This is a genomic window from Roseateles sp. DB2, from assembly GCF_051857535.1.
GTDB lineage: Bacteria > Pseudomonadota > Gammaproteobacteria > Burkholderiales > Burkholderiaceae_C > Roseateles_B.
In genome coordinates, this window is the sequence record NZ_JBPZGY010000004.1 from 114125 (window position 1) to 170780 (window position 56656).

Below are 56656 nucleotides of genomic sequence, written 5' to 3' on the forward strand. Positions count from 1 at the left end.
TCATGCCTGGGTCTCCGAGAGGAATTGCTTGATCTGGGGCGCGAGCAGGCTCACCACCTGGGCGGCTTCCTCGCTGGACATGACGAGGGCAGGCACCAGGCGGATGACACGGTCGGCGGTGACGTTGATCATCAGGCCGGCTTCGGCGCAACGGCCCACCATCGCGCCGGCCGGGCGATCCAGTTCAATGCCCAGCATCAGGCCCTGACCGCGCACGTCCTTGACGCCAGCCACGCCAGCCAGCTCACCTGCCAGGCCGGCCTTGAGTTCGGCGCCCACCTTGGCGGCATTGGCCAGCAGGTCTTCCTCGATCATCAGGCGCAGGGTTTCCACGCCAGCGCGCATGGCCAGGGGATTGCCGCCGAAAGTCGTGCCATGGTTGCCGGGCTGCAGGACCTTGGCCGCACGTGGCCCGCAAACCACTGCCCCGACCGGCACGCCCGAACCCAGGCCCTTGGCCAGGGGCATGACGTCCGGCTTGATGCCTGCCCATTGATGGGCAAACCACTTGCCGGTGCGGCCGATACCGCACTGCACCTCGTCCAGCATCAGCAGCAGGTCCCGGCGATCGCAGACCGCGCGCAACTGCTGCAGGAACTCGATGCGCGCCGCCTGCACGCCGCCTTCGCCCTGGATGGTCTCCAGGAAGATGGCTGTGATGTTGGGGTGTGCGTCCAGGGCCTTCTCGACCGCGGCGATGTCGTTCAGCGGCACGCGGACAAAACCTGGCACCAGCGGGCCGAAGCCGGCGTGGATCTTCGGGTTGGCCGTGGCCGAGAGCGTGGCCAGGGAGCGGCCGTGGAAAGCGCCTTCAAAGACCAGGATCTCGGGATTGGTGTTGCCACGGTCGTTGCCGAACTTGCGGGCAATCTTGATCGCGGCCTCGTTGGCTTCCAGGCCCGAATTGCAGAAGAAGGCATTGGTCAGGCCCGACAGCTCCACGAGCTTGGCAGCAAGCTGCTCCTGCAGCGGCACGTGGTAGTAATTGCTGCAGTGGATCATTTTGCCGATCTGGTCCTGCAGGGCGGGGACCAGCTTGGGGTGTGCATGGCCCAAGGTGTTCACCGCGATGCCGCCCAGCGCGTCCAGGTATCGTCGCCCGTTCACGTCCCAGACCCAGACGCCCTTGCCGTGCGACAGCGCGATCGGCAGGCGGCCATAGGTATGCATCACATGCGGTTCGGACGGAACGGAAGGCGCAGAGGCGTTCATCAACTCTCCATGTCGGATGGGTGGGGTAAAGGCGTTCCCGCGTCGTGCTGTGGCAGTCCAGCTGCGTCAATCCAGCGTCAGGCCGGGAGCGGATGATTCTAAGGTTGCGTCCCGGGCAGCTGCGGGTTTTCGCCAAGAAGTGCCTGGCAAAGATGCCCCTTGGTAACTCGCTCGTGCTGCGGCGCAACACATCCAAGGCACAATAGCGGTTTGCCGTTCATTCCGTTGTCCGGGCGGCCGCCGTTTCCATCCATGACCCAAGTCCCAAAGCCTCGCGAAGTGTTCATCCAAGGTGTCACCCTGGAAGGGCGCACGTTCCGTCCCAGCGACTGGGCGGAGCGGCTGGCGGGGGCCATGTCCTGCTTCCGCCCCGGCGGCGCGAAGGCGGGCATCGGGGCGCACATCGGCTATTCGCCCTACTGTGTGCCACGGGTGATCAACGGCATCAAGTGCGTGATCGTCAACGAGGAGCTGAAGTCGGTCGAGCCCATGGCCTGGGACTTCGTCATGAACTTCGCTCGTGACAACCACCTGCAGGTCGCCGAGGCCTGTCTGCTGCCCGAGCGCGGCGAGCGCTGAGACTCCGGGCGCAGGGGCTGCCCGCCCTGGATCTTCTCCTTCCTCACCTCAGCTTGCCGTCAGGTTCGGCGTTGGCGTCGGCTGCGCCACAGGGCCAGGCATTCGGCGCCACCCCACAGGAGCAAGCTGGTGGCAACGCGCAGGCGTTGCCCGATTCGCATGGGGGGCTTGTGCATGGCGTGATCCATCGGGCGTGCCGCCTTTGTGGCGTCCTCGGGGGAAGATGGCTGGCAGCCTAGCCGGCATGCATGACGAAAGCATGGCGCGGGCCTGGGCTGTTTGGCGCATGGCGGGCTTTGTCGGCCCTGGCTATGCTGACCGCTCATCCTGCCGGCCTCGGCTGATGCCGCTGATCCGGTGACTCCGGTGACTCCGGTGACATCAGACGGCCTGCAGGCATCTGCAGGCCTGCTGCACGTCCGTCGCCCGACACCCTTGCTGGAATCCCTGACCCTGCTCGACCGGCTGCAATCGCAGTCCCGCGGCCTCCTGGAGCGCCATGACGTGGCTGTGGTGGAGGTGGCTGGGCAGTCGCTGCCCGTGCCGGTGCTCAGCTTGGGCAGCCGTGCGCCCGAGGCGCCGGCCATCGGCTTCTTTGGCGGGGTGCATGGCCTGGAGCGCATTGGCAGCCAGGTGGTGCTGTCCTACCTGGCCAGCCTGGTTGCCCGCCTGGGCTGGGACGAGCTGCTGCACCAGCAACTGCAGGGACTGCGCATGGTCTTCATGCCCTTGGTGAACCCGGGCGGGCTGTTGCTGGGCACGCGCGCCAACCCCGCTGGCGTGGACCTGATGCGTAACGCGCCGGTCGAGGCGGAGCGCCCGGTGCCTTTCCTGGTGGGCGGGCAGCGCCTCAGCGCCAGCCTGCCCTGGTATCGCGGCAGGACGGGTGCCAAGTTGGAACCGGAAGCGCAAGCCCTTTGTCAGGTGGTTTGTGACGAACTGTTGCGCCACCGCGCCGCCCTGTCCATCGACTGCCATTCAGGATTCGGCCTCGATGACAGAATCTGGTTCCCGTTCGCTTACAGCACAAAGCCAATCCTGCATCTGCCGGAGATGCTGGCGCTGAGCGAATTGCTGGACCAGACCCACGCCCAGCACCGCTATGTGTTCGAGCCGCAGAGTCGGCAATACCTGACGCACGGGGATTTGTGGGATTACCTGTATCTGGAATCCTGCCAAATGTCCGACCGCGTTTTTCTTCCCCTGACCCTGGAGATGGGCTCCTGGGTGTGGGTCAAGAAGAATCCTCGCCAGCTCTTTTCACGGGATGGCATCTTCAATCCCAAGGTGAGCCATCGCCAGCAGCGGGTCCTGCGCCGCCATCTTGGCTGGCTGGACTTCTGCGCCAGGGCTGCCTTCAGCATGCCGCGCTGGCTGCCATCTGGTGCAGGGCGCGAGCAGGCGCGCGAGCGGGCGCTGGACCGCTGGTACCGAGGGGGCGGGCATGAGCGATGAAGTGGCGGCAACCTGGGTATTGCTGCGCGGCCTGACCCGCGAATCGGGCCACTGGGGACGCTTCCCGCTGCAGATGATGCAGGGGCTGCGCGCGACGCAGGGGCCGGTGCGTGTGCTGACCCTGGATTTGCCGGGCAATGGCGCGCGGTTCCGGGAGAAGAGTCCGACGGACATCGGCGAGATGGTGGAGGATCTGCGCGAGCAACTGCGCCGCGCGGGTGTGGCCGGGCCTGTCCATGTGTTGGCTCTCAGCCTGGGGGGTATGGTGGCGGCGGAATGGGCACAGCGCTATCCCGCCGAGCTTGCGGCGGCTGTGCTGGCCAGCACCAGCATGAAACCCTTCAGTCCGTTTTTCAGGCGACTGCGCCCCACCAACTACCTGACCCTGGTGGCCATGAGTCTGGCGCGGTTTGCTGCGCGCTGGCGCGAGCGCCATGTGCTGCAACTGACCTCCCAGCTGATGTGCCACTCCGAGGAGGTGCTGGACGACTGGGTGGCCTTGCACCGGCGGCATCCGGTCAGCGGGCGCAATGTGCTGCGCCAGTTGTGGGCTGCCATGAACTACCGCGCCAGCCGTGCGCGGCCCCGGGTGCCCATGCTGTTGCTGTGCGGGCAGGGGGACATGCTGGTGGATTGGCGCTGCTCCCAGGCGGTGAGCCGCGGCTGGGGGCTGCCCCTGCGCATGCATACGCGGGCCGGTCATGACATCCCGCTGGACGATCCGGACTGGGTGGTGCGCGCGGTGGGCGACTGGCTGGCCAAGAGAGAGCTGATGAATGGTGCCGGCACCCAGCCCATGGAGCTGGAAACCGTGCCACTGCCCATGGCTTGAGCCTGTTCGGCGTGCGGCTCGAATGCCTCGGGTGGTTCTTGTCCGCTAAGGTCGGGAATCCGGGCAACACCAGTTACCCTGGTCATTCGCGCTGAGCTTTGGCTGGTGGCATGAAAAAGGCCCGCCAGAGGCGGGCCTTTCATTTCTTTGCACCAGGACTGGTGTTTCAGGCAGCCAGTGCCTTGATCTTGGCGGACAGGCGGCTCTTATGGCGAGCAGCCTTGTTCTTGTGGAAGATGCCCTTGTCGGCGACCGAATCGATCACGGCCTGGGCAGTCTTGAACAGTTCAGCAGCCTTGGTCTTGTCGCCAGCGACCACGGCTTTTTGCACGTTCTTGATGACGGTGCGGAATTTGGAGCGCAGAGCCGTGTTGGCGGCGTTCAGCTTCACGTCCTGGCGAGCGCGCTTGCGGCCCGATGCCAAACGGACGGTTTTCTTCTTGGCTTTGGAAGAGCTTGCCATGTTCTTTGTTAATCCAGTTGGTGCAAAGACCGCGAGTATAGCACTTGCAAACGGAGTTTCATAGGCCCGACATGCAAATTCGGCCATCTCGCGGAGGAAGCGCCGAATTCTAGGGCACGGCCTTCGCTCATAATCGCCGCCCGTCCGCCCTGCTTGCATGGCCCGGCACTCTCCAGGAGAGGCGGGGCCCGACCCGGTTCCAGCCAGCTTGGCTGAGACAAGAAAGCCGATAAACCTGATGAGTCTGCTGCGTTCCGCGTCCCTGATTTCCGTGCTGACCCTGGCTTCCCGTGTGACGGGGCTGGTGAGGGAGCAGATGGTGGCAGGCCTGTTCGGTGCGAATGCCATGACCGACGCCTTCCTGGTGTCCTTTCGCATTCCCAACCTGCTGCGTCGACTGTTCGCCGAGGGCGCCTTTTCCCAGGCCTTCGTGCCCGCCCTGGCGGCCACGCGGGCCAAGCATGGCGACGAGGCTACCCGTGAGCTGGTGGACGCCGTGGCTACCGTACTCACCTGGGCCTTGCTGGCAACTTGCGTGTTGGGTGTTGTGGCCGCGCCGCTGCTGGTCTGGGCCCTGGGCTCAGGCATGCCCAGGGAAGGGCATGAGGCCGCGGTCGTGATGACTCGCTGGACCTTTCCCTACATCGGGTGCATGTCCCTGGTGGCGCTCTCGGCCGGCGTGCTCAACACCTGGAAGCGCTTCATGGTGCCGGCTGTAACGCCGGTGCTGCTGAACCTCAGCTGCATCATCGTGGGCGCTCTGCTGGCGAAGCAGTTGCCGGCCTGGGGATATCCAGGCATCTATTCCATGGCCTTGGGCGTGATGGTGGGTGGCGTGCTGCAGTTGGCCGTGCAGGTGCCGGCGCTGAGGCGCATCGGCATGCTGCCGCGCATCGGCTTGAGCTGGGCGGCCTTGCGTCGTGCCCAGCACCACGGCGGCGTGCTGCAGGTCCTGAAGCAGATGGGGCCTGCATTGCTGGGCGTGGGGGTGTCCCAGGTCTCGCTGCTGATCAATACCCAGATCTCCAGCCACATCGCCGAGGGCGCCACCTCCTGGCTCAACTATGCGGACCGTCTGATGGAGTTCCCCATCGGCCTGCTGGGCGTGGCCCTGAGCGCCGTGCTGACACCGCAGCTGGCCGCCGCACAGGCCAGCGAGCAGGCCGATCGCTACTCTGCCTTGCTGGATTGGGGTTTGCGCATGGTGATGCTCCTGGCCCTGCCGTGCGCTGTGGCGCTGCTGGTCTTCGCCGAGCCCCTGGTGGCGACGCTCTACCACCGTGGCGCCTTCCAGGCCGGCGACGTGGAGCGTACCGCGGAGGCTGTCATGGGTTGGGGGGTCGGCCTGCTGGGCCTTGTGGCGATCAAGGTGCTGGCGCCGGGGTTCTACGCCCGCCAGGACAGTGCAACCCCGGCGCGCATTGCCATCGCCGTGCTGCTGCTGACCCAGGTGTTCAATCTCATCCTGGTGCCCACCATTGGCGTTGCGGGACTGGCACTCTCCATCGGCCTGGCGGCCCTTGTCAATGCGGCGGTGCTCTTGCGCGGCTTGCGCCAGCGAGGGGCCTATACGCCAGCGCCGGGCTGGGGCGCCTTCATGCTTCGCGTGCTGCTGGCCTGTCTGGCCATGGGGGCGCTGCAATGGTGGCTGGGAAGACAGCTGGACTGGGTCGAGCTGGGTCGGCACGAGATGCAACGCGCAGGCTGGATGGCCCTGAGCCTTGGCGGCTCGGCCCTGGTCTATTTCGCGGTCCTGCTCTTGTCCGGGTTGAAACTGCGTGAGTTTGCGCGCCGCCACTGAGGCGTGGATGATGTGCCCATGACAGCCTTTCTGGACCTGGCCGGCGCGGATCCGCTGGACTACTTCGCCCGGCTGGTGGCCGAGGACGAGAGCCTGAACCTGCTGGAGGCCGCGGCCACCCTGGCCCAGGATGAATGGCCGCAGCTCGACGTGCAGCAGTTGCTGGCGGATGTCGACGAGCTGGCGCTCAGGCTGAAGCGCCGTGTGCCGCCGGATGCCGTCGCCAGCCAGCGCCTGCGCCTGCTGAACCAGTTCTTCTTCCAGGATCTGGGCTTTGCGGGCAATGTCAACGACTACTACGCCTCGGCCAACTCCTATCTGCACGAGGTGCTGAAGACCCGGCGCGGCATCCCCATCAGCCTGAGCCTGCTGTATGCCGAGCTGGCCCTGCAGCTGGGCTTGCGGGCACGGGGAATCTCTTTTCCAGGGCATTTCCTGGTGTGTCTGAAACTGCCGGCGGGCGACGTGGTGATGGACGTCTTCCACGGGCGTTCGCTCTCGCGTGATGCGCTGGAGGAGCTCCTGCATCCGCTGCGCGAGCGGGCAGGGGTGAGCGATCCGGCGGACCTGCCCTTGGAGCTCTTTCTCCAGCCCTGCAGTCCGCGCCAGTGGTTGGCGCGCATGCTGCGCAACCTCAAGGAGATCCATCGGCGCGCCGCGGCCTGGGTCTTGCTGCTGCAGGTTCAGCACAGGCTGCTGATCCTGCTGCCGGATGATGCCGAGGAGTTGCTGGATCGCGCTTACACCCTGGAGCGTCTCATGCAGTGGCCCGAAGCTGTGGCCGACTATGAACGCCTGCTGGGTCTGCACCCTCCCGTCGAGCTGGCGCAGCAGGCGCGCGCGCGTCTGGATCAGCTGCGCCAATCGCCCGGCGGGCGCATGCTGCATTGAGCGACCCGGCTCTCGCCCCGGCCAGGCCCTCAGCCAGGGGGCGCAACAGACCCTAGAATCCGGGCCTGCTTCCCATGGCCCCGCCTGCCGCCGGTGTTTCACAGCAGGACCGCAACCCTTTACCCACATCACACCCGCATGACCTTGAGCAAGACCCAACGCTATGCGCTGGCCTGGACGGCCCTGGCCCTGCTGTGCCTGGGGCTGGTCTGGCTGCTCTCGCCGGTGCTGGCGCCCTTCCTCACTGCCGGCATCCTGGCCTATGCCCTGAGCCCTGCGGTCGAGGCCCTGACGAGGCGTCGCGTGCCCCGGCTGCTGGCCGTGGTCCTGGTGGAGCTGGCAGCCGTGGTGGCCTTGCTTTCCCTCTTTCTGCTTCTGCTGCCCATCCTCAGCCGCGAGCTGCCCCAGTTGCGTGAGCAGATTCCCGTGCTGGCCAATGCCTTGAACAAGCATGTGGCACCCTGGCTGTCCCAGCATGGTGTGCAGGTGGCCCTGGATACGGCCAGCATCAAGGCCTTTGTGCTCAAGTACCTCGACGCCAATCTGGAGGATTGGCTTGCCACCGCCCTCAGTTCGGCGCGTATCGGTGGAAGCTTCGTGCTGGCCATCGTGGGCAATGCCGTGCTGCTGCCGGTGGTGCTGTTCTACCTGCTGCATGACTGGCACCGTCTGCTCGCACGGGCCTGGGACCTGGTGCCCCCGCGCCTGCGGCCGCCGGTGGGGCGCTTTCTGCATGAGTGCGACACCATGCTGGGCCAGTACCTGCGCGGCCAACTGCTGGTGATGCTGCTGCTGGCCGTCTACTACAGCGCAGCCCTGATGCTGGCCGGCTTTGACCTGGCCCTGCCCGTGGGCATCTTCACGGGGCTGGCGGTTTTCATCCCCTATCTGGGTTTCGGCCTGGGGCTGCTGTTGGCGCTCATGGCTGCACTGCTGCAGTTCGCCAATCTCTATGGCCTGCTGGCTGTGGCCGTGGTGTTCAGCCTCGGCCAGTTGCTGGAGAGCTTCGTGCTGACACCCCGCCTGGTGGGGGAGCGCATCGGCCTGTCGCCGCTGATGGTGATCTTCGCCCTGCTGGCCTTTGGCCATCTGTTCGGTTTTGTCGGCGTGCTGATCGCCTTGCCCGTGTCCGCCCTGGGGGTGGTTGCCGCGCGCCGTCTGCGCGAGGCCTACCTGTCCAGCGCCCTGTACCAGAGTCCCCGTTCTTGAAGCAGATCCCGCTGGCGCTCGGTCCCGAGCCGCATTACTCCTTCGACAACCTCCTGCCTGGCGCCAACGAGGCGGCCCTGGCGCACCTGCAGTCCCTGCGCCCGGGAGAGCCACCCGTGTTCCTCTGGGGGCAGGCCGGTTGCGGCAAGACCCATGTGCTGCGCGCCCTGGCCCAGTCATGGCAGGCGGCGGGTGCCCAGGTCGGCTGGTACGACGCCGACACGCCGCTGCCCTGGGAGCTGCCCGCCCACCCCAGCCTGCTGCTGCTGGACGACTGCGACCGCTTCGATCCCGGCCAGCAACACGCGGCCTTCACGCTCTTCGTCGAGGCGGCCACGCTGGGCCTGGCCGTGGTGTCCACCGGCGTGGCACCGCCCATAGACCTTGAGCTGCGCGAGGACCTGCGCACCCGCCTCGGCTGGGGGCCGACCTATGCCCTGCAGCCTCTGCCCGAAGGCGAGATGCGCGCCGCCCTGCGCCGTGAGGCCGACCGCCGTGGCATCGTGCTCAGCGACGAGGTCATGGACTACCTCCTGACCCGCTTCGCTCGCGACCTCAAGCACCTGATGGGCCTGCTGGACAGGCTCGATGAATTCGCCCTGGCCAACAAGCGGGCCGTGACGGTGCCCCTGCTGCGCCAGATGCTGCTCGACCAAGGAAGCTGATGAACCTCACCCTGTTCGATCTCGACGGCACCCTGATCCCGGGTGATTCCGACCATGCCTTTGGGCAGTTCATGGTCCAGATCGGCTGGGCCGAGGGGGCTGACTGGGCGCGGCGCAACGACGAGTTCTTCGCCCAGTACCAAAGCGGCCAGCTCAATCTGCACGACTACATCGCTTTCGCGACCTCGGTCTGGCGCTCGCGTCCCCTGGAAGAGGCTCTGTCGGTGCGCCAGCGCTTCATGGCCGAGGTGATGCAGCCCATGATGCGCGACAATGCGCGGGCCCTGGTGCGTCAACACCAGGCGCGCGGTGACCTGGTGGCCATCGTGACCGCCACCAACGAATTCGTGACCACTCCCATCGCCGAGGCCTTTGGTGTGTCTGATCTGATTGCGGTGCAGCTGCAGCGGGATGCCACGGGCCACTACAACGGGGCCATCCACGGCGTGCCGTCCTTCCAGGCCGGCAAGATCGTACGCGTCGAGCAATGGCTGGCCGGGCAGGGGCGGGCGCTGAAGGATTTCGAGCAAGTGCATTTCTACAGCGATTCGGTGAACGACCTGCCCCTGATGGAGCGGGTCAGCCACCCTGTCGCGACCAACCCTTCTGCAGCGCTGGCACAGATTGCCCAGGCCCGGGGCTGGCCTATCCTGAATCTCTTTGCATGATCAAGAACCTGATTGACAAGCTGCTGGGCAAACCCGGCAAACCCGATGCCAAGGCGGGTGCCAAGGCCAAGTCCGGCGCGCACGCCCTGGGCAAGCGCGTCGAGATCGGCGCGGCCGAGCACGGCATCGACCCCGAGCTGCTCGACGATCGCGCCGTCAAGGTCGTGCGCACGCTCAGCGACGCAGGCTTCGAGGCCTATATCGTCGGTGGCGCGGTGCGCGACCTGCTGCTGGGCCGGCGTCCCAAGGATTTCGACGTGGCGACCAACGCCACCCCTGAGCAGGTCAAGGGCCTGTTCCGCCGGGCCTTCATCATCGGCCGTCGCTTCCGCATCGTGCACGTGGTCTACGGGCGCGGGCGTGAGCATGAGGTGATCGAAGTCTCGACCTTCCGTGCCCTGCTGGCCAACGAGGCCGCCGAGCAAGTCAGTGGCAATGAGAAGACCTCCAAGGACGAGCTGGCCGGCAAGAGCCATGTGGTCGATGCCAGCGGCCGCGTGCTGCGCGACAACGTCTGGGGGCCGCAGATCGAAGACGCTGCCCGCCGCGACTTCACCATCAATGCCATGTACTACGAGCCCCAGCGCGAGCTGGTGGTGGACTACCACGGTGGCTTTGCCGACGTGAAAAAGCGCGTTCTGCGCATGATCGGCGATCCGGAGACCCGCTACCGCGAGGATCCGGTGCGCATCCTGCGTGCCGTGCGTTTCGCTGCCAAGCTGGGTTTCGAGCTTGAGCCCAAGACCCGCGCGCCGGTCAAGGCCATGATCCCCCTGCTGCAGAACGTGCCCATCTCTCGCATGTTCGACGAGATGATCAAGCTGCTGCAGACCGGCCATTCCCTGGCCAGCCTGGACGAGCTGCGCAAGCAGGGCCTGGGTCGCGGGGTGTTCTCCATCCTGGATGCGGTGCTGGACGAGAAGGGTGCTCTGCCGGACGAGGCGCGCGGCCAGTTTGTGCGTCGCGCGCTGGAGGACACCGATCGCCGCGTGGCCGAGGGCCGCAGCGTCGCCCCCAGCTTCATGCTGGCCTGCATGCTGTGGCATGAGGTCCAGGGGCGCTGGCAGCGCCTGCGCGATGGTGGCGAGCCGGCCGTGCCGGCTCTGCAGCAAGCCATTGACCTGGTTTTCGACGCTCGTATCGGCGACATCTCAGGCCGCGGCAAGCTGGCCGCAGACATGCGCGAGATCTGGATGATGCAGCCGCGCTTCGAGCGTCGCAGTGGCAACGGCCCTTACAGCCTGGTCGAGCAGCCGCGCTACCGCGCCGGCTTCGATTTCCTGCTGCTGCGTGCCGAGGTGGGCGATCTGGACATGGCCCTGGTCGACTGGTGGGAAGACTTTGCCCTGGGCAGCGACGAGGAGCGCCGGGCCCTGGTCGAACAGGCGCGCGAGACCGAGCGCCTGCAACGCAAGAGCGGCGGAGGCCGCGTGCGCCAGGTTGCCAAGGGGGCGCTCAGCGGTGAAGTCCGCCCGGCTGCCTCGGGTGCCGAGGCGTCTGCAGAAGAGGGCGGAGATGCCGATGAAGGCGCGGAAGATGAGCGCGAGGGCTCGCCTGCACGCAAGCGCCGCCGTCGTCGCAAGCCGCGTGGCGGCGGTGGTGGATCGGCTCCTGCCGGCTCCGGTGCTGTCGATGCGGGCTGATCCCCGTCGTGCCCTGGGTCGCTCATGAAGGCCTACATCGGGCTGGGCGCCAATCTGGGTGACCTGGTCGCAACCCTGCAGGCTGCCTTGTCGGCTTTGGACAGGCTGCCTCAGTCGCGGCTGATCGGGGTGTCCTCGGGCTGGCGCAGCGCGCCGGTCGATGCGGGCGGCCCGGACTTTCTCAATGCCGTGGCCTGTCTGGAGACGGCATTGGCTCCCCTGGACTTGCTGGATGCCTTGCAGTCCATCGAGTTGGCATACGGCCGCGAACGGCCCTACCACCACGCCCCCCGCACCCTGGACCTGGACTTGCTGCTGATGGAGGGTCAGGTCTTGTCCGAGCCCAGGCTTCAGCTGCCGCACCCGCGCCTGCACCAGCGTGCCTTCGTGCTCAGGCCGCTGCTTGAGCTGGCGCCCGAGCTGGCCCTGCCCGGCATTGGCCGGCTGGATGCGCTGCTGCCGGCCGTCGCAGGGCAGCGCCTGCATCATGATGGGGTCTTGTGGCCCCAGGCCGGGAGCTGAAGTCCTTCCGGCTCAATCCTGGAGCACTTCCATGCCATTCTTCAACTGGGCCGGGACGGCCTCCATGGCCTACTGGCAGACCGTCGGCCTGTTGCTGCTCTCCAATGTCTTCATGACCTTTGCCTGGTACGGGCACCTGAAAGACCTGGCCGCGCGGCCCTGGTGGATCGCCGCCCTGGTGAGTTGGTCCATTGCCCTGTTCGAGTACCTGCTGCAGGTGCCGGCCAACCGCATTGGCTATGCCGGCGGCGTCAGTCTCGCCCAGCTCAAGATCACCCAGGAGGTCCTGACCCTGGCTGTCTTCGTGCCTTTCTCCATGTTCTTCATGGGGCAGCCCTTCAAGACGGACTATGTGTGGGCCGGTCTGTGCCTGCTGGGGGCGGTCTATTTCATTTTCCGCAGTGCCTGAGTCCACGCTGGGCGCCCATGGTGGCGGCTCTGGCTGTCATCTGCCGTCATGGAACTGTCACAGTTCGTGCGCTACTCGCCATTACACTTCCGGCTTTGCCACGTTGTGATGACGTGGTGATGACCATTCCATTACATCTCACCCTATTGACTCACTGTGGACTGAGGTCGGCTGATCAGCCTGCCCTTTCTGCCAGGAGAACCCATGCTGTTTGGCAAGCTGCTGCCCAAAGAGGGCAATTTTTTTGAGCTATTCAACGAGCACGGCGCCCAGATCGCCGAAGGTGCCCGGGCCTTCATGGCCATGTGCCAGAACTACAGCGACATCACGTTGCGCGAGAAGTTCGCTGCCGACGTGGATGCCTATGAGCATCACGCCGATCGCGTGACGGCCGAGGTCAATCGCCTCCTGCATCGCACCTTCATCACGCCGATCGACCGTGAGCAGATCCACAGCCTGATCAACGCCATGGACGACATCCTGGACCTGCTGCAGGACTCCAGCGAGACCATGCAGCTCTATGACGTGCGGTCCATCCCCGAGGACGTGCTGCGCCTGGCCGAGCTGTCGGCCAAGTGCTGCGAACGCGTGCAGCATGCCGTCACGCTGCTGCCCAAGCTGAGCCAGCCGCAGACGGCTGAGGCCGCCATCAAGACCTGCGAAGAGATCGACAAGCTCGAGTCCGACGCAGACCGCGTCATGCGCTCGGCCATGTCCCGCCTGTTCCGCGAGCAGGAAGATGTGCGCGAGCTGATCAAGCTCAAGGCCATCTACGAGCAGCTGGAGTCCATCTCCGACCGCTGCGAGGACGTCGCCAACCTGATCGAGGGCATCGTCCTCGAGAACTCCTGACGCGCCTCGATTCATGGAAACCATCAACGTTGCGTTCTGGGTCGTCGTGCTGCTGGTCGTGCTGGCCGTGCTGTTCGACTTCATGAACGGTTTTCATGACGCCGCGAACTCCATCGCTACGGTCGTCTCCACCGGCGTGCTGAAGCCACAGCAGGCGGTGCTGTTTGCTGCCTTCTTCAACGTCATCGCCATCGCCTTCTTCCAGCTCAACGTAGCTGCCACCATCGGCAAGGGCATCGTTGAGCCGGGCATTGTGGACCACCACATCGTCTTCGGTGCGCTGATCGGGGCCATCACCTGGAACCTGATCACCTGGTACTACGGCATTCCCTCGAGCTCCTCGCATGCGCTGATCGGCGGCATCGTGGGCGCGGTGATCGCCAAGGTCGGCGTGCAGGGCCTGGTGGCCAAGAAGATCGGCATCACGGTGCTGTTCATCTTCGTGTCGCCGGTGCTGGGCTTCGTGCTCGGCTCGTTGCTCATGGTGGCTGTGGCCTGGTTGTTCCGCCGCTCCTCGCCGCTGCGCGTGGACAACTGGTTCCGCCGCCTGCAACTGGTGTCGGCCGGCCTGTACAGCCTGGGCCATGGGGGCAATGACGCGCAAAAGACCATCGGCATCATCTGGATGCTGCTCATGGCGGCGGGCTATGCCGAGGCGGGTGCCAAGCTGCCCCCGACCTGGGTCATCTGGGTTTGCTACCTGGCCATCGGCGCCGGCACCATGTTCGGCGGCTGGCGCATCGTGCAGACCATGGGCCAGAAGATCACCAAGCTCAAGCCTGTGGGCGGCTTCTGCGCCGAAACTGGCGGCGCGCTGACGCTGTTCCTGGCGACGGCGATGGGCGTGCCGGTCTCGACCACGCACACCATCACCGGCGCCATCGTCGGTGTGGGCTCCACGCAGCGGGCCTCGGCCGTGCGCTGGGGCGTGGCGGGCAACATCGTCTGGGCTTGGATCTTTACCATCCCGGCTGCCGCCTTCGTGGCCGGTCTGTGCTACTGGGTGAGCTTCAAGCTGTTCTGAGCCCGACGCTTTGGCTGTGCAAGAACAAAGGCCCGGCTGCTGATGCAGTCGGGCCATTTTCATGGGGCTGTCCGTACGCCTGGCTTTGGCTCTTGTGTGCCGGCGCCGAGCGTTCTGCCATCACCTGGCCTGACGGACCCGCCTGATGGCACCGCGAGGTGGGGCGCCATCAGGCGGGGGGCGTGTCTTACTGGCTCAATTCCTTGGCTGCCTCTGCTTGGCTTTCAAAGTAGCGCTGGGCGGAAAAGGCAATGGTGGTCATCAGGCAGGCGCCGCCCACCATGAGGCAGGCCACGACGCCGATGATGGCGCCCCAGCCGCTGGCGCGCCCGCTGCGGCCGTTGTTGTGGATCTGGTTCCAGCGCTCGTCCGGCGTCAGGCCCCAGACAATGCCTTGCAGCATGGCAATGGACAGCATCAGCCCCAGCAGCGGCATCAGCATCCAGGCCAGGCGGTCGTCCTGGCCCAGGACGTCCATGCGGTGGATGCCATAGAGCCCGGCCAGGCTGGGCCAGGGGAAGAGCCAGGCCAGCTTGTCACGAAAGCCATGGACGTAGAGCCGGTGCAGGCCGAAGGCCCCCAGGCCCAGGGCCAGCCAGGTGGCGAGCGTCTTGGAGCGGTAGCTCAGGGTAGGGGGGGAAGCCTGGCTCATGCGTCCTCCGCGGGGGTGTTGTCGCCATGGCCGAGCTGGCGCTGCATCAGCACCACGTCCAGCCAGCGGCCGAACTTCCAGCCTGAGGACTTCAGCAGGCCCGTGGGCTCGAAGCCCAAGGCGCGGTGCACGCCCACCGAACCGTGGTTCTGGGAATCGCCGATCACCGCCAGCATCTGCCGTGCGCCCGCGCGCTCGCAGCGCGCGATGAGCTCGGCCAGCAGCAGCCGGCCCACGCCCTGGCCCTGGGCGGTGGGGGCCAGGTAGATCGAGTCCTCCACGCAGAAGCGGTAGGCCATGCGGGGGCGGAAGTAGTTGGCGTAGGCGTAGCCCAGCACCTCCTCGCCGCGCACCGCCACCAGGTAAGGCAGGGCGCGGGACAGCACTTCGGCGCGGCGGCGGCCCATCTCGGCCAGGTCGGGGACGTCCGTCTCGAAAGTGCCGGTTCCATGCAGCACGGCATGCTTGTAGATGGCCTGGATGGCGGGCAGATCGGCGTCCTGGCTGGGGCGGATCAGCAGCGGGAGGGCTTGGGACATGGGGGGAGGATCGAGGGCAGGGGGGGTGAAAATGGCGGAAAACAGGAGCGCCAGAGATTCTCTGCCGCGACTTGCTATCGCAATTGGATTTGCGAGTTTATAATGCCAGGTTTTGGTGCCGGTCGCGGGGGGACTCGCGGCGTATCTACGGTGCCAACAACCGGTGCACCCCGAAAGCCTGGAGATGGCGAGCGGGATGTCCCATGGTCTGCTTGCCCTGAGTGTCTCCTGGTGCGGTAGAACGCTTCAACTCAAAGGACTCATCATGGTCGTGATTCGACTCGCACGCGGCGGCTCTAAGAAGCGCCCCTTCTACAACATCGTCGTCGCCAACAGCCAGGAGCGTCGTGACGGCCGCTTCATCGAGCGCGTGGGCTTCTACAACCCCGTGGCTTCCGGCAATGCCGAAAGCCTGCGCGTGGTGCAAGACCGCGTGGCCTACTGGGTTGGCGTCGGCGCCCAGCTGTCGCCCACCGTGGCCCGTCTGGTCGACCAGGCCAAGAAGGCTGCCTGAGCGTCCGCTCAGCTGATATCGAGCCTTGCGCGTGACTGCCCCCGAGACCCGTTCCCCCGCTGAAGCTGCCGATGCAGCCTGGCCGGATGACGCCATCGAGGTCGCGCGCATTGCCGATGCCTGGGGCATCAAGGGCTGGTTCAAAGTCCATGCTCATTCCGCTGATCCCCAGGCGATCTTCGCGACCCGGCGCTGGTTCCTGAAACCCGCCGAGACCGCGATCCCAGGCAAGGGCACCGTGCCCGGCCTGCTCAAGATTCTTTCCCTGCGTGAGCATGGCGATGGCCTGGTGGCCAGCGCCGAGGGCGTGTCTGACCGCAACGGGGCCGAGGCCCTGCGCGGTGCCCGCGTCTTCGTCTCACGCACGCATTTCCCCAAGGCCGATCCGGACGAGTTCTACTGGGTGGACCTGGTGGGCCTCACCGTGGTGAACCGCCAGGGCGAGACCCTGGGCGAGGTGATCGGCCTGCTCGACACCGGTCCGCATGCCGTGCTGCGCATTCAGCCCGCCGGGCTGACCGCCCCGGTCAAGCCGGAGCAGGAACGCCTGATCCCCTTCGTGTCCGCCTTCGTCGATGATGTGAGCCTGCAAGAGCGCCGCATCACGGTGGACTGGGGTCTGGACTTCTGAGTCCTGCCTTGCCGTGGCGCCTGCCGCATGCGCGTCGACCTCATCACCCTGTTTCCTGAGCTGTTCGCCCCGCATCTGTCGGTGGGCGTGACGCGTCGTGCCTTCGAGAGTCGTCAGGTCGACGTCCAGCTCTGGCAGCTGCGCGACTACGCCGAAGACAACTACCGCCGCGTCGATGACCGCCCCTACGGCGGTGGCCCTGGCATGGTCATGCTGGTGGAGCCGCTGGAGCGCGCGCTGGCGGCCGTCTTGACGGCCCGGCAGGCCAGTGGCGCCGATGCCGGTGCAGCGCCGCAGATCATCCATTTCAGCCCCACGGGCCGTCGCATGGATCAGTCCCTGGTCCGCGAACTCGCGCAGGGGCCTGGGGCTGTGTTGCTGTGCGGGCGCTACGAGGGCATGGACCAGCGCTTCCTGGATCGCCACGTCACCCTGGAGCTGAGCCTGGGCGATTTCGTACTCAGCGGCGGCGAGCTGCCGGCCCTGGCCTTGTTGGATGCCGTCGCGCGGCTGCAGCCCGGCGTGCTCAACGATGCCGCCTCGCACGAGCAGGACAGCTTCTCCGACGGCCTGCTGGACTGCCCGCACTACAGCCGCCCCGAAGTGCTGGAAGGGCTCCCCGGCCAGACGGAGCCATTGCCGGTGCCGCCGGTGCTGATGTCTGGCCATCATGCCCAGATCGCCCGCTGGCGCCGCGAGCAGTCCCTGGCGCTGACCTGGCGCCGCCGCCCCGAGCTGATCGAGGCGGCCCGCGCGGCCGGCAAGCTCAGCAAGAAGGACGAGGCCTTCCTCAAGTCTTTGATTGATTGAGCTTTTCAGCTACAATCGTGGGCTTTTCGCGATCCTCTATCGGGCGGAGCCCAGCTTCAAGTCAGTGTTTCTGACGGACAGCCGCTCCAGGAATGCAGGCCAGTTCGGGCCGGTTCCAGTCAATTTCAGGTGCGCCGGTACGATCGTCAGGAGATCGATGTGAATCTGATCCAAACCCTTGAGCAAGAAGAAATTGCTCGCCTGAACAAGACCATCCCCGCTTTCGCCCCTGGCGACACGGTGATCGTCAGCGTGAACGTGGTCGAAGGTACCCGCAAGCGCGTGCAGGCCTATGAAGGCGTCGTGATTGCCAAGCGCAACCGCGGCCTGAACTCCAGCTTCATCGTCCGCAAGATTTCGAGCGGCGAAGGCGTGGAGCGTACCTTCCAGCTGTACAGCCCCCTGATTTCGTCCATCGAAGTCAAGCGTCGTGGTGATGTGCGCCGCGCCAAGCTGTACTACCTGCGTCAGCGTTCGGGCAAGTCCGCTCGCATCAAGGAAAAGCTGGCCTGATGGCCGGTCGTGGGTGGGCCTGCTGGCCAACCCTCGAAAGCCGCCCGGGTCGCAAGGCCCCGGCGGCTTTTTTCATGGCTCTTCATGGTTCGCCCGGGGCGAAGCCCGTCACCACCCTTGGCGACGCAGTGCCTGCCGCCGCAGGCGCTATTTCGGGTATGCTGCGGCAAACGTTTGCCCTAGTGCAGTTTCGCGAGCGCCCAGCCCCTTAGCGGAATATCCGGCTGCCCGCCTTTTCCTTCCTGCCAAGACCTGCCTCACCGTGAGCACGATCAAAGACGTTGCTGCCCTTGCCGGGGTGTCCTTCACCACCGTTTCCCATGTCCTGAACGAAACGCGCCCGGTCAGTGCCGAGGCGCGGCGGCGCGTGCTGGCTGCGGTGGAGGAAATCGGCTATCTGCCCAGTGCAGTGGCCCGCTCCCTGCGCAAGAGCGAGACCCGCATCATCGGCGTGCTGGTGCCCAATGTGCAGAACCCCTTCTTCGCGGAGCTGGTGTGCGGGGTCGAGGAAACCTGCCGCCTGGCCGGGTACTCGGTCTTCCTCTGCAACTCCGACAACGACCCCAAGCGTCAGCAGCAATACATGCGTACTCTGCTGGAAAAGCGCATCGACGGCCTGCTGCTGTCCTCCGCAGGGGACGACGAAGCCCTGGCCCAGATATTCCAGATGGCCCGCGTCCCCTCCGTCACGGTGGACCGCCTGGTGCCGGGCGCCCGGGCTGACCGGGTGAGCGTCAACAACCGCGAGGGCGCGGCGGCGGCGGTGCGCCATCTGCTGGAGCTGGGGCATCGCGCCATCGGCTGCATCAGTGGCCCCGTGGAGTTTGAGGTGGCGCAGGAGCGCATCGCCGGCTGGCGCGAGACCCTGCAGGCTGCGGGCATCGAGCCCGCGCCGCACTGGCTCGTCCACAGTGATTTCAGCTCCCATGGCGGCTACGAAGCCGGCAAGCGCCTGTTGGAGACCGCACCCGAGCTGAGCGCCGTCTTCGCCAGCAACGACCTGATGGCCCTCGGCCTGATGCGGGCCTCGGCCGAGGCCTCGCGGCCGGTGCCGGCCAGCCTGTCCGTGGTGGGCTTCGATGACATCGAGCTCTCCGCCTATGCCTACCCCTCGCTGACTACCGTGGGCTGCTCCATCAAGGAGTTGGGGCGCGAGGCCGGGCGGGCCCTGCTGGCGCGCATCGAGCAACCGCAGGCCAGCCTGCGCGAGGTTCTGATGAAACCGCAGTTGGTGCGCCGCGAGAGCACCGCCGCGCCGGCCACTGCGGCGGCACCGTCATCTGCTGCAGGCAAGGTGGGCAAGTTGGGCAAGGGCGCTGCGGCCGGGAAGGCAGGAAAGAGCGCATGAGCACCGCGCGCGTCGTCGTCGTCGGCAGCATCAACATGGACATGGTGGCCCATGCGCGCCGCCTGCCGCGTCCGGGCGAGACCCTGCCGGGCGAGGACTTCCAGATGGCTCCTGGTGGCAAAGGCGCCAACCAGGCCGTGGCCGCGGCCCGGCTGGGCGCCTCGGTGAGCTTTGTCTCGCGTGTGGGGACGCGTGTCCATGGCCGCGCGCTGATCGCGGCCCTGCGTGCCGAGGGCGTGGACACCGCCCATGTCATCGAGGACGAGTCGGCGCTGCCGGGCATCGCCGTGATCATGGTCGGGCGAGAAGGCGGGGAGAACAGCATCGTCTACGTGCCCGGGAGCAATGCGCAGCTGGCGCCGGCCGATGTCCGGCTGGCCGCGGCGGCGCTGCAGCAGGCCCAGGTGCTGGTGGCACAGCTGGAGGTGCCGCAGCCCGCCATCCTCGAGGCCTTCCGCCTGGCGCGAGAGCGGGGCGTTCGCACCATCCTCAACGCGGCGCCGGCCCTGGCGGTCGATCCTGCTCTGCTGGCGCTCACCGACTGCCTGGTGCTCAACGAGACCGAAGCTGCCCAGCTCGCCGGGCTGCCTGATGCCGTGCAGTCCGCCGAGGCGCTGGCGCGTGCTGCCGCCAGCGCCTTGCGTGCCCAGGGCCTGTGCTGTCTGCTGATCACCCTCGGCGCGCAAGGCGTGCTGGTGGCCGACGAACACGGTCAGCGCCTGCTGCCTGCCCGGCGCGTGCAGGCGGTGGACACCGTCGGCGCCGGTGACACCTTCGTCGGCGGCGTCGCCACCGCCTGGGCCGAGGGGCAGCCGCTGGACGAGGCCGTGCGCCTGGGCCAGGCCGCCGCCGCCTTGGCTGTGAGCCGGGTGGGCGTGCAGAGCGCCATGCCGCGGCGCGAGGAACTGGGCCCTGAATTCGCGGCCCGCATCGCCTGAGGTCCGCATGAAGCAGCCTTTGCAGTCCCGGCCCGTGATCTTCGATACGGACCCGGGCATCGACGACGCCATGGCCCTGTGGATGCTGGCCCGCCATCCCGGGCTGGACCTGCGCGCCATCACCACCGTGCACGGCAACGCCCCGGTGGGGACCACTACCCGCAACGCCCTGGCCCTGGTCGATTTCTTCGGCCTGGACGTTCCGGTGGCTGCAGGCGCTGACGACGCCCTGCTGCCACGCACCGAGCGCTTCTTCCCCACCCAGGTCCACCACGAGGACGGCCTGGGCGGTGGGGCGCCTCTGCTGCCGGCCACCCGGCGTCAGGCGGACCCCCGGCCTGCCTGGCAATTGATCTGCGAGGAGGTCAACGGTGCCCCCGGCGAGATCACCCTCGTGGCCGTGGCCCCGCTGACCAACCTGGCCCTGGCCCTGCGCCATGACCCCGGCATCGCCCACAAGGTGCGCGAGGTCGTGCTCATGGGCGGCGCCTTCGGCCTGCACGGCCATGGCGGGAATGTCACGCCCGTGGCCGAGGCCAACATCATCAACGACCCCGAGGCGGCCGACCTCGTCTTCACCGCGCCTTGGCCCGTGGTGACGGTGGGACTGGACGTCACCCAGCAGGTGGTGATGCCCGAGGTGCTGCTGCAGTCACTGCAAGGCCGCCAGGGTCGCGTGGGCGACTTCTTCTGGCAGATCACCCGGCACTACCAGCGCTACTACGATGGCCGCGATGCCATCGGTGGTCTCTATGCGCACGATGCCAGCGCCGTCGTCTACTGCATTGCGCCGGAGGCCTTCCAGCTGCGCAGCGGCCCCGTCCGCGTGGCCCTGGAGGGCATTGCGCGCGGCCAGACCATCCAGGACCATCTGGGCCTGCACGACGAAAGCCCGGCTTCGCCGTGGCGCGGCTGTCCGGCCCAGCAGGTTTGCGTCGGCGTGGACGCGCAGCGCGTACGCCACGAATTCATGCAACTGTTCGAAGATTCATCCCAGGCCGCGGCAGCGGCCCCTTCCGGAGACACACGATGAGCCACACCACCCTTCTCAAGGCCCGCTGGATCCTGCCCATGACGCCGGGCTGCCAGGTGCTGGAGCAGCATGCCCTCGTCATCCAGGGCGAGCGCATTGCCGCCGTGCTGCCGCAGGCCCAGGCTGCGAGCGCCTACCCGGACGCCGAGCAGGTGGACCTGGGCCAGCATGTGCTGATCCCCGGCCTGATCAATGCCCACACCCACAGCGCCATGTCTCTGCTGCGCGGCGTGGCCGACGACCGTGCCCTGATGGACTGGCTGCAGAACCACATCTGGCCCCTGGAGAAGCAGTGGGTCAGCGACGACTGGGTCTACCAGGGCTCGCTGCTGTCCGCCGCCGAGGCCCTGCGCGGCGGCGTGACCTACCTGAACGACATGTACTTCTTCCCCAAGGCCATGGCGCGGGCGGCGGTGGATGCGGGCATCCGTGCCGGCGTGTCCATCAACGTGATCGACTTCCCCACCGGCTACGCCTCGGGCCCGGACGACTACATCGCCAAGGGCCTGGAGGCCTACGAGCAGTTCAAGGGCGAGTCGCTGCTGGACTGGACCAGTGCACCGCATGCACCCTACACGGTGTCCGACGAGACCTTTGTCAAGCTGCGCCAACTCTCCGAGCAGCACGGCCTGCAGATGCACTGCCACATCCACGAGACCCAGGATGAGATCGACGGCAGCATGAAACAGTTCGGCATGCGCCCCCTGGAGCGCCTGCACAAGCTGGGTCTGCTCAATGAGCGCATGATCGCCGTCCACATGGTCCACCTCAGCGAGGCCGAGATCGCGCTGATCGCAAGGCAGGGCACCCACCTCGTCCACAACCCCAGTTCCAACCTGAAGCTGGCCTCGGGCGTGGCGCCGGTGAAGGCCCTGGAGGCTGCAGGCGTCAATACGGTGCTGGGCACCGACGGCGCCGCCTCCAACAACCGGCAGGACATGTTCGCCGAGATCCGTGCCGCGGCCCTGCTGGCCAAGGGCGTGACGGGCGATCCGCTGACTGTCTCGGCTCGCACGGCTTTGGAAATGGCCACCATCCGCGCCGCCAAGGCCATGGGCCGCGAGGCGGACCTGGGCTCGCTGGAAGTGGGCAAGCTGGCCGACGTCGTGGCCGTGTCGCTGGACGCGCTGGAGTGCCGCCCCGTCTATCACGCCGATGCGCAGCTGGTCTATGTGGCTGGCCGCGAACATGTCTCCGACGTCTGGGTCAATGGCCGCCGGGTGCTCCAGCAGCGCCAGCTCACCACCATCGACGTGCCGGCCCTGCTGGATCGCAGCGAGGCCATCGTCACGCAGATGAAGGCTGGTCGCTGAGCGCCGCCTCCTGAGGCTCGCATGAGCAAGGCCCCGGGCTCCAGGAATGGAGCCCGGGGCCTCGTTCCTTCAGTCCGGGAGCCTGAAGGGGTCAGTCCTTGACATGGCAGGCCTTGGTGACGCCGCTTTGCGGATCACCGAACGTGCCGTTGCTGCAGCTCAGCGGAGCGTTGAAGTCCCGCACCGAGTACGCGCTGCTGGCCCCGTAGATCACCAGGTGGGCGCCGCTGACACTGCAGCTGCTGCCTTCGCTGGCGCAGGTGGTGTAGGTCTCGGCGCTGATGTAGCAGGCCTTGACCACGCCTGAGGCCGGGTCGCCGAAGGTGCTGTTGTTGCAGGCCACCGGGCCGTTGCTGACGCGCGAGGTGAATCGGTTGCCGGCGCCATAGACCACCAGGCGGCGGCCGGTGAAGCTGCAGGTGCCATTCTCGGAGGCGCAGGCCGTGAAGGCCGTGCTGCCCACATAGCAGCTCTTGCTCTTGCCCGGTGCAGGGTCCCCGAAGCTCGCGTTGTTGCAGGCCAGGCTGCCGTTGGCGAACTTGCGGAAGAAGGCGGGCTGGTAGCCGTAGCTCACCGCACGCACGCCGGTGAAGCTGCAGCTGCCGTTCTCATCGGCGCACTTGGTGCCGGCGTCCGAGGGCAGGGGAGGCAGGCAGGCCGCGCCGACGGTATTGAAGGCCCGGGTCACGTCCGCCACGTTGTAGCCGCGGTTGGCCGCCGATCGCTCCACGCCGCAGACACCGGCCGAGAAGTTGGTGGTGGCCGTCCAGTAGAGGTGGTTGGCATCCGCGAAGACCTCAAAGGCTTTGCGCGTGTTCCAGCCTGCGCTGCTGGCCAACAGGTAGAAGGCCTTGTTGTAGACGCCGCTGGAGTAGTGGACGTCCAGGCCGTCGTAGTACTGGCTGGTGTGGTCGATGGAGCGGCCATCCAGCGGCGGGTTGTTCATGTAGCGCAATGCTCCGGTGCCCTTCATGATGTCGTAGCCGACCTTGAAGTCATTGCTGCCGCGCATGTAGTACTCGGCGGCCTCGCCGGCCATGTCGGAGAAGGCCTCGTTGATGCCGCCGGACTGGCCGCTGTACTGCAGGTTGGAGTTCTGCTGCGTGTAGCCGTGGCTGACCTCGTGCGAGGTCACGTCCAGCGATACCAGCGGATAGAACCGGGTGGCGCCGTCGCCGAAGAACATGGCCTGGCCGTCCCAGAAGGCGTTCTCGTAGCCGCTGCCGTAGTGCACCTTCATCTGCAGCTTCTGCGTCAGGGGGCGCTGGCCCAGCCAATCCTGGTACATGGCGAAGACCACGCCGCCGAAGTAGTGCGCGTCATTGAGCGGCGAGTAGGCACCGTTGACCTGCTTGTACTCATTGCGCGGGCAGGTGAACTGGAAGGGCGTGCTGCCGTTGGTGCCGCCGTTGAGGTTGACGGTGGTGACGTTGGCGTTGTCCATCTGGCAGTTGGCGCTGACGTCCAGGTAGCCGTAGTTGACGCCGTACTCGTACTTGCCGGTCTTGAGGTTGCCTCCTGGGCCGGTGGCGTTGTTGGTGGTGAGACCATCCCACTGTTCCAGGATCTCGCCGCTGCGGGCGTCGATCAGGAAATGCGGCCGCGCCGGCTTGCTGCCGTGGAGCATGAAGGACAGGGCCCAGATCAGGCGGGCATGGCCGTGCTCGTCCAGCTTGATCCACAGCTGCGCATCTTCCTGCGAGGCGTGCAGCGTAGAGGTGGTGCGTCCTCGGGCCAGGGCGAGGGCGGTCTGTCGATCGAGGCTGGGGCGCACGTCGGGCAGGTCCTGCTCGATCCCGCGGACCAATTGCCCATGCAAGGCGTGGGCGGCGAGGTTCGTATCTTGCTGGCTGACGATGGCCTCGCCCCACAGCGGGATGCCCTGATGGCGCTGCTGGTAGCGGGTGACGATGCGGCCACTGGCATAGGTCTTGCTGCGCAGGGCCTGGAGATCCTGTGCAGTCAAGCCCAGCCGCTCATGGAGGGCGGCTGTGGCGCCCAGGGTCGCTGGAGCTGGGGGCCACTGGCTCAGGTCGACGCGCTGGGCGGCCCAGGCCGCCGAGGTGGCCGTCAGCAGTGCCATCACGGCAGCGCTGGCCTGCATGTGCAGGAGCAGGGACAGGGCAGGGCGCTGCGGCGCTGATCCGGCCAGGCGATGAGGCTTTTGCATGGGAGTTCCTTCCAGCCTCCAAGGCGCAGGAGGCAAGGCGGGACGCCCGGCTTGCGCCAAATAATAACGTCAAAAGAGAGCGTCCGTTGCCATTATTGGATGGCATTGAGGGCAGCCTATCCCGTACTCTGGCGACGCGCCGTGTCAGCTCTGACACTTGTCGGCCAGCCGGCCCATGGCGCGCGCCAGCTCAGGCGGCCAGCGCCACGCCGGATCCGCGGTCCCCTTGGCGCCTGACTGCGGCAGGGCAGGTCACTGGGGGAGGCGGGCGTCCGCGGGTTGAGCGCTAACGTTTGCGCGTTGATTTGACCCAGGTCCCGAGAGGAATCGAGGCCAAGCCTCGGTAAAATCCCGCGCTTCGAGCCGTCCGTCTGACTGGCGGATGCGCCCCAACCTCACGCGCCTCGGCGCGCAAGTCCAGCATCCATGGCATCCACCTCCAAGCACCTGACCCACTTCGAGGGCGGCAACGCTCTTTCCGCCTTCCGCGCCCAGGCCATGCTGCCGCAGCTGCAGGCCGTCAACGAGCGCATCACGGGCCTGGTCGCCCGCCATGTGCACTGGGTCTGGACGGATGCGGCAATGGACGCTGGCGTGCGGGACAAGCTGGCCGCGTTGCTGAGCTACGGCGAGGCCTATTCGGGCGGCGCGGATGGGCAGCTGGTGGTGGTGGCCCCGCGCCTGGGCACCGTCAGCCCCTGGGCCTCCAAGGCCACCGACATCGCCCACAACTGCGGCCTGGACATCCACCGCGTGGAGCGCGTCACCGAGTTCCGCATCACGCTCAAGTCGGGCCTGCTGGGCGGCACCAAGACCCTGAACGAGGCCGAGCTGCGCGCCTGCGCCGCGCTGCTGCACGACCGCATGACCGAGAGCGTGCTCTTCCGCCGCGAGGACTGCGCCCATCTCTTCGACGAAAAGACCGCTGAGGCCCTGGAGCATGTGGACGTGCTGGGCCGCGGCCGCGCCGCCCTGGACGAGGCCAACAGCCGCTTCGGCCTGGCCCTCTCGGACGACGAGATCGAGTACCTCGTCAATGCCTTCACGGCCGCGAAGCGCAACCCCAGCGACGTCGAGCTGATGATGTTCGCGCAGGCCAACTCCGAGCACTGCCGCCACAAGATCTTCAACGCGAAGTTCACCATTGACGGCGTGGAGCAGGACCTCAGCCTCTTCGGCATGATCCGCAACACCGAGAAGCTCTCGTCCCAGCACACGGTGATTGCCTACTCAGACAACGCCGCCGTGATGGAAGGCCACGAGATCGAGCGCTGGATCCCTGAGGGCTATGACGCCGCTCCGAAGTACCACGCCCGCGCCGAGACCTCGCACGTGCTGATGAAGGTCGAGACGCACAACCACCCGACCGCCATCTCGCCTTTCCCCGGTGCCTCGACGGGCGCCGGCGGTGAGATCCGTGACGAGGGCGCCACCGGCCGTGGTGCCAAGCCCAAGGCGGGCCTGGCCGGATTCTCCGTCTCCAACCTGCACCTGCCCGGCCTGGCCGAGCGCTGGGAGCAGGGCGGCGTGGGCAAGCCTGAGCACATCGCCAGCCCGCTGCAGATCATGATCGAGGGCCCCATCGGCGGCGCCGCTTTCAACAATGAGTTCGGCCGCCCCAACCTCGGCGGCTACTTCCGCGTCTATGAGCAGGAAGTCGACGGCGTGGTGCGTGGCTATCACAAGCCCATCATGATTGCCGGCGGCCTGGGCGCCATCCGCGCGGACCTGACCCGGAAGATCGAGTTCCCCGCCGGCACACTGCTGGTGCAGCTGGGCGGCCCGGGCATGCGCATCGGCATGGGCGGCGGTGCTGCCAGCTCCATGGCGGCGGGCACCAACACGGCCGACCTGGACTTCGACTCCGTCCAGCGCGGTAACCCCGAGATCGAGCGCCGGGCCCAGGAGGTGATCAACCACTGCTGGGGCCTGGCTGAGAAGAATCCCATCCTGGCCATTCATGACGTCGGCGCGGGCGGCATCTCCAATGCTTTCCCCGAGCTGGTCAATGATGCCGGCCGTGGCGCCATCTTCGACCTGCGCAAAGTGCCGCTGGAGGAGTCCGGCCTCGCGCCCAAGGAGATCTGGTGCAACGAGAGCCAGGAACGCTATGTGATGGCCATCGCGCCCGAGAGCCTGGACATGTTCAAGGCCATGTGCGAGCGCGAGCGCTGCCCCTTTGGCGTCGTCGGCGTGGTCACCGAGGCCCGTGAGCTGATCCTGGAGGACGGCCCCGGCGGCGAGCGAGCCATCGACATGCCCATGGACACGCTCCTGGGCAAGCCGCCCAAGATGCACCGCGAGGTGAGCCGCGTGCAGCGCAGCACGGCCGCGCTGGACCTGTCCCAGGCCACGTTGCAGCAGGCTGCCGTTGAGGTGCTGCGCCACCCGACTGTGGCCTCCAAGCGCTTCCTGATCACCATCGGCGACCGCACCGTGGGCGGCCTGAACCACCGCGATCAGATGGTCGGTCCCTGGCAGGTGCCGGTGGCCGATTGCGCCGTCACCCTGGCCGATTTCAAAGGCCTGCGCGGCGAGGCCATGAGCATGGGTGAGCGCACGCCGCTGGCCGCCGTCGATGCCCCCGCCTCGGGCCGCATGGCCGTGGCCGAGGCCATCACCAACCTGCTGGCCGCGCCGATCGAGCTCTCCCGCGTGAAGCTGTCCGCCAACTGGATGGCCGCCTGCGGCGAGGCCGGCGAGGACGCAGCCCTGTACGACACCGTCAAGGCCGTGGGCATGGAGCTTTGCCCGGCATTGGGCGTGTCCATTCCCGTGGGCAAGGACTCCCTGTCCATGCGCACCAAGTGGACGGCCGATGGCGAAACTCGCCAGGTCACCGCGCCCGTGTCGCTCATCGTCTCGGCCTTCGCCACGCTGCCCGATGTGCGCGGCACCCTGACCCCGCAGCTGCAAGCCGGCGATACCAGCCTGATCCTGGTCGACCTCGGCCAGGGCCAGCACCGCATGGGCGGCTCCATCCTGGCCCAGACGCTGCAGCAGTTCGGCGGTGCCGTGCCGGATGTGGACGACGCGGCCCAGCTCAAGGCCCTGGTCGCGGCCGTCAACGAGCTGCGCGGCCAGGGCCGCCTGCTGGCTTACCACGACCGCTCGGATGGCGGCCTGTGGGCGGCCGCCTGCGAGATGGCCTTCGCCGGCCACCTGGGCCTGAGCCTCAACGTGGACATGCTGATCACCGAGGGCGACGGTGTCTCTGACAGCCGTGCTGACGTGGGCGACTCCAAGAACTGGGCCAGCCAGGTCGGCGCCCGCCGCGAGGAGCTGGCACTCAAGGCCCTGTTCAACGAGGAACTGGGCGTGCTGCTGCAGGTGAAGACCGAGGAACGCGATGCCGTCCTGCAGGTGTTGCGCCAGCACGGCCTCTCCAAGCATTCGCACGTCATCGGCAAGCCCAATGACCGTGGCGTGGTCGAGGTCTGGCGTGACGCGAAGAAGGTCTTCGACGCCCCCCTGGAGATGCTGCACAAGGAATGGGACGGCGTCTCCTGGCAGATCGCCCGCCTGCGCGACAACCCCGCCTGCGCCGATGCCGAGCACGAGGCCGTGGGCCGCGCCGAAGACCCCGGCCGCCATGTGCACCTGAGCTTCGATCCCAGCGAGGACGTGGCCGCCCCCTTCATCGCCACCGGTGCCCGGCCCAGGCTGGCCATCCTGCGGGAGCAGGGCGTCAACTCGCATGTCGAGATGGCCTATGTGAACGCCCTGGCCGGCTTCGACACCTTCGACGTCCACATGAGCGACCTGCAGTCCGGCAAGGTCAGCCTGGAGCAGTTCAAGGGCTTCATCGCCTGCGGCGGCTTCTCCTATGGCGACACCCTGGGTGCCGGCGAGGGCTGGGCACGCTCAGTGATGTTCAACCCGGTGCTGGCCGAGCAGTTCCAGGCCTTCTTTGCCCGCTCCGACAGCTTCGCGCTGGGCGTGTGCAACGGCTGCCAGATGATGGCGGCGCTGGCGCCCATGATCCCCGGTGCTGAGGCCTGGCCCAAGTTCACCCGCAACCAGAGCGAGCAGTACGAGGCACGCCTGGCCATGGTGGAGCTGCTGGAATCGCCCAGCATCTTCTTCCAGGGCATGGCCGGCAGCCGCCTGCCGGTGGCCGTGGCCCACGGCGAGGGTTTTGCCAACTTCACCCAGCGGGGCAACGCCGCCCAGGTCGTGCGCGCTGCCCGCTTCGTGGACCATCACGGCCAGCCCACCGAGGCCTATCCCTTCAACCCCAACGGCAGCCCCGGGGGGCTGACCTCGGTGACCACCGCCGACGGCCGCTTCACGGTCATGATGCCGCACCCCGAGCGCGTCTTCCGCAATGTGCAGATGAGCTGGACGTCTGGTGATCTGGGTGCCCTGAGCCCCTGGACGCGCATGTTCCGCAACGCACGCCGCTGGCTGGGCTGAGCAGGGTGAGCTGCGCGCTGCCGCCTTCGACGCAGGAGGGCGGTGGCCGTTTGCCCGAGCTCCATCACTTCCGGGCTCTTGAGGCCATCCATCGCCTGGGCAGCCTGACGGCTGCGGCCCTGGAGCTGGGCATGGCCCAGCCCGCGCTGTCCAAGACGCTTGGCCAGCTGCGGCGCTACTACGGCGACGAACTCTTCATCCGCAGCAAACAGGGCATGCGGCCCACCCCCCTGGCACGCCGGCTGGCCGCCGACGTGCAGCAGCTGCTAGGGCTGGTCGAGGACCGGCTGCGCGCGCCATCGAGCTTCGATCCGGCGCGCTCCTCTCGAACCTTCCGCATCAGCTGCACGGAGGTCGGGGCCATCCACTTCATGCCGCGCCTGCTGGCCGCCGTTCGCGAGACGGCCCCCGGCGTGCGATGGGAAGTGGTGCCGCTGGCCGGGGAGGCCATGGGCAGCCTGCTGGCCAGTGGCGAGGTCGACCTGGTACTGGCGGCATACCAGGACCAGCGGCCGGGTCTGTGCTCGCAGGCGCTCTACAGCGTCGGACACTGCTGCCTCGTGCGTGAGGGTCATCCGCGCATCGGCGCGGCATTGAGCCTGGCGCAGTTCCGTGCCGAAAAACACATCGTCGCCGCCATCGGCGATGCCCAGCATGCCTACCGGCGCGTGGAGCAGGCCATCGTGCAGTCGGCTGGTGAGGGCGCCATCGGCCTGCGCGTGCATTCCCTGCTGACGGCCCCCTTCATCGTGGCGCAGTCGGACCATGTCTTCACGGCCACTGAGCAGATCGCGCAGCAGATGGCTCAGCTCCCGGGCTTGCGTCTGCTGCCATGCCCGCTGCCGCTGCCGCCCATCGTTGTCCATCAGTACTGGCACAGCCGCCAGGACCCGGATCCCGCGGTCGCTTGGCTGCGGACCCTGGTGGCCCGGCATTTCGCCCGCCCCATCCCCTAGGTCCATGCCGCCCAGGCATGAGTCACATGTTCCTGCGCGCATGTTGCTTGTGCGCCCGTGCGCCGGGCGTTGCAATGCGCGCACGACGGCAGTCGTACCTCAGGAGCGAGGGGACCCGCCGCCCCGGCTTGCAGGGGCAGTCCGGCCGATGTGACCAAGGCATCGCGCGGGATGCGGGCAAGGGAAGGGACAGTGGAGGCTGATCCTTCCGTGGACGGGCCCCGTGGCAGGCGCTGCGGGGCCCTGTTCTTTGACGCGCACGGGCAGGCACCAATGGGCGCCCGGCATGCAGGCGGAGGCAGCGGTGCTCACGCCAGGGTCAGGACGGGTGCGATCTTGGGCAAGGTGATCTCGAAGCGGCTGCCCTGCCCGGGCTCACTGTGCAGGCTGATGCTGCCGCCCAGGACGGTGCACACGAGGTTGTAGACGATGTTGAGGCCCAGACCCGTCCCGCCGCGCCCCATCTTGGTGGTGAAGAAGGGATCAAAGGCGCGGCGCCGCACTTCCTCGCTCATGCCCACGCCGTCGTCCTCCACGACCAGCAGGTAGTCGCTGTCTGAAAGGCTTTGCGCGCTGACCCTCACCCGGCCGGCCTCACGGCCCTCGAAGGCATGGACCAGGGCGTTGAGCAGGAGATTGCTCAGCACCTGGCCCAGGGGGCCGGGATAGCCCTCCAGCGGCCCGTCCAGTGCCAGCTGCGACTCCAGCAGATAGGGCGTGGTTTTCCAGCGGGCGCGCAGCAGGCTCATCACGTCGCCCACGACGGCCTCCAGCTCGTAGCGCCGCCTTTGCATGCTGGTCTGATCCACCGAGAGTTGCTTGAAATGGCTGACCAGCTCATTGGCCGTGTCCAGGCCACGCAGCAGGATGTCACATGCCTGGCCGGCTTCCTGCAGATAGCCCTCCAGCGAGGAGCGCCGCATCTGGCCGCTGTCGAACTCATGGCGGATTTCCTGGGTGCGTTCCTGCAGTGTCGAGGCCGTGGTGAGGCAGTTGCCCAGTGGCGTGTTCAGCTCGTGGGCCACGCCGGCCACCATGGAGCCCAGACCGGCCAGCTTCTCCGAGCGGAGCAGACCGTCCTGCGCATCCTTGAGGTTCTGGAGCGCGGCGCGCAGCTCCAGCGTGCGCTGCTGCACGCGGGATTCCAGCTCGGCATTGAGCTGCCGCAGCTCCGACTCAGCCGCGCGCTGGGCACTGATGTCTCGGGCCACGCCCAGGTAGCCAATGGCCTGGCCGTCCCGCCCGCGCACATGGCTGACACTGAGCGAGACCCAGAGCCGCCGGCCGTCCTTGCGGATGTAGCTCCATTCGCGCGTCTCGCTGCCCAGCTCGCGGGCCAGCAGGACGAAGGTCTCGAAGCCTTCGACAGTCGTGCCGCGCAGCCGGCTGAGCTCGGCACCACGCTGCAGGACCTCCTGCGGATCATGCAGGCAGGCCGGCGAACGCCCCAGCAACTCGGCCTCGGCATAGCCCAGCATGTGCTCCGCGCCGCGGTTGAACAGCAGAATATTGCCGACCATGTCCGTGGCGATGATGGCGACCTCCTGCGCGGCATCGAGCACGGCCTGCAGGCGGTCTCGCGCGGCGGTCAACTCCAGCTGCGAGCGCCGCAGTGCGGCCTCGGCTTCCTTGGCGTCCGTAACGTTGCGCCCGGTGCCCCGGTAGCCTTTGAAGCGGCCTTCGGCGTCAAAGAAGGGCACGCCGGAGATGCTCACATGCCGGATGCTGCCCTCGGGCGTACGCTGCGCGTATTCGAAGTCGCGGAAAGGCTCGCGGCGTGCCAACTGGGCCTTGTGCTGCTCCCAGTCGATGCCGGGCAGCAGGGCCGGAGAGTCCCAACGACGATGCCCCAGCACTGCGCTGCTCTGCACTTCCGTGGCTTCCTCGGCGATGCGCGAGATGTAGGTGAAGCACAGATGCTCGTCCTGCTCCCAGACCCAGTCCGAGGCCAGGGCTGCCATGCTGCGGAAGCGGGCCTGCGACTCCTCCAACTGCGCCCGCATCTGCTGGCCTTCGTGGATCTCGCGGGCGAGGGTCTCGTTGCGCTGCTGCAGCACCCGGCTCTGCCTCACAAGCAGGGCCAACAGCAGACTCAGAATGCCGCCGGCCGCGACGGCAGACAGCACCTCCGGCGACTTCCATCGGAAGGGCTGCTCCTGCCAGCCGTCCGCGGGCTGGGCGGCCAGCAGCCACTGTCCGCCAGGCACCTGCACCAACTGTTGCACCAGGGCCTGGGGTGGCAGCTTCAGGAGGGCTGACTGGCCCCAGATCAGCTTCCCGGCCTCCTTGCCGCCTTTGGACTCGGTCAGCAGCAGGCTGAGTTCCGGATGGGCGCCCAGACCCGCATCGGTCATGAAGCGGTCCAGGTCCGCCACAACGGACACCATGCCCCAATACCGGGATGGTGAGGGCGGCGGGGCGGGCAGGAAGACGGGATTGCGCAGGATCAGGCCTTGGCCGCCCTGCACCAGTTGCACCGGGCCCACCAGCAGCGCGGATCGGCTCTCTCGGGCCTGCTGCACCTGACGCCATTGGGCCGGCACGCTGCGGTAGTCCAGTCCCAGGGCCCGTTCGTTGCCGGGCAGCGGGTAAACCAGGCGCACCACGTCATCCGGTGCGATGGCGATGCTGCGCACCTGTGGATAGAGCTTGATTGCCTTGTCGGTCAGCAGGGCGAAACGGGCTTCGCTGATTGCACCGTCCAGCTGGATCATGGCCTCCAGGGACTGGCTGGGGGCAAAGGTGTTGCGGGCGACCAGCTCCAGGCGGCTGCGCAGCAACTCCAATTGCTCGGCCACCCGTTGCCGCTCCTGTTCGCTTGAATGCCGCGCATCCAGGCGCGCCAGCGTCGTGCAGACCAGCAGGCTCAGCAGCAGGCTCAGTGCCACCGGCCAGTAGCCGACGCCCAGGGCGATCCAGCCACGAAGGGAGCGGTGCTGCAGGGCCTCAGCCATGGGCCAGACCTTTCGGGCGCGCGTGATGTGATGCGGATGGCGGCATGCCGGGCTGCAGCAGAGGCTGGATCCGCTCCACGGTATCACAGCCCAGGCCGACCTGGCATCGCATCAACGTGAGGCCGTGGCGTTGTCGGCAGGTCCTCTGCAGCCCTGCTGCAGTCCTGCCACAGCCTTGGCCGGCACTCAATGCGCAGCCTTGGGCCTGGCCTTGTAGAACTGGATGGGCGCGGCCGGCAACTGTTGCAGCACGCTCTTCTTGATCTTGCCCACCACATGCATCTCGCAGGGCTTGCAGTCGAAGCGCAGGGTGAGCTTCTCCTTGCCGTTGATCAGCTGCATGGGCTCGGCCCGCACCGTGCCCTGCACGCCGGTCACGCCCTTGGCCTGCTTGGGGCATAGGGACAGGGAGTAGCGCACGCAGTGCTTGGTGATCATCAGGCTGACTTCGCCATGCTCCTCATGGCTCTCATAGGCAGCTTCGATCACACGCACGCCATGCCGCGCATAGAAGTCCCGGGCGGGATGGTTGAAGACATTGGCCAGGTAAGACAGGGTGTCTTCTGGATAGGGCACGGGTGGCTCTACCGGCCGGGCGCGTGGCAGGCGGGGCAGGGCGGCCAGGCGAGCGGCCTCCAGTTGCTCGACGGCTTCGCGGCGCAGGGCATTGAGCTGGCTCGCCGGCACGAACAGCGGGCGCGACCACAGCAGGTGCAGTTCGCGCGCCTCGAAGACCGTGGTACCCAACTTGGACAGCGCCTCGCGTGCACCGGCCTCGGCCCGCTCGGCCTGCTGCGCCGGCTGCTTGTCCAGGGGCAGCTCGACGTAGGCGGCATGGCCGTCCTCATCAGTGAGCTGCAGGGCGATGCCCTCGGGCGTCTCCATCAGGCTGAGGTCCAGCGCGATGCGGCGCTCGGCGGATTTCTTCTCCAGCACCCGGTCCCAGGCCATGTCGCGGTTGCGGGACAGGGCCACGCCGCGGCGCAGGTCCTTCAGCGTGTCCATGGCTTCATTGGGCTCGACGCGGTAGCGCCGTGCCTGCGCATCCAGGGCCGTGGCCACGTTGACGCGCAGGCCCACCAGCTCCTTCTGCAGGTCGAGGTAGGTGAGGGCGTCGCCGTTGTTGAGGGGGCTCACGCCCTGATCCAGCTCCAGCTCGAAGCCCTCGCCGTCGACCTTGCTGACCCAGCCCAGCGGCAGGCCGGCATGCTTGGGGGTGTCGAAGGCGCCAATGTCTTCCTTGCGCCCGGTGACGAAGTAGTCGGTGCTGCCGCGGTTGAAGCTGCGGTCGGGGTCCGGCGTGAAGAGGAGGCGGGTGAGGCCGCTGGAGGCACGGGCAAGGCCAGGGCGCTCCTCCAGGATCTCGTCCAGCAGGCGCCGGTAGTGGCCGGTGATGTTCTTCACATAGCCCATGTCCTTGTAGCGACCCTCGATCTTGAAGCTGCGCACGCCGGCGTCTATCAGGGCGCGCAGGTTGGCGCTCTGGTCATTGTCCTTCATGGACAGCACATGCTTCTGGTGGGCCACGATGCGGCCCTGGGTGTCGACCACCTCGTAGGGCAGGCGGCAGGCCTGGGAGCAGTCGCCGCGGTTGGCGCTGCGGCCGGTGTGGGCATGGCTGATGAAGCACTGGCCGCTGTAGGCCACGCAAAGGGCGCCGTGGATGAAGAACTCCAGCTGCGCGGTGCTGAGTGCATCAGCCATGGCGCGGATCTGCGGCAGGGTCAGCTCGCGGGCAGCCACGACCTGCGAGAAGCCGGCATCCTGCAGGAAGCGGGCCTTCTGCGGCGTGCGGATGTCGCATTGGGTGCTGGCATGCAGCTGGATGGGCGGCAGGTCGATCTGGGTCAGGCCCATGTCCTGCACGATGAGGGCGTCAGCGCCGGCCTCGTAGACCTGCCAGGCCATGCGGCGTGCGTCCTCCAGTTCGTCGTCCCGAAGGATGGTGTTGAGTGTGATGAAGATGCGCGAGCCGTAGCGATGGGCATGGCGCACCAGGCGTTCGATGTCCTGGATCTCGTTGCTGGCATTGTGGCGGGCGCCGAAGCCAGGGCCGCCGATGTAGACGGCGTCGGCGCCGTGATTGACGGCTTCGATGCCGATGTCGGCGGTCTTGGCGGGAGCCAGGAGTTCGAGGTGTTTGGGCGAGGCGCTCATGGCCTTGATTTTATCGGCGCCCTGGCGCTGTCGATCCGTCGCGCGGGCTGTCCATTCGTCCTTCGGGCCGGCCCAGGTCGCCAGGTGCTTGCCTAGACTCCGCCCATCCTGTCCTTTTCCTGGGGAGTGGCGGCATGAACGATCCTTCGGTGATTCTGCAGGCCCGCGGCCTGCGCAAGCGTTATGGGGCGAAGGAGGTGGTCCGTGGCATGGACCTGAGCCTGCGCCGTGGCGAGATCCTGGGCCTGCTGGGCCCCAATGGCGCGGGCAAGAGCACGACGGTGTCCATGATCGCGGGCCTGATCGCTGCGGATGGGGGCGACTGCCTGATCGACGGCCAGCCCGTGCGGGGCGACGCCGATCCGCGCAAGGGTCTGCTGGGCCTGGTGCCGCAGGAGCTGGCCCTGCACGAGACCCTGAGCGCCGCGACCAATCTGCGCGCCTTCGGGGCCTTGTATGGCCTGTCCGGCAAACCTCTGACCCAGCGCGTGGATGCGGCCCTGGACCTGGCTGGCCTGCGCGAGCGCGCCGGGGATGCGGTGGCCGAGTTCAGCGGCGGCATGAAGCGCCGCCTGCACATGGCCTGCGCGCTGTTGCATGACCCGGCCATCGTCATCCTGGACGAGCCCACGGTGGGCGTGGACCCACAGAGCCGCAACGCCATCTTCGATGCCCTGCTGGCTCTGCGGGATGCCGGCAAGGCCCTGCTCTACACCACACACTACATGGAGGAGGCCGAGCGCCTGTGCGAGCGGCTGCTCATCATGGACCACGGCCTGATCGTGGCAGCGGGCCGCACGCGGGAGCTGCTGGACGCGGCTGTGCTCGTGCCCATCGTCTGCCTGGAGCTGGACCGCCCGGCGCCCGAGCCCCTGCTGCAGGCCTTGCGCCAGTTGCCCGAGGTGAAGCCGCTGCCCGGCGAGGAGAGGCCGCAGCGGCTGCGCCTGGAGCTGGCCTCGCTGGACTGCCTGCCGGCGGTGCTGCAGCGGCTGTCGGGCCAGTCCGTGGGCTTGCGGGGCCTGCACACGGAGCGGCCCAGTCTGGAGCAGCTCTTCCTGTCCCTCACGGGGCGCCAACTGCGCGATTGAGCGAGAGATGACGATGATGCACGCATTGACGGCGCTGGTGCGGACCCAGCTGCAGCTGTACCTGAAGAACCGCAAGGCCCTGATCACCCATCTGCTGATGCCCGTCCTGATCGCTGCCTTTTTCGGCAGCCTTTTCGGCGGCAGCGGCGTCAAGGAAACGGCGCGGCTGAAGGTGGCCTGGGTCGATGAGGACGGCTCGGCGCTGAGTCAGCGCATCGGCGAACAGCTCCGGCAGGATGACAAGCTGGCCGTGCAGGTGATGACCCGCGCAGAGGCCGATGCCGCTGTCCGCAAGGGCGAACGCCGTGCGGCCCTGCTGCTGCCGGCCGGCTTCGGTGCCCAGGCTTCCCGCTGGTGGGACCGTCGCAGCCTGCCCGAGGTGCAGCTCTGGTACGACCCCAGCGAGGCCCTGTCGGCGCAGATGCTGGAGGGCCTTCTCGCACAGCACGCCATGCGGGAGACGCTGGCCCAGAGCTTCAAGACGGGGGCGGACGCAGGAGGGCTCGCGACCCTGGACTCCGACATCGAGGCAAGCGGCGTCTCACCCCTGCGACGCGAACAGCTCAAGGCCCTGGCCCGCGCTGTCGGTGAGCTGCAGACCCCACAGCCGGGCGAGTCCGCCGCTTCGGGCGCGACCTCGCCCGGCCAGGCGCTGAGCCTGCCGTACGCACTCATGACGCGGGCCCTCAGCGCCGGCCAGGCAGGCTACAACGGCTATGCGCACAGCTTCTCGGGCATGGGGGTGCAGTTCGTGCTGATGCTGGGCGTGGAGCTGGGCGTCGGCCTCCTGATGGCCCGGCGCAGCGGCATGTGGCAGCGCTTGCGCGCCGCCCCCTTGTCCAGAGGGCTGGTGCTGGGCAGCCATTTCCTGAGCATCTGGATCATCGCTTCCAGCGTGCTGCTGGTGGTGATGGTCGCGGGCATGGTCATGTTCGGCTTCCGCGTGCAAGGCAGCCTGCCGGGCTTTGCGCTGGTGGTGCTGGGCATGGGGGCCTTCACCGCAGGCTTTGGGCTGGCGCTGGCCGCCATGGGGGGCTCGCCGGAAGCCACCCGTGGCCTGGCCATCATGGCTTCCCTGGTGCTGGTGATGCTGGGGGGCGCCTGGGTGCCCAGCTTCGTCTTCCCGGCCTGGCTGCAGGACCTGACGCTCTGGGTGCCCTTGCGCTGGGCCGTCGATGGCCTGGACGCCATGACCTGGCGCGGTCAGGACCTGGGCGTGGCGCTGCTTGCGGCGGCGGTGCTGTTCGGCAGCGCCTTGCTGCTGGTTGGCCTCGCCATCTGGCGTTTCCGCTGGCGGGAGTGACATCGCCCCCTGACAGGCTGCCGGCGTCAGGAACGTGGCGCCCCGTGCTCGCCCTGGCCGGGCCACTGGCCGCCTTGTCCTGGCACTGGCAGTGAGGCTCGACCTGCGCAGTGCTGCCGTGGGGGCCTTCTGGACGGTCCAGCAGTGCTGCGTCAGCAGCGGGTGGCCGGACTCCGTGCGGTGCATGCTGCTGTCGAGTTCGACCGTCTGGTTGACCCCGGCCACCTCCGGTGCCTTGATCGTGCCGACGGGCTTGGGTCCCACGGCGCTGCTGGCGTTGGCGCGGGCGGCCAGATTTTCCGCCAGCAGAAGCGGACTCTCGGGGGGCAGTTGCTTCCCCTAGGACTCAGTCGCTGGACGCACCCAGCACCACGCTCTGCCTGCGTGTCTTGCCTTTGTTCCAGAGCGTGAGGCTGACCCGTTCGCCCACCTGGCGCTTTTCCAGCAGCGCCAGCATGTCGTCCAGGTCCTTGATGGGCTCCTCGTTGATCGCGGTGATCACATCGCCCTGCACGATACGGCCGTCACGGCCGCGATGAAAGCTCTGCAGGCCGCTGTCGGCGGCCGGGCTGCGTGGGCCAATGCTGATGATGGCCACGCCCCTGGGCAGGTTCAGAGCCTGGTGCAACTGGGCGGAACCGGCCGTCACGCCTATGGCTGGGCGTATGAATCTCCCATCCTTGATCAGCCGGGGCACCACGCGGTTGACCTCGTCCACGGGGATGGCGAAGCCTATGCCCGCGCTGGCGCCGCTGGGGCTGTAGATCTGCGTGTTGACCCCGATCAGCCGGCCCGCGGAGTCCAGCAGGGGGCCGCCCGAGTTGCCGGGGTTGATGGCTGCATCCGTCTGGATCACGCCCCGGATCGCCCGGCGGTTCACCGACTCGATCTCGCGGTTGAGTGCGGACACGATGCCCCGGGTCAGCGTCTGGTCCAGGCCGAAGGGGTTGCCGATGGCATAGACACCCTGGCCCACCTGCAGGTCGCGGCTCGTGCCTACGGGGATGGGCAGGAGCTTCTCGCGAGGCGCCTCGATGCGCAGCACGGCCAGGTCGCGGTCCGGGAAGGCGCCGACCAGGCGGGCGTTGAAGCTGCTCTGGTCCGCCAGGGTGACCCGGGCCGCATCGCCGCCCTGGATCACGTGGAAGTTGGTGACGACATGGCCCTGATCGTCCCAGATGAAGCCCGTGCCCGTGCCGCGGGGCACCTGCTCCACGTTGAGCGAGAAGAAATCCCGCTGCACGTCCAGGGTGGTGATGTGCACGACCGAGGGGGACACCCGCTTGAACACGCTGATGTTGTTCTGCTCCACGGCGTCCAAGGGGCCCCGCGGGGTGATGGGGCGTGGCTGGGCATGCGCCAGCGGCGCGGCCAGGAGGCAGAGGGTCAGCAGCATCGCCAGCGGAGCTGTGCGGCGGCGCAAGAGGGGCAAGCGAGACAGGGTGGGCATTCCGGGGTACGAGGGCCGTGTTCAGGTCCGAGAATGAGAGCAGGGTCTGATTATTCAAGACTTAGACTGCGCCCTTCGCCTGCCCTCTTGCCCATGAGCCTCAGCCTTCCTTCCCTGCCTGACCGCGACGATCGCCTTGATGCCCTGCGCGGGCTGGCCATGGTCTGGATGACGGTCTTCCACTTCAGCTTCGACCTCCAGCATTACGGCTTTTTCCGAGCCGACTTCTACGGCGATCCCTTCTGGACCTGGCAGCGCAGCGGCATCGTGAGCCTCTTCCTCCTGTGTGCCGGCATGGGCCAGGCGGTGGCGCTGGCTCAGGGCCAGGGCTGGCCGCGCTTCTGGCGTCGCTGGCGGCAGGTCGCGGGCTGCGCGCTGCTGGTGAGCGTGGGCTCCTGGTTCATGTTTCCGCGCTCCTTCATCAGCTTCGGCGTGCTGCATGGCATGGCGCTGATGCTCCTTCTGCTGCGCTGGGGGCTGCCGCGCCTGGGGCAGGCCGCCTTGCTGACCCTGGCCCTGGTCTGTGTGCTGCTGCCGGCCTTGGTCCAGCACCCCTTCTTTGACACGCGCTGGACCAACTGGCTGGGCCTGGTGACCCATAAGCCGGTGACCGAAGACTACGTCCCTGTGCTGCCCTGGCTGGGCATGATGCTGCTGGGTGCGGCCTTGGCGCGCTGGCTGGCTCCGCGTCTGCCGCCGCCGCGCCCCGGCGGGCCGCTGCGGCGCGGCCTGGCCCTGCTGGGGCGCTGGAGTCTCAGCTACTACATGCTGCACCAGCCGGTGCTGATCGGCGGCCTGATGCTGTGGCAGGCGACAATGCGGGCATGAGTGCCAAACACATCCTCTTCGGCTTCCATGCCGTCACCGTGCGGTTGAAGACCGCGCCCCAGTCCATCAGCGAGATCCATTTCGAGGGCTCGCGCCGTGACCAGCGCATGCGCCAGTTCCTCGAACGCGCCCGTGAGGCCGGTGCCAAGCTGGTGGAAAGTGACGGCGACCGCCTGGCCGCGCTGGCCGGCAACAGCCGTCACCAGGGTGTCGTCGCGCGCTGCACGGCGGTGGCCCAGCAGCATTCGCTGGACGATGTGCTGGACGGCGTGGAAGGTGCGCCCCTGGTGCTGGTGCTGGATGGCGTCACCGATCCTCACAATCTCGGCGCCTGCCTGCGCGTGGCCGATGGCGCGGGGGCCCATGCCGTGGTGGCGCCCAAGGACCATGCGGTGGGCCTCAACGCCACGGTGGCCAAGGTGGCCAGCGGTGCCGCGGAGACCGTGCCCTACCTGATGGTGACCAATCTGGCGCGCACGCTCAACGAACTCAAGGAACGCAATATCTGGGTGATCGGCACCTCGGACCAGGCAGAAAAGTCCATCTATGACCTGGATCTCCAGGGGCCTGTTGCCCTGGTGCTGGGTGCCGAAGGCGAAGGCATGCGCCAGCTGACGGCCAAGACCTGCGACGAGCTGGTGCGCATCCCCATGCAAGGCGCGGTGGAAAGCCTCAACGTTTCGGTTGCGGCAGGGGTGTGCCTCTACGAAGCCCTGCGCCAGCGCCAGGCTGGCTCGCGATAATCCAGCCCATCAACGATTCACGAGAAGCAAAAGCACCATGGCTGTCATTGAAGTCCGTCACCCCCTGGTCCAGCACAAGATCGGCCTCATGCGCGAGGCCGACATCTCCACCAAGAAGTTCCGCGAGCTGACCGGCGAAGTCGCCCGGCTGCTGGCCTACGAGGCCACGGCCGACTTTCCCCTGGAGAAGACCACCCTGAACTGCTGGAGCGGCCCGACCGAGGTCGAGCAGATCGCCGGCAAGAAGGTCACGGTGGTGCCCATCCTGCGCGCGGGCCTGGGCATGCTGGATGGTGTGCTGGACATGATCCCCAATGCCAAGATCAGCGTGGTGGGCCTGGCCCGCGACCACGAGACCCTGCAACCGGTGCACTACTTCGAGAAGTTCGTCGGCCACCTGGCAGAGCGCACGGCTCTGGTGGTGGATCCCATGCTGGCCACCGCCGGCTCCATGATCGCCACCATTGACCTGCTCAAGCGCCGCGGCTGCAAGGACATCCGCGCCCTGGTGCTGGTCGCCGCGCCCGAGGGCGTGGCCGCGCTGACGAAGGCGCATCCGGACGTGCGCTGCTGGACCGCCGCCGTGGACAGCCATCTCAACGAGAACGGCTACATCATCCCCGGCCTGGGTGATGCCGGCGACAAGATCTTCGGCACCAAGGAAGGCTGAAGGTCTGCTTCACCATGAGCAAGGGCGCCCGAGGGCGCCCTTTTTGCTGTCCGGGAAGGCCTGAACCTCCCGGTCATGCAGGGGGTCAGGCCTTGCGCTGGCGACGTGCCAGGCCGGCCACGCCCAGGCCCAGGCCGATCAGGGCCAGGGAGGCGGGCTCGGGCACGGCGCTGGCAGCAGCGCTGTACTCGACCACATAGCCATTGCGCTGGCCGGGATTGGCCGGGCCGCCGTGGTCGTTCCACAGGCCGAAACCGGCCCAGTTGATGTGCACGTAGTCTTCACCGCCGCAGCAGTTGTTGGGCTCGCCGGGGGCCCAGCTCGTGAAGGTGAAGTCCTGGCCGGCTTCGGGGCCCACGCGCCAGGTCCAGTGGTTCACGGCATCGCCGCGGTCCGAGCCGCCGATCCAGGCCAGTTGGCCGCCTGCGGTGGTGGCGACGAAGGTGTTTTCATCCTTGCTGGTGATGGTGGTCAGGTAGCCGTTCATGCCCAGGTAGCTCTTGGCGGCGGCCAGGGTGAAGGCTTGCTCGGCCGTCACGGCGTCGGCGAAGTACTCGTAGTAGTGACCGTTGGCGGCGTTGTAGACCGGGGCGGCATGGGCAGCGCCGGCAGCAACCAGGGCGAGGGCAAGAGCCAGTTTTTTCATGATGTGGGTGGATGTGAAGAAGGGACGCCGAAGTATCGCAATCGTCCCGCCACCGAACATCCCACATTGAAGGGGGTTAGCGCATCCACAGGGCGCCCACAAGGCCCCCCAGCAACACCATCCAGACCACCGACAGTCGCGTTCTCAGGGTTAGCAGCAGGGTGATGGCCACCAGGAGCACGGTCGGCAGTTGGCGTTCGGCCTGCTGGAGATAGGGGGCGGCCAGCAGCCAACCCGTGGCGATGATCAGCCCCAGCGTCAGCGGCTGCAGGCCCAGCGTGAAGGAGCGCACCAGGCGGTCTTCCTGGTGGGCTCGTGCCCAGCGGGTGGCCACCATCACCAGGGTTGTGGAGGGCAGCATGATGCCGCCCATGGCCGCCAGCGCGCCGGGCAGGCCGGCGACCTGGTAGCCCAGCACCGCGACGAAGAGGATGTTGGGCCCCGGCGCGGCCTGCGCCAGGGCGATGGACTGGGTGAAGGTCTCGTCGCTGAGCCAGCCGCGGTCGCCCACCAGGTAGCGGTGCATCTCCGGCGCGGTCGTGATGGCGCCGCCTATGGCCAGCAGTGACAGGGCTAGGAAATGGAGGAACAGGTCCAGCAGCATGTCAGTCCTGCGGCGGCCCCAGCCGGGCATAGACCAGGGCCATGCCCAGTCCGCCCAGTCCCAGCACGATCCAGATCAGGGGCCAGCGCAGCAGGGCGATGGCCAGGAAGGCCAGGGCCGCAAAACCCAGGGCGGCCGGGCGCTTGAGCGGATGCTGCCTGAGCGTGCCCAGCAGCTTGACGCCCGTGGCCAGGATCAGGCCCGCCGAGACAGCCCCCATGCCGCGCAAGGCGCCCTGGACCGCGGGCTCGTGCAGCCACTGTCCGGCCAGGGCGGTCAGGCCCAGCACGATCAGGCAGGGTACGGTGAACATGCCCATCAGCGAGGCAAAGGCGCCGCGCAGGCCGAAGAAGCGGTCGCCAATCATCAGGGAGATGTTGACCACATTGGGCCCCGGCATGACCTGGGCCACGGCCAGCATCTCGACGAACTCCTGCTTGCTGAGCCAGCCCAGGCGCTCGACCAGCTCCCGCTGCGCCACGGCCAGCACGCCTCCGAAACCCTGCAGGGCGAGGCGGTTGAAGGCAAGGAACAAGTCCCTGGGGCCGGCTGGGGCCGGGCGCTGGCCCGCGTCCATCAGCGCAGCGCCTTCAGTGCATCGGGATTGACGATGTTGCTGGCTTCACCGCGGACGAAGTTCAGCACATTGTCGAAGGCGGCGTCGAAGTAGAGCTCATAGCTGTCCTGCTCCACATAGCCGATGTGCGGCGTGCACACGGCGTTCTCCAGGCGCAGCAGGGGGTGGCCCTGGAGGATGGGTTCGCTCTCGAAGACATCGATGGCGGCCATGCCGGGCCGTCCGCGGTTGAGGGCGGAGACCAGGGCACCTTCGCTCAGCAACTCGGCGCGCGAGGTGTTGACGAAAAGCGCCGTGGGCTTCATGCGGTTCAGGTCGTCCAGGCTGACCATGCCGCGGGTGCGCTCGCTCAAGCGCAGGTGCAGGCTCAGCACGTCGCAGTGGGCGAAGAAGGCTTCACGGCTCTCGGCGGCGGCATGCCCGTCCGCCAGGGCCCGCGCTCGGCTCTGCTCGCTGCCCCAGATCATCACCTGCATGCCAAAGGCGCGGCCATAGCCTGCCACCAGCTGACCGATCTTGCCGTAGCCCCAAATACCCAGTGTCTTGCCACGCAACAGCATGCCCACGCCGAAATTGGGTGGCATGGATGCGGCCTTCAGTCCCGACTGCTGCCAGGCGCCGTGCTTGAGATTGCCGATGTACTGCGGCAGCCGGCGCATGGAAGCCATGATCAGCGCCCAGGTCAGCTCTGCCGGGGCGATGGGGGACCCCACGCCTTCCGCGACGGCAATGCCCAGCCGGGTGCAGGCCTCGACGTCGATGTGGGAGCCCACGCGCCCGGTCTGGGCGATCAGCTTGAGCTTGGGCAGCTTTTCCAGCAGTTGGCGCGGGAAATGGGTGCGCTCGCGGATCAACACCAGCACCTCGGCATCCCGCAGGCGCACGGACAGTTGACCGATGCCTTTCACCGTATTGGTGAAGACCTTGGCGTTGAAGGGGTCCAGCTTGCTGGCGCAGCGCAGCTTGCGCACAGCGTCCTGATAGTCGTCGAGAATGATGATATTCATGGCATGCTCGTGGCATTGTGCCTTCTAAATCAACGCATTGGGCATGAGACTGCGAGCAATTCATTAGATTTTTGGCCGCCCGCCGCGCACCGTGATGCAGGTCATGGATCACGCCGTGATGGCGGGTGAATACCGCTCAATTGGCGGGATCGATTCCGAGGGCTCTCCCTAAGATGGCCGGCAAGCCCAACTGTTTGCCTGCCCTCGCGGAAGCAGGCGCCTCGCCATGGACATGTCACAACCCGCTGCAGCACTGCTGGACCAGGCCGCCTCGGCCGAGGCCTTGATCGCCCGCGCCCGTGTCGGCGCCATGCCCTTGCAGGAATTGATGAGCCTGGCGCACCAGTGGCAAACGGGAGGCCGGCTGGCGGATTGCCTGTCGCTTTACGAGGCCTGGGTCGAGAGCAATCAGAGCCCCCAACGTCTGCTGGCCCTGTTCAACTGGGGAACCGTGCTGGGCGAGATGCGCCGGCACGCCGAGGCCGAAGCCGTCTATCAGCGCGCACTGGCGCTGAACCCGGACTTCGCCCAGGCCAAGCTCAACCTTGGTCACCAGCTGGAGCACCAGGGCAAGACGGCCGAGGCCCTGGCCCAGTGGCAGGCGGTCTATGACGCGGGCGAATTGATGGCCATTGGCGCCGAGCCCATTGAACTGCGGCTGCACGCCCTGAACAACGCTGCCCGCCTGCTGGAGAGCGAGCGCCGCCTCGACGAATCCGAGGCGCTGATGAAGCGCAGCCTGCTGCTCAAGCCCGAGCAGGGCGATGTGCAGCAGCACTATGTGCACATCCGCCAGAAGCAGTGCGAATGGCCCATCTACCAGCCCGTGGGCGAGGTGACGCACAACCAGCTGCTGGTCAACACCTCCTTGCTGGCCACGCTCAGCGCCACCGACGATCCGGCCATCCAGCTGATGGTGGCCCAGCGCTTTGTCAACGAACGGGTGGTCAAGTACAAGGGCAAGCCCTTCCACCAACTGCATGCCCGGCCCGCGGGCGAGAAGATCCGCATCGGCTACCTCTCCGGCGATCTGCGCATGCATGCCGTGGGGTTGCTGACTCCCGAACTCTTCGAGCTGCACGACCGCAGCCGCTTCGAGGTCCACGCCCTGTGCTGGAGCAAGGACGATGGCACGGCCCAGCGCGCCCGCATCCTGAAGGCCATGGACCACTTCATGCCCCTGGCTGGCGTGGAAGACCAGCAGGCTGCGCGCCAGATCGCCGAGGCGGGCATCGACGTGATGGTCGACCTGCAGGGTCTCACCAGCGGCGCGCGCCCCAACATCCTGGCCTACCGCCCGGCACCTGTGCAGGTGGGCTACCTGGGCCTGCCGGCCACCTCGGCCCTGCCGGGGGAGGACTACATCATCGCGGACCGCTTCACGATGCCGCCGGAGTACCTGCCGCTGTGCACCGAGAAGCCCATCTACCTGCCGCACTGCTACCAGGTCAGCGACCGCCAGCGCGCGGTCGGCCCCACGCCGGACCGGGCCCGTTATGGCCTGCCCGAGGGCGCCTTCATCTTCTGCAGCTTCAACAACAACCACAAGTACACCGAGGAAATGTTCTCGGCCTGGATGCAGATCCTGCAGCAGGTGCCGGGCAGCCTCTTGTGGCTGCTGGCGGACAATGTCTGGTCCGAGGCCAATATGAAGGCCGCCGCACAGGCCGCCGGCGTGGCGCCGGAGCGCCTGCACTTCGCGCCCCGCGTGGCGCCGCCGGAGTACCTGGCGCGCTTCCAGCTGGCCGACCTTGTGCTGGACACTTTCCCCTACAACGCCGGCACCACCGCCAGCGACTGCCTCTGGATGGGCACGCCCATCCTCACGCGGGCAGGGCGCTGCTACATCTCGCGCATGGCCGGCAGCTTGCTGACGGCCGTCGGACTGCCTGAACTCGTGACCTATTCCCTGCCGGAGTACGTGGAGCGCGCCGTGCAGATCGGGCGCCAGCCCCTGCGTGCGGCATCCTACAAGCGCTACCTGCGCGAGCAGGGCCGGCAGACGCCGTTGTTTGACATTCCCGCGCTGGTGCGCGATCTTGAGCATGAATTCGAACGCCTGGTGCTGGAGCATCGGCGCAAGGCCCCGGGGGCCTGATGCCCGGTAGGGATCCCCAGTGAGTCAGCGACACGATTCCTTCTTCGACGGTGCCAAGCCCTCCCGCGGGGCTGCGCTGCACCTGGCCGCGGCGCCCGAGCCGCAGGCCGGGCGCGAGCATGCCGTGCCCGAGGGAGACATCGGCGACCCACTGCTGCAGGCCCTGGTCTGGCTGACCCAGCACCACGGCAAGGCCCGCTCGCCGGCCTCCCTGCGCGCTTGCGCGCCGTCCGAGGGGCCGCTGGCGCCCAACCAGGCCATCCGCATGATGCGCGAGGCCGGCTACGAGGCCGGCATGCTCAGCAAGGGCCTGTCCGAGATCAACCCCCTGGTGCTGCCCGCCGTGCTGCTGCTGCATGGCGGCGATGCCTGCGTGCTGGTCTCCCGCCGCGAGGTCGAGGGGCAGCCGGCCTACGAGGTGGTCTTCCCCGGCCCTGAGGCCAAGGCCTGCGTGGTGGCCCAGGCGGAGCTGGAGGGCGAGTACAGCGGTTTCGCGCTCGTGGCCACGCCCAAGGAAGTCTCTCAGGCCGATCCGCGCCACCATGCCCTGCTGACGGGGCAGGGCAGCCACTGGCTGTGGGGCACGCTCAAGCGCTTCATCCCCTACTACCGCGGCGCCATGACGGCCGCCCTGCTGAGCAATCTGTTGATGATGGTGACCGGCCTGGTCACCAGTGTCATCTACGACAAGGTCATCCCCCACCACGACGCCATGGCCACGCTGTGGACCCTGGCCATCGGATCGGCCCTGGCGCTGATGTTCGACCTCTTCGCGCGCCAGCTGCGGGCCCACCTGATCGACCTGGCCGGCCGCAAGGCAGACCTCATCATTGGCTCCATGCTCTTCAAGCAGACCCTGCTGGTGCGCATGGAGCACAAGCCCGCCTCGGCCGGCTCCTATGCCCACTACCTGGGGCAGGTGGAGACGGTGCGGGAGTTCTTCACCTCGGCCAGCATGTCGGTGGTCTCGGACCTGCCCTTCATCGTGCTCTTTGTAGCCATGACTTTCCTGATCGGCGGGCCGCTGGGCTGGGTGGTGGCTTTCGCCGTGCCAGGCCTGGTACTGCTGACCTTCGTCCTGCAGAAGTACCTGCGCAATGTGGTCCGGGCCAATATGGCCGAGCAGGCGGAGCTGCAGGGCTCCCTGGTCGAGGTTGTAGAGGGCCTGGAAGACCTCAAGACCGCCGGCGCCGAGGGCCGCTTTCTTCACCGTTACGAGATCAGCAATGCCGTGGCCGCCGAGTCCGGCCTGCGCATGCGGGCCATGCATGCCTTCACCAACAACCTCACCATGACCATGCAGCAGGCCGTGACTCTGGTGATGCTGGTCTGGGGGGTCTACCTGATTCAGGATCGGGTGATCTCCGCAGGCGGCCTGATCGGCGCGGTGATGTTCGCTACCCGCGCCATCGCGCCCCTGGGCAGCGTGGTGAGCCTCACGGCCCGCTACCAGAGCGCCCGTGCGGCCATGCAGTCTCTGGACGAGGTGATGAAGAAGCCCGTCGAGCGCGCCTCCGACCGCAACTACGTGCCCATGAGCCAGTTCAGCGGCCGCATCGGCCTGCGCGAGGTGGGCTTTTCCTACCCGATGACCGGCGAGCACCTGCCGCCCAAGGTGCTCAAGGGCGTGAACCTGCGCATCGAACCGGGTGAGCGCATCGCCGTGCTGGGGCGTATCGGCAGCGGCAAGTCCACGGTGCTGCGCCTGTTGGCGGGGCTCTACCAGCCCACCGAAGGCATGGTGGAGATCGAGGGCATTGACCTGCGCCAGATCGACCCGGCCGAGTTCCGCGCCCATGTGGGATTTGTGTCCCAGGAGCCCAAGCTCTTCCATGGCACCCTGCGGGACAACGTCGCCATGGGCCGCCCCGACGTGGACGCCGCCCGCCTGGTGGAGGTCGCCAAGGTGACGGGCCTGGACCGCGTGGTGTCCGGCCATCCCCTGGGCTGGGACCTGCCGGTGGGTGAGATGGGCAGCCTGCTGTCCGGCGGCCAGCGCCAGATGGTGGCCCTGGCCCGCGCCCTGGTGAACCGCCCCAAGCTGCTGCTGATGGACGAGCCCACCAGCTCGATGGACGCCCAGTCCGAGATCCTCTTCCTGCGCCAGCTGCGCGACGCGGCCCAACAGTGCACGCTGCTGGTCGTGACCCACCGTCCGGCCGTGCTGGAGCTGGTGCAGCGCATCGTCGTCATGGATGGCGGGCGCCTGGTGATGGACGGTCCGCGTGACCAGGTGCTGGCCGCGCTGTCCGGCGTGCGCCCCGCCGCGCCCGACCCGGCCGCCGCTGCCCAGGCCTCCAATCTGCACATGCACCCTGCGGCGCAGCCGGTGCAGCGCTCGCCGTCCGTGTGAGCATCGAGCGAGGGCGCTGAGTGGCTTCATCCTCCAGAGACGAAGGTTTGTTCCTGAGCAGCCTGGCCGCTGCGCAGGTGGATGAACCGCTGCCGCGCGTGATGTGGGCTGTCTACCTGATGCTGGCCGCCGTCGTGGCCGCCATTGTCTGGGCCTCGGTGGCCCAGGTGGACATGGTCAGCCGCAGCGAGGGGCGGGTCGTGCCAGACGGCAAGGAGCAGATCATCGCCAGCCTCGATTCCGGCCTGCTGCGCGAGCTGCTGGTCAGGGAAGGCCAGCAGGTCGAGGCCGGCCAGGCGCTGGTGCGTCTGGACCCCACGCGGGTCGAGGCCCAGCAGAATGAAGGCCAATTGCGCGAGCTGGCCATGATGGCCCAGGCCGCCCGGCTGCAGGCCGAGGCCAATGGGACAGCGCTCAAGTTTCCCGACGAGCTCAAGTCCATGCCCGCGCTGACAGCCGCCGAGACCCAGGCCTTCCAGGCGCGGCAGCGCTTGCTGGAGGAGTCCATTGCGGGCATCGAGCGCAGTGCCGCGCTGGTGGCCAAGGAGCTGAAGGTGGCGCAGGACATGTCGGCCAAGGGCCTGATGTCCGATGTGGAAGTGATGCGCCTCACCCGGCAGGTCAACGAGATGCGGCAGTCTAAGGTCGAGCGCCTGGGGCGTTTCCGGCAGGAGGCCACCAGCGAGCTGGTCAAGCTCCAGAACGAGCTGGCGATGATGAAGCAGCAGCAGGTGGTTCGCAAGGATGCCCTGGACCGCACGGTGCTGCGCTCGCCGGTGCGCGGCCTGGTCAAGAACATCCGCATGAACACCATCGGCGGCGTGGTGCCCATGGGCTCGCCCATCATGGAGATCGTGCCGGTGGGCTCGCGCACGCTGGTCGAGGCCCGGGTGAGCCCGGCGGACATCGGCTTCATCCAGGTGGGTCAGCATGCGGTGATCAAGCTCTCGGGCATCGACTTCAACGCCCTGGGCGGGCTGGAGGGCAAGGTCGAGCAGATCAGCCCGGATGCCATCGGCGAGCCCAACCCCCTGGGCGGCGACGGCCGCTACTACCGCACCCTGATCCGCGCCGAGCAGAACAACATCCGCTACAAGGGCGAGACCCTGGCCATCATCCCTGGCATGACGGCCGCGGTGGAGATCAAGACCGGCGAACGCTCGGTGCTGAGCTTCCTCCTGCGGCCCATGATGCGCTCCCGCGAGGCCCTGCGCGAGCGCTGAACGCCAGTGCCGGCCTTGACCAGCCTCGGAGAAACGGGGTTTGGCGCCGCTTATTCCCGCTCAAGTTCCCGGCCACCCTGTGGTCCAGTACAGGCATGAGCAAGACCTGTCTGTACGCTGGGGGATGAGGCCATGGTGACGCTGCGCAAAATCGGCCTGTGCCTGCTGCTGGGGGCCGCCACGGCCGCCCAGTCCCAGGGGCGATGCAACGAGGACGACGCCAATACCCCGGCCGCGCAGAAGGCCGCCAGCCAGCTCGTCATCAGCGACGCCGACCCGCGTGCGCAGATCCAGATCCTGGTGGACCGGGCCCTGGCGCGCAGCCAGTCCGTGGGCATGATCAAGCTGCTGGCCCAGGCCGCCCGCGACGACTGGGACGAGGTCAGCCAGGCCAACAAGCCCCGCGCCAGCCTGGACATGCAGGCCAACCAGATCGGCTCCAGCACGGACGGCGTCAGTACCGCCAATGGCGCACAGGGGCGCGTGGCCCTGAGCCTCAGCACCACCCTCTTCGACTTCGGCCGTAACCGCCAGCTGGTCGGCTGGCGCTCGCAGCTGGCCGAGGCGGCGCGCCAGGGCTACTACAGCGCCGAGCAGCAGCTGGCCCTGCAGACCGTGTCCCTGGCCCTGGACCGGGGCCGCTACCTGCTGCAGGCCCAGGTCTACAGCCAGTACGTGCGCCGCATGGCCTGCCTGGTGGATTCGCTGGAGACCATCGTCAAGGCCGACAAGGGCCGCGCCAGCGAGCTGGTGCAGGCCCAGAAGAACCTGCTGCAGGCCGACCTCGCCGTGGAGGCCACCATGTCCGCCCTGCGCCAGACCGAGACCCGGCTCAAGCGCTTCGTGGGCGACGAGCTGCCGCCCAGCGCAAGCTTTTCCAACCTCCTTACCCGCGTGCCCGCGCTGGACGACATGCAGAAGGACGCGCTCAGCGCGCCCGACGTGGCCCAGCTCGAAGCCCAGGCCCGTGCCCAGGGCAGCTATGTGGAAAGCGTGCGCGCCAATGCCAAGCCCCAGGTCAATGCCATCGTAGGCACCAGCGCCACCGCTGGCGTGACCCGCAACCGCGACTGGGCCGTGGGCTTCAGCGTCAACGTGCCCCTGATGACGCCGGGCCAGGACGCCTCGGTCAACGCCGCCACCAAGCGCGCCGAGGCCGCCCGGCTGCAGCGCGAGGATGCCCTGGAGACCCGGCGCTACCGCCTGATCGACATGCATGAATCCGCGACCTCGGCCTTCGACCGTGCGCGGCGCATCACCGAGATCCTGCGCAACAGTTCACAGCTGCGCACTGCCACCTTGCAACAGTGGCAGCAATTGGGCCGCCGCTCCCTGTTCGACGTGATGGGATCGGAGTCAGACTACTACTCGCTGCGCATCGCGCACGTGAACGCCATCTTCGACGGGCAGCAGGCCGTGGCCATGCTGTGGTCGCTGGGGCGGGGCGTGATGGCGCCGCTGCGCTGAAGCCCGATCCCGCTCCAGTCCTTTGAAAGCTCACAGACACACCATGGCAAACATCCTCGATACCGGCGTCAAGCTCGTGAAGAACGTCGGCCGCTACAACATCGGCGCAGGCTCGCTGGCCGAGCTGCAGGGCTTGCTGGACGGTCGCCGTGCGCAGGCCCGCGGGCAAGGGCAGGGGGAGGCCGTCGTCTTCCTGGTCGACGAGTTCTTTGCCGGCCAGCCCGAGCTCACGGCCCGCCTGGGCGTGGGGGCGGCCGACGTGCTGCAGTTCGTGCGCACCGAGCACGAGCCCAAGACCGAGGGCATCGACGCCCTGGTGGCCAGCCTGCTGGATCGCGGCCTGAGCCAGCCGGCGGCCGTGGTGGGCATGGGCGGCGGCATCACCATGGACACGGCCAAGGCGGTCTCCAACCTGCTGGGCAACGGCGGCCATGCGGCCGACTACCAGGGCTGGGACCTGCTCAAGCGCCCCGGCGTCTTCAAGGTCGGCATTCCCACCGTCTCGGGCACCGGCGCCGAGGCCACCCGTACCTGTGTCATGACCAACGAGGCCACCGGCCTGAAGCTGGGCATGAACAGCGACTACACGGTCTTCGACCACGTCATCATGGACCCACTGCTGACGGCCACCGTGCCGCGCAACCAGTACTTCTACACGGGCATGGATGCCTACATCCACTGCATCGAGTCCCTGGCCGGGAGCTACCGCAACGCCATCGGCGACGCCTACTCCCGCGAGACCATCAGCCTCTGCCGCCAGGTCTTCGCCCAGGGCGACATGATGGCGCCTGAGAACCGCGAGCGCCTGATGGTGGCCTCCTACCTCGGCGGCTGCGCCATCGCCACCAGCTATGTGGGGCTGGTGCACCCACTGTCCGCGGGCCTGTCCGTCGTGCTGGGCCTGCACCACTGCGTGGCCAATTGCATCGTGATGCGGGCCATGGGCGAGTTCTATCCGCAGGCCTATGACGAGTTCTGGGGCATGGTCCAGGCGCAGGGCGTGGAGATCCCCCAGGGCGTCTGCGCGGGCCTGGACGAGGCCGGCTTCGAGGCGCTCTACAAGGCTTCCATCGTGCATGCCAAGCCCCTGACCAACGCCCTGGGCGAGGACTTCAAGTCCCGCCTGACGCCGCAGAGGGTGGCGGATCTCTTCCGCATGATGTAAACAGGCAGCGCCGCCACAGCCACAGACACCGCACGATTCGGGAGACACCATGCCAGGCTACGAAGTGATGGGCCCAGAGGAACTGGCCGAGATCCAGGACATCTTCGCCCGCGGCGCCATCCTGTTCCGCCACGGCTTCGATGCCCTGCGGGGGGACTGCTACAAGGTGCGCGAGTTCGAGCAGGCCTTTGCCAAGGCCATGGGCTCGCCGCATGCGCTGGCCGTGTCCTCCGGCACCGCCGCCTTGCGCGTGGGCCTGGCGGCCCTGGGCATAGGCGCGGGCGACGAGGTCATCACGCAGAGCTTCACCTTCGTGGCCACCGTCGAGGCCATCATCGAGTCGCGCGCCACGCCGGTCTGCACCGAGATCGACGCCACGCTCAACATGGACCCCGAGGACCTCAAGCGCCGCATCACGCCGCGCACCAAGGCCGTCATCGTGGTCCACATGCTGGGCACGCCCTCGCGCCTGCCGGAGATCAAGGCCATCTGCGACGCGCACGGCATCGCCCTCATCGAGGACGCAGCCTGGGGCTGCGGCGGCTCGCTGAACGGCCGGGCGCTGGGCAGCTGGGGCCGCCTGGGCACCTTCAGCTTCGACTTCGCCAAGACCATGACCACGGGCGAGGGCGGCCTGGTGCTGTTCCAGGAGCAGGACGACTGGGCCCGCGGCGCCGCCTGGCATGACCACGGCCACGAGAACAACCCCGCCGTGCCGCGCTGGGAGGACACCCGCGCCAGCAGCGGCTTCAACTTTCGCATGATGGAGCTGCAGGGCGCCGTGGGCCTGGCCCAGCTGCGCAAGCTGCCGGACATCGTGCAGGCCCAGCGCCGCAACCGCGATCAGCTCTGGAATGCCATCCGGGACCTGCCCGGCATTGCCCCGCGCGAGGTGCCGGCCGGCAGCTACGAGACGGCTGATGCGCTCGTCTTCTTCGTGCAGGACAACGCCGCTGCGCGCCGCTGCCGCGAGGCCCTGCTGGCGCGTGGCCTGGCCACCAAGATCCTGCCCGAGGCCTTCACCTGGCACTTCGCCGGCACCTGGACGCACATGCCCGAGCTGGCCGGTGCGCATGGTGGCGATCTCTCGCAGGCCTTCCCGCAGTCGGCCACGCTGCTGTCGCGGGCCGTGTCGCTGCCGGTGGGCGTCAAGCTGCGCGAAGAAGCGCCCGCGCTGGCCCGCCAGGCGCTGACGGAGGCCCTGGGCCTGGCGCTGCAGCCACAGGAGGTGGGGGCATGAACTTCAAGCCGCTGGTCTCGGTCATCGTGCCGGTCTACAACCAGGAACGCTACATCGGCCGCTGCCTGCGCTCGCTGCTGAATCAGACCTTGCACAGCGACCAGTACGAGATCATCGTGATCGACGACGGCAGCACCGACCGCACGCCTTACGCCCTGGAGCTCTTCCACGACGCCATCGTGCCCCTGCGCAACGAGCGCAACCTGGGCCTCCCAGCCTCACTCAACCGCGGCATCCGTGCCGCGCGTGGCGACTTCATCGTGCGGGTGGACTCGGACGACTACGTCAACGCCAACTTCCTCAACATCCTGCACTTCTTCCTGGACCAGAACCCCCTGCACGACGCCGTGGCCTGCGACTACCTCTTGGTGGACGACCACGAGCAGGTGCTGGAGCGGGTGAACTGCATGGACGAGCCCATCGCCTGCGGCATCATGTTCCGCAAGGCCCACCTCATGGAGACGGGGCTCTACGACGAGAGCTTCCATCGCCACGAGGAGCGCGAGCTGCGCATCCGCTTCGAGCAGAAGCACCACATCGCCCGGCTGGAGCTGCCCCTGTACCGCTACCGCCGCCACGACAACAACATCACCAACGACCTCGACGCCATGGAGCTGCACCGCCAGCGCCTGATCAGCAAGCATGGTGTCGACGGATCCTCGGCTTCCCAAGCCGTCCGCAGGAGCATGCAATGACCGCCTCGGTGACCCTCGGCAAGCGCCGCCTCACCCCTGACAGCCGCCCCTATGTGATCGCCGAGATCGGCGTCAACCACGAGGGCTCCCTGGAGCAGGCCAAGCGCCTGATCGAGCTGGCCAAGGAGGGCGGCGCCGATGCCGCCAAGTTCCAGAGCTACAAGGCCGAGACCCTGGCCTCCAGGCACTCGCCGTCCTACTGGGACACCAGCAAGGAGCCCACGCGCAGCCAGTTCGAGCTCTTCAAGAAGTACGACCGCTTCGGGCCCGAGGAGTACCGCGCCCTGGCGCGGCACTGCGAGCAGATCGGCATCGACTTCCTCTCCACCGCCTTCGACGATGCCGCGGTGGAGTTTCTGGACGATCTGATGCCCTTCCACAAGATCGCCTCGGCCGACCTCACCAACATTCCCTTCCTTCGCAAGATCGCCGCCAAGGGCAAGCCCGTGGTGCTGTCCACCGGTGCCTCCACGCTGGGCGAGATCGACATGGCCGTGCAGACCCTGCGCGCCGCCGGCTGCCGCGAGCTGGTGCTGCTGCACTGCGTGCTGAACTACCCCACGCCCAATGCCCAGGCCCATCTGCGCATGATCAAGGGCCTGCAGCGGGCCTATCCGGAGCTGCTGATCGGCTACTCCGACCACACCCTGCCGGACGAAGCCATGTACCCGCTGATGAGCGCGCATCTGCTGGGCGCCGTCGTGCTGGAGAAGCACTTCACCCACGACAAGACCCTGCCCGGCAACGACCACTACCATGCCATGGACGTGCATGACTTGCGCCGCTTCATGACGGCGCTGGACACCGTGCACGACCTGCTGGGCGAGAGCGATCACAAGCAGCCCACGCCCACCGAGGGCCCGGCCCGCGCCAATGCCCGCCGCTCCATCGTGCTGACCCGTGACGTGGCGGCCGGTGAAGTGCTCACGGAGGCCCACCTGACCTACAAGCGCCCGGGCACCGGCATCAGTCCCCTGCATTGGGATGAGGTGCTGGGCCGGCCCGCGCTGCGCGCCATGGAGTCCGACCACGTGCTGCAGTGGGCCGACCTGGGGCAGGGCGCCTGAGCCATGGCTGAGCGCCGCCCTGGCCGCGTCGTCGCCCTGGTGCAGGCGCGCATGGGCTCCAGCCGCTTTCCCGGCAAGATGCTCGCGCCCCTGGCCGGCAGGCCGCTGCTGGCCTGGGTGCTGGAGCGCCTGAAACAGGCCCGGCGCCTCGACGCGCTGGTGCTGGCCACCACGGACCTGCCGCGCGACGCGGCCCTGGTCCAGCTGGCACACGAGCTGGGCGTGGCGACCTTCACCGGCAGCGAGGCTGACGTGCTGGGCCGCTTCGCCCAGGCCGCGCGGCAGTTCCAGGCCGACACCGTGGTGCGCATCTGCGCCGACAACCCCTTCATCGACGGTGCCGTGGTAGACCAACTGGTGGACTTCTACGCCGCCAGCGACTGCGACTACGCCTGCAATCACCTGGACCGCCTGGGCAGCGGCTTTGCCGACGGCTTCGGCGCGGAGATCCTGTCGGCGTCCCTGCTGCAAGGGCTGGACGCCCGCTGCACCGAGCCCCGGCACCGCGAGCACGTCACCATCGCCGTGTGGGACGAAGGCGCGCCCTGGCGCCGGGCCGCCCCCAAGGCGCCGCCGGCCCTGGCCCATCCCGAGCTGCGTTTCGACGTGGACGAGCCTGCCCATCTGGCCGAGCTCCAGTCTCTGGTCGAGCGCCATGGGCTGAGCCTGCAGAGCCCGGCCGCCGCCGTCGTGGCGGCGCGTCTGAAGGACCATCTGCCGGCCTGAGCGGCGGGACTCCGTCACGAGCCCGTGCTTTGGGCGGCTTTTTCCCTGCTTTTTGTCCTAAAGAATGGGGCCGATCTGCCTACAGTGGCACATCACCTCATTGATCACTCAATGGATTCCCCCAATCGCCCCTTCGCACCCCGCAAGGCGGCCAAGCACCACTGGACAAGGGCAGGGCGGCTGTGCAGATTCAGGCCATGAGCAGCAAGACCAGCGCAAGGGCAGACACCAGCGCCGTGGCGGCCGAGATGCAGGCCTGCATGGAGCGCCTCTTCCCGCTGCCGCGATGCCTGGCCGGCGAGGCCAACCGCGCCACCCTGCGAGGCCTGCAGGCCATCGTGCCGCTGCAGCTGCAGGAGGTGCCCAGCGGCACGACCGTCCATGACTGGACCGTGCCTGCCGAGTGGTCGGTCAGCGAAGCCTGGATCGCCGATGCCGCCGGCCGCCGTCTGGTCGATTTCGCCGATCACAACCTGCACCTGGTGAGCCACAGCTGCCCCGTCGAGGCCCACATGGGCTGGGAGGCGCTGAAGCCCC

Annotated in this window: 51 protein-coding genes (2 of these 51 cut by a window edge); 38 read left to right on the forward strand and 13 right to left on the reverse strand. The window is 67.6% G+C overall.

Annotation, left to right across the window (positions count from 1 at the left end):
- Positions 1-4, reverse strand: partial view of an ornithine carbamoyltransferase gene (gene argF / locus ACS5PK_RS07865; RefSeq protein WP_439439684.1) — the 5' portion only. 959 nt of this gene lie to the left of the window's left edge; only the first 4 of its 963 coding nucleotides appear in the window; it begins with the start codon at positions 2-4; the stop codon falls past the left edge of the window.
- Entirely contained in the window at positions 1-1212 is a 1212-nt protein-coding gene (locus ACS5PK_RS07870) for an aspartate aminotransferase family protein (protein WP_439439685.1), read from the reverse strand. Before ACS5PK_RS07870 ends, argF begins: the two co-directional genes overlap by 4 nt.
- Positions 1213-1464: 252 nt before the next feature.
- Here ACS5PK_RS07870 and ACS5PK_RS07875 point away from each other — a divergent pair, with 252 nt between their 5' ends.
- The 3 genes from ACS5PK_RS07875 (at position 1465) to ACS5PK_RS07885 (ending at position 4078) form a co-directional block, all read left to right on the forward strand.
- Positions 1465-1791, forward strand: a complete 327-nt coding sequence (locus ACS5PK_RS07875; RefSeq protein ID WP_183104535.1) for a DUF3579 domain-containing protein — start codon at positions 1465-1467, stop codon at positions 1789-1791.
- A gap of 375 nt (positions 1792-2166) precedes the next feature.
- Positions 2167-3246 carry a M14 family zinc carboxypeptidase gene (locus tag ACS5PK_RS07880; RefSeq protein ID WP_439439686.1) on the forward strand — a complete coding sequence of 360 codons (1080 nt, stop codon included), beginning with the start codon at positions 2167-2169 and terminating at the stop codon, positions 3244-3246.
- A complete protein-coding gene (locus tag ACS5PK_RS07885) occupies positions 3236-4078 on the forward strand; it encodes an alpha/beta fold hydrolase (RefSeq protein ID WP_439439687.1) in 843 nt (280 codons plus the stop codon). Before ACS5PK_RS07880 ends, ACS5PK_RS07885 begins: the two co-directional genes overlap by 11 nt.
- Positions 4079-4244: 166 nt before the next feature.
- Here ACS5PK_RS07885 and rpsT read toward each other — a convergent pair whose 3' ends face one another.
- A complete protein-coding gene (gene rpsT, locus ACS5PK_RS07890; protein WP_133604851.1) occupies positions 4245-4541 on the reverse strand; it encodes a 30S ribosomal protein S20 in 297 nt (98 codons plus the stop codon).
- 238 nt (positions 4542-4779) lie between these two features.
- On the opposite strand from rpsT, the gene murJ reads away from it, so the two are divergent.
- From murJ to ACS5PK_RS07940, 10 genes are all read left to right on the forward strand, one after another.
- A complete protein-coding gene (gene murJ / locus ACS5PK_RS07895) occupies positions 4780-6342 on the forward strand; it encodes a murein biosynthesis integral membrane protein MurJ (RefSeq protein ID WP_439439688.1) in 1563 nt (520 codons plus the stop codon).
- An 18-nt stretch (positions 6343-6360) separates the two neighbouring features.
- A complete protein-coding gene (locus ACS5PK_RS07900) occupies positions 6361-7233 on the forward strand; it encodes a SirB1 family protein (protein WP_439439689.1) in 873 nt (290 codons plus the stop codon).
- 138 nt (positions 7234-7371) lie between these two features.
- Positions 7372-8442 (forward strand): AI-2E family transporter, encoded by a 1071-nt coding sequence (locus ACS5PK_RS07905; protein ID WP_439439690.1) that lies wholly within the window; start codon positions 7372-7374, stop codon positions 8440-8442.
- Positions 8439-9107, forward strand: a complete 669-nt coding sequence (locus ACS5PK_RS07910) for an HdaA/DnaA family protein (RefSeq protein WP_183104528.1) — start codon at positions 8439-8441, stop codon at positions 9105-9107. The genes ACS5PK_RS07905 and ACS5PK_RS07910 overlap by 4 nt, the downstream gene beginning before the upstream one ends.
- Complete coding sequence (locus tag ACS5PK_RS07915) at positions 9107-9775, forward strand: HAD family hydrolase (RefSeq protein WP_439439691.1); 669 nt, start codon at positions 9107-9109, stop codon at positions 9773-9775. The genes ACS5PK_RS07910 and ACS5PK_RS07915 overlap by 1 nt, the downstream gene beginning before the upstream one ends.
- Entirely contained in the window at positions 9772-11418 is a 1647-nt protein-coding gene (gene pcnB / locus ACS5PK_RS07920) for a polynucleotide adenylyltransferase PcnB (RefSeq protein ID WP_439439692.1), read from the forward strand. Before ACS5PK_RS07915 ends, pcnB begins: the two co-directional genes overlap by 4 nt.
- A 24-nt stretch (positions 11419-11442) precedes the next feature.
- Positions 11443-11940, forward strand: a complete 498-nt coding sequence (gene folK / locus ACS5PK_RS07925; protein ID WP_439439693.1) for a 2-amino-4-hydroxy-6-hydroxymethyldihydropteridine diphosphokinase — start codon at positions 11443-11445, stop codon at positions 11938-11940.
- 31 nt (positions 11941-11971) lie between these two features.
- Complete coding sequence (locus tag ACS5PK_RS07930; RefSeq protein WP_439439694.1) at positions 11972-12349, forward strand: DMT family protein; 378 nt, start codon at positions 11972-11974, stop codon at positions 12347-12349.
- 204 nt (positions 12350-12553) lie between these two features.
- Positions 12554-13201 carry a DUF47 domain-containing protein gene (locus tag ACS5PK_RS07935; RefSeq protein ID WP_439439695.1) on the forward strand — a complete coding sequence of 216 codons (648 nt, stop codon included), beginning with the start codon at positions 12554-12556 and terminating at the stop codon, positions 13199-13201.
- 13 nt (positions 13202-13214) lie between these two features.
- Positions 13215-14225, forward strand: a complete 1011-nt coding sequence (locus tag ACS5PK_RS07940; protein ID WP_439439696.1) for an inorganic phosphate transporter — start codon at positions 13215-13217, stop codon at positions 14223-14225.
- 187 nt (positions 14226-14412) lie between these two features.
- Here the strand turns inward: ACS5PK_RS07940 and ACS5PK_RS07945 are convergent, their stop codons facing one another.
- Complete coding sequence (locus ACS5PK_RS07945) at positions 14413-14877, reverse strand: hypothetical protein (RefSeq protein WP_439439697.1); 465 nt, start codon at positions 14875-14877, stop codon at positions 14413-14415.
- The gene (locus ACS5PK_RS07950; protein ID WP_439439698.1) at positions 14874-15416 is read right to left on the reverse strand and encodes a GNAT family N-acetyltransferase; all 543 of its coding nucleotides are present in this window, start codon (positions 15414-15416) and stop codon (positions 14874-14876) included. Before ACS5PK_RS07950 ends, ACS5PK_RS07945 begins: the two co-directional genes overlap by 4 nt.
- A gap of 265 nt (positions 15417-15681) precedes the next feature.
- On the opposite strand from ACS5PK_RS07950, the gene rpsP reads away from it, so the two are divergent.
- From rpsP to ACS5PK_RS07990, 8 genes are all read left to right on the forward strand, one after another.
- Positions 15682-15930 carry a 30S ribosomal protein S16 gene (gene rpsP, locus ACS5PK_RS07955; RefSeq protein ID WP_439439699.1) on the forward strand — a complete coding sequence of 83 codons (249 nt, stop codon included), beginning with the start codon at positions 15682-15684 and terminating at the stop codon, positions 15928-15930.
- Positions 15931-15961: 31 nt separating this feature from the next.
- Positions 15962-16561 (forward strand): ribosome maturation factor RimM, encoded by a 600-nt coding sequence (gene rimM / locus ACS5PK_RS07960; protein WP_439439700.1) that lies wholly within the window; start codon positions 15962-15964, stop codon positions 16559-16561.
- Between the two features lie 27 nt (positions 16562-16588).
- A complete protein-coding gene (trmD, locus tag ACS5PK_RS07965; protein ID WP_439439701.1) occupies positions 16589-17371 on the forward strand; it encodes a tRNA (guanosine(37)-N1)-methyltransferase TrmD in 783 nt (260 codons plus the stop codon).
- A 159-nt stretch (positions 17372-17530) separates the two neighbouring features.
- The gene (gene rplS / locus ACS5PK_RS07970; RefSeq protein ID WP_183104516.1) at positions 17531-17884 is read left to right on the forward strand and encodes a 50S ribosomal protein L19; all 354 of its coding nucleotides are present in this window, start codon (positions 17531-17533) and stop codon (positions 17882-17884) included.
- Positions 17885-18146: 262 nt separating this feature from the next.
- Positions 18147-19232, forward strand: a complete 1086-nt coding sequence (locus ACS5PK_RS07975) for a LacI family DNA-binding transcriptional regulator (RefSeq protein ID WP_439439702.1) — start codon at positions 18147-18149, stop codon at positions 19230-19232.
- Positions 19229-20170 carry a ribokinase gene (gene rbsK / locus ACS5PK_RS07980; protein ID WP_439439703.1) on the forward strand — a complete coding sequence of 314 codons (942 nt, stop codon included), beginning with the start codon at positions 19229-19231 and terminating at the stop codon, positions 20168-20170. The genes ACS5PK_RS07975 and rbsK overlap by 4 nt, the downstream gene beginning before the upstream one ends.
- Before the next feature lie 7 nt (positions 20171-20177).
- On the forward strand, positions 20178-21203 hold the full coding sequence (locus ACS5PK_RS07985; protein ID WP_439439704.1) for a nucleoside hydrolase: 1026 nt from the start codon (positions 20178-20180) through the stop codon (positions 21201-21203).
- Positions 21200-22516: a TRZ/ATZ family hydrolase gene (locus tag ACS5PK_RS07990; protein ID WP_439439705.1), complete on the forward strand. Its 1317-nt coding sequence runs from the start codon at positions 21200-21202 to the stop codon at positions 22514-22516. Before ACS5PK_RS07985 ends, ACS5PK_RS07990 begins: the two co-directional genes overlap by 4 nt.
- Positions 22517-22607: 91 nt before the next feature.
- On the opposite strand, the gene ACS5PK_RS07995 is transcribed toward ACS5PK_RS07990, so the two are convergent.
- Complete coding sequence (locus tag ACS5PK_RS07995) at positions 22608-24686, reverse strand: M4 family metallopeptidase (protein WP_439439706.1); 2079 nt, start codon at positions 24684-24686, stop codon at positions 22608-22610.
- A gap of 426 nt (positions 24687-25112) precedes the next feature.
- On the opposite strand from ACS5PK_RS07995, the gene purL reads away from it, so the two are divergent.
- Both purL and ACS5PK_RS08005 read left to right on the forward strand, forming a co-directional pair.
- Positions 25113-29102, forward strand: a complete 3990-nt coding sequence (purL, locus tag ACS5PK_RS08000) for a phosphoribosylformylglycinamidine synthase (protein ID WP_439439707.1) — start codon at positions 25113-25115, stop codon at positions 29100-29102.
- Between the two features lie 50 nt (positions 29103-29152).
- Positions 29153-30058: a LysR family transcriptional regulator gene (locus ACS5PK_RS08005; RefSeq protein WP_439439708.1), complete on the forward strand. Its 906-nt coding sequence runs from the start codon at positions 29153-29155 to the stop codon at positions 30056-30058.
- 308 nt (positions 30059-30366) lie between these two features.
- Here ACS5PK_RS08005 and ACS5PK_RS08010 read toward each other — a convergent pair whose 3' ends face one another.
- Positions 30367-33012 carry a PAS domain S-box protein gene (locus tag ACS5PK_RS08010; protein ID WP_439439709.1) on the reverse strand — a complete coding sequence of 882 codons (2646 nt, stop codon included), beginning with the start codon at positions 33010-33012 and terminating at the stop codon, positions 30367-30369.
- A 186-nt stretch (positions 33013-33198) separates the two neighbouring features.
- A complete protein-coding gene (locus ACS5PK_RS08015; RefSeq protein WP_439439710.1) occupies positions 33199-35169 on the reverse strand; it encodes a peptidase U32 family protein in 1971 nt (656 codons plus the stop codon).
- 134 nt (positions 35170-35303) lie between these two features.
- On the opposite strand from ACS5PK_RS08015, the gene ACS5PK_RS08020 reads away from it, so the two are divergent.
- Complete coding sequence (locus tag ACS5PK_RS08020; RefSeq protein WP_439439711.1) at positions 35304-36257, forward strand: ABC transporter ATP-binding protein; 954 nt, start codon at positions 35304-35306, stop codon at positions 36255-36257.
- A gap of 7 nt (positions 36258-36264) precedes the next feature.
- Positions 36265-37560, forward strand: coding sequence for an ABC transporter permease (locus ACS5PK_RS08025; protein WP_439439712.1), 1296 nt, complete (start codon positions 36265-36267; stop codon positions 37558-37560).
- Between the two features lie 346 nt (positions 37561-37906).
- On the opposite strand, the gene ACS5PK_RS08030 is transcribed toward ACS5PK_RS08025, so the two are convergent.
- Complete coding sequence (locus ACS5PK_RS08030) at positions 37907-38956, reverse strand: S1C family serine protease (RefSeq protein ID WP_439439713.1); 1050 nt, start codon at positions 38954-38956, stop codon at positions 37907-37909.
- A gap of 147 nt (positions 38957-39103) precedes the next feature.
- Between ACS5PK_RS08030 and ACS5PK_RS08035 the strand changes: the two genes are divergently transcribed.
- From ACS5PK_RS08035 to upp, 3 genes are read left to right on the forward strand one after another with little or no spacing between them, the layout of a single operon-like run.
- Positions 39104-39838, forward strand: a complete 735-nt coding sequence (locus tag ACS5PK_RS08035) for a DUF1624 domain-containing protein (protein WP_439439714.1) — start codon at positions 39104-39106, stop codon at positions 39836-39838.
- The gene (gene rlmB, locus ACS5PK_RS08040) at positions 39835-40581 is read left to right on the forward strand and encodes a 23S rRNA (guanosine(2251)-2'-O)-methyltransferase RlmB (protein WP_439439715.1); all 747 of its coding nucleotides are present in this window, start codon (positions 39835-39837) and stop codon (positions 40579-40581) included. The genes ACS5PK_RS08035 and rlmB overlap by 4 nt, the downstream gene beginning before the upstream one ends.
- Before the next feature lie 37 nt (positions 40582-40618).
- Entirely contained in the window at positions 40619-41251 is a 633-nt protein-coding gene (gene upp, locus ACS5PK_RS08045; protein WP_439439716.1) for a uracil phosphoribosyltransferase, read from the forward strand.
- An 85-nt stretch (positions 41252-41336) separates the two neighbouring features.
- On the opposite strand, the gene ACS5PK_RS08050 is transcribed toward upp, so the two are convergent.
- From ACS5PK_RS08050 to ACS5PK_RS08065, 4 genes are all read right to left on the reverse strand, one after another.
- Positions 41337-41897: a PEP-CTERM sorting domain-containing protein gene (locus tag ACS5PK_RS08050; RefSeq protein ID WP_439439717.1), complete on the reverse strand. Its 561-nt coding sequence runs from the start codon at positions 41895-41897 to the stop codon at positions 41337-41339.
- 76 nt (positions 41898-41973) lie between these two features.
- Entirely contained in the window at positions 41974-42501 is a 528-nt protein-coding gene (locus ACS5PK_RS08055; protein ID WP_439439718.1) for a chromate transporter, read from the reverse strand.
- A gap of 1 nt (position 42502) precedes the next feature.
- Entirely contained in the window at positions 42503-43078 is a 576-nt protein-coding gene (locus ACS5PK_RS08060) for a chromate transporter (RefSeq protein ID WP_439439719.1), read from the reverse strand.
- Positions 43078-44085, reverse strand: a complete 1008-nt coding sequence (locus ACS5PK_RS08065; protein ID WP_439439720.1) for a D-2-hydroxyacid dehydrogenase family protein — start codon at positions 44083-44085, stop codon at positions 43078-43080. Before ACS5PK_RS08065 ends, ACS5PK_RS08060 begins: the two co-directional genes overlap by 1 nt.
- A 226-nt stretch (positions 44086-44311) precedes the next feature.
- Between ACS5PK_RS08065 and ACS5PK_RS08070 the strand changes: the two genes are divergently transcribed.
- The 10 genes from ACS5PK_RS08070 to ACS5PK_RS08115 form a co-directional block, all read left to right on the forward strand.
- Positions 44312-46183 (forward strand): O-linked N-acetylglucosamine transferase family protein, encoded by a 1872-nt coding sequence (locus ACS5PK_RS08070; protein WP_439439721.1) that lies wholly within the window; start codon positions 44312-44314, stop codon positions 46181-46183.
- Positions 46184-46202: 19 nt separating this feature from the next.
- Positions 46203-48536 (forward strand): type I secretion system permease/ATPase, encoded by a 2334-nt coding sequence (locus ACS5PK_RS08075; RefSeq protein WP_439439722.1) that lies wholly within the window; start codon positions 46203-46205, stop codon positions 48534-48536.
- Between the two features lie 47 nt (positions 48537-48583).
- Positions 48584-49759: an HlyD family efflux transporter periplasmic adaptor subunit gene (locus ACS5PK_RS08080; protein ID WP_439439723.1), complete on the forward strand. Its 1176-nt coding sequence runs from the start codon at positions 48584-48586 to the stop codon at positions 49757-49759.
- Between the two features lie 132 nt (positions 49760-49891).
- The gene (locus ACS5PK_RS08085; RefSeq protein ID WP_439439724.1) at positions 49892-51226 is read left to right on the forward strand and encodes a TolC family protein; all 1335 of its coding nucleotides are present in this window, start codon (positions 49892-49894) and stop codon (positions 51224-51226) included.
- A gap of 43 nt (positions 51227-51269) precedes the next feature.
- A complete protein-coding gene (locus tag ACS5PK_RS08090; RefSeq protein ID WP_439439725.1) occupies positions 51270-52391 on the forward strand; it encodes an iron-containing alcohol dehydrogenase family protein in 1122 nt (373 codons plus the stop codon).
- Positions 52392-52440: 49 nt separating this feature from the next.
- Positions 52441-53631, forward strand: coding sequence for a DegT/DnrJ/EryC1/StrS family aminotransferase (locus tag ACS5PK_RS08095; RefSeq protein ID WP_439439726.1), 1191 nt, complete (start codon positions 52441-52443; stop codon positions 53629-53631).
- On the forward strand, positions 53628-54326 hold the full coding sequence (locus ACS5PK_RS08100; RefSeq protein WP_439439727.1) for a glycosyltransferase family A protein: 699 nt from the start codon (positions 53628-53630) through the stop codon (positions 54324-54326). Before ACS5PK_RS08095 ends, ACS5PK_RS08100 begins: the two co-directional genes overlap by 4 nt.
- Entirely contained in the window at positions 54323-55393 is a 1071-nt protein-coding gene (locus ACS5PK_RS08105) for an N-acetylneuraminate synthase family protein (RefSeq protein WP_439439728.1), read from the forward strand. The genes ACS5PK_RS08100 and ACS5PK_RS08105 overlap by 4 nt, the downstream gene beginning before the upstream one ends.
- A gap of 3 nt (positions 55394-55396) precedes the next feature.
- Positions 55397-56119 carry a cytidylyltransferase domain-containing protein gene (locus ACS5PK_RS08110; RefSeq protein WP_439439729.1) on the forward strand — a complete coding sequence of 241 codons (723 nt, stop codon included), beginning with the start codon at positions 55397-55399 and terminating at the stop codon, positions 56117-56119.
- Between the two features lie 197 nt (positions 56120-56316).
- Positions 56317-56656: the beginning of a DUF4910 domain-containing protein gene (locus ACS5PK_RS08115; protein ID WP_439439730.1), read on the forward strand. It continues 989 nt past the right edge of the window; the window shows 340 of its 1329 coding nt (coding positions 1-340); it begins with the start codon at positions 56317-56319; the stop codon falls past the right edge of the window.

Bases quoted from the DNA above. Each gene is read 5' to 3' on its own strand.
- ACS5PK_RS07870 (WP_439439685.1), bottom strand. From the start codon at position 1,212: ATGAACGCCTCTGCGCCTTCCGTTCCGTCCGAACCGCATGTGATGCAT.
- ACS5PK_RS07875 (WP_183104535.1), top strand. From the start codon at position 1,465: ATGACCCAAGTCCCAAAGCCTCGCGAAGTGTTCATCCAAGGTGTCACC.
- ACS5PK_RS07885 (WP_439439687.1), top strand. From the start codon at position 3,236: ATGAGCGATGAAGTGGCGGCAACCTGGGTATTGCTGCGCGGCCTGACC.
- rpsT (WP_133604851.1), bottom strand. From the start codon at position 4,541: ATGGCAAGCTCTTCCAAAGCCAAGAAGAAAACCGTCCGTTTGGCATCG.
- murJ (WP_439439688.1), top strand. From the start codon at position 4,780: ATGAGTCTGCTGCGTTCCGCGTCCCTGATTTCCGTGCTGACCCTGGCT.
- ACS5PK_RS07900 (WP_439439689.1), top strand. From the start codon at position 6,361: ATGACAGCCTTTCTGGACCTGGCCGGCGCGGATCCGCTGGACTACTTC.
- ACS5PK_RS07905 (WP_439439690.1), top strand. From the start codon at position 7,372: ATGACCTTGAGCAAGACCCAACGCTATGCGCTGGCCTGGACGGCCCTG.
- ACS5PK_RS07915 (WP_439439691.1), top strand. From the start codon at position 9,107: ATGAACCTCACCCTGTTCGATCTCGACGGCACCCTGATCCCGGGTGAT.
- pcnB (WP_439439692.1), top strand. From the start codon at position 9,772: ATGATCAAGAACCTGATTGACAAGCTGCTGGGCAAACCCGGCAAACCC.
- folK (WP_439439693.1), top strand. From the start codon at position 11,443: ATGAAGGCCTACATCGGGCTGGGCGCCAATCTGGGTGACCTGGTCGCA.
- ACS5PK_RS07930 (WP_439439694.1), top strand. From the start codon at position 11,972: ATGCCATTCTTCAACTGGGCCGGGACGGCCTCCATGGCCTACTGGCAG.
- ACS5PK_RS07935 (WP_439439695.1), top strand. From the start codon at position 12,554: ATGCTGTTTGGCAAGCTGCTGCCCAAAGAGGGCAATTTTTTTGAGCTA.
- ACS5PK_RS07940 (WP_439439696.1), top strand. From the start codon at position 13,215: ATGGAAACCATCAACGTTGCGTTCTGGGTCGTCGTGCTGCTGGTCGTG.
- ACS5PK_RS07945 (WP_439439697.1), bottom strand. From the start codon at position 14,877: ATGAGCCAGGCTTCCCCCCCTACCCTGAGCTACCGCTCCAAGACGCTC.
- ACS5PK_RS07950 (WP_439439698.1), bottom strand. From the start codon at position 15,416: ATGTCCCAAGCCCTCCCGCTGCTGATCCGCCCCAGCCAGGACGCCGAT.
- rpsP (WP_439439699.1), top strand. From the start codon at position 15,682: ATGGTCGTGATTCGACTCGCACGCGGCGGCTCTAAGAAGCGCCCCTTC.
- trmD (WP_439439701.1), top strand. From the start codon at position 16,589: ATGCGCGTCGACCTCATCACCCTGTTTCCTGAGCTGTTCGCCCCGCAT.
- rbsK (WP_439439703.1), top strand. From the start codon at position 19,229: ATGAGCACCGCGCGCGTCGTCGTCGTCGGCAGCATCAACATGGACATG.
- ACS5PK_RS07985 (WP_439439704.1), top strand. From the start codon at position 20,178: ATGAAGCAGCCTTTGCAGTCCCGGCCCGTGATCTTCGATACGGACCCG.
- ACS5PK_RS07990 (WP_439439705.1), top strand. From the start codon at position 21,200: ATGAGCCACACCACCCTTCTCAAGGCCCGCTGGATCCTGCCCATGACG.
- ACS5PK_RS07995 (WP_439439706.1), bottom strand. From the start codon at position 24,686: ATGCAAAAGCCTCATCGCCTGGCCGGATCAGCGCCGCAGCGCCCTGCC.
- purL (WP_439439707.1), top strand. From the start codon at position 25,113: ATGGCATCCACCTCCAAGCACCTGACCCACTTCGAGGGCGGCAACGCT.
- ACS5PK_RS08010 (WP_439439709.1), bottom strand. From the start codon at position 33,012: ATGGCTGAGGCCCTGCAGCACCGCTCCCTTCGTGGCTGGATCGCCCTG.
- ACS5PK_RS08015 (WP_439439710.1), bottom strand. From the start codon at position 35,169: ATGAGCGCCTCGCCCAAACACCTCGAACTCCTGGCTCCCGCCAAGACC.
- ACS5PK_RS08020 (WP_439439711.1), top strand. From the start codon at position 35,304: ATGAACGATCCTTCGGTGATTCTGCAGGCCCGCGGCCTGCGCAAGCGT.
- ACS5PK_RS08025 (WP_439439712.1), top strand. From the start codon at position 36,265: ATGACGATGATGCACGCATTGACGGCGCTGGTGCGGACCCAGCTGCAG.
- ACS5PK_RS08030 (WP_439439713.1), bottom strand. From the start codon at position 38,956: ATGCTGCTGACCCTCTGCCTCCTGGCCGCGCCGCTGGCGCATGCCCAG.
- ACS5PK_RS08035 (WP_439439714.1), top strand. From the start codon at position 39,104: ATGAGCCTCAGCCTTCCTTCCCTGCCTGACCGCGACGATCGCCTTGAT.
- rlmB (WP_439439715.1), top strand. From the start codon at position 39,835: ATGAGTGCCAAACACATCCTCTTCGGCTTCCATGCCGTCACCGTGCGG.
- upp (WP_439439716.1), top strand. From the start codon at position 40,619: ATGGCTGTCATTGAAGTCCGTCACCCCCTGGTCCAGCACAAGATCGGC.
- ACS5PK_RS08050 (WP_439439717.1), bottom strand. From the start codon at position 41,897: ATGAAAAAACTGGCTCTTGCCCTCGCCCTGGTTGCTGCCGGCGCTGCC.
- ACS5PK_RS08055 (WP_439439718.1), bottom strand. From the start codon at position 42,501: ATGCTGCTGGACCTGTTCCTCCATTTCCTAGCCCTGTCACTGCTGGCC.
- ACS5PK_RS08060 (WP_439439719.1), bottom strand. From the start codon at position 43,078: ATGGACGCGGGCCAGCGCCCGGCCCCAGCCGGCCCCAGGGACTTGTTC.
- ACS5PK_RS08065 (WP_439439720.1), bottom strand. From the start codon at position 44,085: ATGAATATCATCATTCTCGACGACTATCAGGACGCTGTGCGCAAGCTG.
- ACS5PK_RS08070 (WP_439439721.1), top strand. From the start codon at position 44,312: ATGGACATGTCACAACCCGCTGCAGCACTGCTGGACCAGGCCGCCTCG.
- ACS5PK_RS08085 (WP_439439724.1), top strand. From the start codon at position 49,892: ATGGTGACGCTGCGCAAAATCGGCCTGTGCCTGCTGCTGGGGGCCGCC.
- ACS5PK_RS08090 (WP_439439725.1), top strand. From the start codon at position 51,270: ATGGCAAACATCCTCGATACCGGCGTCAAGCTCGTGAAGAACGTCGGC.
- ACS5PK_RS08095 (WP_439439726.1), top strand. From the start codon at position 52,441: ATGCCAGGCTACGAAGTGATGGGCCCAGAGGAACTGGCCGAGATCCAG.
- ACS5PK_RS08100 (WP_439439727.1), top strand. From the start codon at position 53,628: ATGAACTTCAAGCCGCTGGTCTCGGTCATCGTGCCGGTCTACAACCAG.
- ACS5PK_RS08105 (WP_439439728.1), top strand. From the start codon at position 54,323: ATGACCGCCTCGGTGACCCTCGGCAAGCGCCGCCTCACCCCTGACAGC.
- ACS5PK_RS08110 (WP_439439729.1), top strand. From the start codon at position 55,397: ATGGCTGAGCGCCGCCCTGGCCGCGTCGTCGCCCTGGTGCAGGCGCGC.